This is a genomic window from Photorhabdus sp. P32, from assembly GCF_038085095.1.
Taxonomy (GTDB): domain Bacteria; phylum Pseudomonadota; class Gammaproteobacteria; order Enterobacterales; family Enterobacteriaceae; genus Photorhabdus; species Photorhabdus luminescens.
This window is the reverse complement of record NZ_JAZGJN010000277.1, coordinates 1-57,671: the sequence shown is the minus strand read 5'-3', so window position 1 is coordinate 57,671 and position 57,671 is coordinate 1. Positions and strand designations below refer to the sequence as shown.

Below are 57,671 nucleotides of genomic sequence, written 5' to 3'. Positions count from 1 at the left end.
ATCACAGGGTAGAAAATGCACCGTAATACCGCAGGTATCACCGCCATTCTGATAATAAGGAACCGGGACTACCTTGCTATGCTGGCGTGTATAAGCATCCATCTTTTTTTCCCAAGCTAGATATTTCTCTTCATTTTCATATCCGGGAAAATCATCGGAATAAGCTATCCCTGTTTCCCAATCCACCTTAACCGTCATCCCGGGTTCCCATTTCTCTGGCACGCTATAGCAGCAACCGCCACCACCGCCCTGATACGGGCCGATAATATCGATACCCGGTGTATCATCCACACTGAACCGGTTTATCGCCCATTTGGTATGATTAATGGCAATAATTACCCCTGCCTGTGCCGGAAACTGGCTACAGGCGACCAATAGCAGGCATAAAACCGCCAGCCTCAATGGTTGTTTTTTCATCTTCTATTCCTTCACATTAGTGATAATCTGGATTTAAGGTGTTTGAGCACGAATGACTCTCTGTCGTCATCCAGTAAAATGGACTTATCAGACGCCTCAATCATCAATGCATAACAGTGGTTAAACAGTTGTTCATTCGAGGCTTCCAGATATGCGTCCTTATCATCCAGTTGCGACATCAGCCGATGTGCATCAGAAACACACAGGAGGCTCTCTAGTTGCTTATCAGTGAGATCAATTTTCTCAACGGCGTCATTAACCGGTTCTTCATTCCCTTCACCCAAAAGAAAATTTGAAGCACCGTCACGATCAAGCCAGCTCCAGAACAGCGCCGGCCGAAGTAATTGCTGCTGTTGTTCCGTATCCAATACATGGGAAAACAGCACAGGAAATATAGACGGGTCAAAAAAGCGTAAAATTCCCGCCTGTCCCTCCCATGCAGCATCCACACATTGAATTAAATGCTGAGACAACAAGTCAAATGACCATGACGAGCATAAAATCAGCAGCAACCGTTCTTCCCTTAAGCGCAGGATAACTTCCTGCATCCATTGCCACTGGTCAGGGTGTGTCAAATCAATCCGCATCAATATCGGCGCATCATCCGCCATAATTTCTTCAGGCAATCCCTGAAACAGCGAACACCATTTGATTGCAGGCGAAAAGCTTTGCAGCTCTGGGATCAAAGAGAGTTTTCCCCCTGACTGATCCACAATCATATTGAGATAACGCATGTCGTTATCTGTCGCAGCCGCCTTAAGTGCGGCAATCCAGTCAGTGATCAAATCGTGATTCATTAGCTATTTCCTCAAAACAAACCCTTTCGCATTCTCTTTCGCTGCCTTAACGCACTCTATACACACAGATTCAGGCAGATCAGGCAAAGGAAAGTCCTGTTTCGCCGGTGACGCCATTTTGTGCTGCCCTTTCAGGCTTAACAGGCCCGGCCCGTGAATTTCAATTTCTCCTGCCGGAGAAAGACGGATATACGCGCCGCCGCACGCCAATGTCAGGCCATTTTTCGCCGTAATCTGGACATGGCCCTGCGTTGAATTAACGGTGACATCGTTTAATGAGGTGATACCTAAACTATCGCCATGCGATTCAATGGTGAGCGGCCCTTTTCCCGATACCAGACGCATCCCTTCGTTTTGTGCTAACAGGGAGATAGCTTGTGTCGAATTCATCCCAATCCGGTTTGCACTGGCGATATGCACGTCACCCGCACTTTGGGCATAGAGCGCCTGACCACTTTGCACCATCACGGTTTGCGGGCTGACAATCCCTACTCCTTCCGGCGCGCTGAGCAGCATGGCCGCCATTTTCAGTTGATCCACACCCTGCAAATAGGTTTTCAGGCTTTCAGTATCCGGCTGATGATTCACGTGAGTTTTGGTTATCGTTCCCCACTCCATCACCTGATTCACCGCGCCTTTGACCAGACTGATTGCCGGCGCCATCTCTAACACCTCGCCGCCCGCACGGGCCTGTTTATCCGCGCTGATAAACAACCCTTTACCGGCCCGAATCGCGCCCCAGTCGTCGGTTCGCAACTCAAAACCTTCTCCCCGTTTATCCGGGTGTGGGCGCTGGCTATCGACCAGATGCCCGAGATTTAACTGGCTTTTACCGCCGTATTCGGTACTCAGTTTGATATGTTCCCGGCCACGTTCGTCATCCATCCGCAGTTTGTTATTCGCCGGGGTGCGCAGAACGTTGCGTTTGTAGTTGTAGAGATTGACATGATCCGGGTGCTCTGAATCGTGCAGGGCATGGGCGATATAGGGCCGGTCCGGGTCGCCTCCTTCAAAGGCGATCGCGACTTCGGTACCTTCCAGCAACGGCCAGTGAAAGCCATATTTCTCCCCCGCATACGGACGGGCCAGACGCACCCACAGGCTTTCGTTCCCTTGCGGCCATTTCTCCCGGTCAAAGTCAAATGACACCCGATACAAGCCGTTTTCGTCGATATCGCCATAGGTATCATTCACTTTCGTGCTGCTCACGCGTGCGGGTATCGTACCGGCCATCACCGGTTTCGGTATCCGTTCCGGGCGAAAGCACACGGTTTCGGAATAGGGAATGGCAGTGAATGCCATTTCAAAACTGCTGTCCCGGCGGGCGCTACTCGTGATCTGGGTGATTATCGCCCCTTTGCGAAACGCTTCCGGGGCGTCACCCTTCACTTTCAATTCCTGCCCCGGCACCAGCGTGGCGGAGGTGGTCATCCCCCGCAGGCGGATGCGCTGATTCAGGTAGCGCTCGTGATGCAGGCGGGCATAAAACACCCCGCTTTCCGTCTCCGGTTGATAGGCGTAGCGGTCACCGGGTATCCGGTAGTCATCGCGGTAATGGTACGCTTCCCCATAAGTCGTTCGGTCATCCCGCGCCACATCCGCCCCAGTGTTTAAGCCGGGATACGGCCGGGCATCGTGGTAGTCATAATTGCGGGTGGTAATTTTTCCCTCCACCACCTGATACGCGGTCTCCATGCCCCACACCACCGCGTCCTCCCCGCCGTGCATGCCTGACGGATTGCGGGCCGGCAGGTAGACGTTGAACTGGTAGTCACGCTGGTCGTCGTAAAACTCCACCACGTCGATCTTTAACCGGTCATCCGCGGTGACTTTGTACCAGATACCCACTTCCGCCAGCAGGCGTTGTATAAAGCGCAGGTCATCTTCGCCATACTGCATCACCTGTTCCCGCCTCGGGTAGTTGTAGGCCAGACTGAACAGGAAGTCCTGCCCGCGAAAACCATGCCGCTCCCGCAGGATTTTCTCCACAATCTCCGGCACCGACAGTTTTTGGTAGATGGCGTATTGATGGCTTCTCGCCAGCAGCGCCAGCCGGGGCTCCAGCGTCACTTCATAACGGCTTTCGTCCCGCGAGGTGGAAAGCAGTTTGAAGCCGCTGATCACCCCGTAAACTGAGCGCAGCGGTGCCGAGGGTACAATCGGCATCCACCGTATCCCCGGATTGATTTCAGGCGACGTCAGGGTAAATGAAGCGTTCTGCATAAGCATCTGGGCCGGTTCAATCCCTTTCTCCGCACTGGTGAATTCAATGGCATAGCGAAACGGCTGGCTTAAGGCTTCCTGCCCGGTAAAGGTCAGCACATCCAGCGGCGCTTTATTGCCCCGCACTTTTAACTTGTAACGGCTGTGATCAAAGATGATCATCGGAGTTGGATTCGTCATATTTTCTCCTAAATTTTCTGCGGCCATGAGTAAACAATAAGGACCCAATGTAAAGCCATGTCATTATTGTTATATCGGGAAGTCACCCACGCCGGTATTTCCCGGTCGGCAGTGAACTGAACCGTCAATATTTACACGGGTCATTCATGTTTTCTCAATACATCAATGCATGAACAGGATGAGCGATTTACAAATTTCCCCATCCTCTTAATGGGTGCCTATAAAGATCAACTCTTTTTTTCAAAAAATACGATTTTTAATGTCCAGACTCCATCACCATCGATATAACAACATACCGAACAGGATATTTAAGCCTTATAACAACAACATGACATTTATTGACAAAAATAAGCTTGCATTGGTTGCCATAAAATGAAAAGGAATTGAACATTCGGTTATAAACAGATAGTTCCCCGTGAGAAAAATATCTTATTTTCATTTTTATTCAATATGTTATATAAATTCCAATCTCATTATTTCTTTTTAAATATCATGCCTCAATTCACTGTAAAAAAGAATAATTCTCATTCATGCTATACGAATAACAAGATATCCAGTGATACAAGATGAGAGAAACAGATCAACCTTTATCACTATCAGGTAATCATAAAGCCTCTCACATGAATACAATCCAACAGATTAGCCAGAATATTGTTAATGATATTCTCTCAAGATATCTATCCTTTCACTGTCCTTAGAGTTAGTCATTCGATTAATCTATTCAGACAACATATTTATCAGAATGAGTGTAAATTATGTTTTACGCTGATATGCCCACCCTTTATTCCTTATCTTCTACAGAAAAATAAATCATTTATAGATGGGATGATTTTCTTAATTAGCTGATAAAAAAGTCAAGACCTTTTTATCACAAAATGGCGTTCGTTTAATTTTGATTAATTTTTAATGCAAGAATATGGAAGGCATAATATGCCAAAAAATAATAATTTTTCCCGAAATAATCTCATTTACTTTCACAACTTAGATTATAACCCCCCCCCTAATATATTTATCTATTCCACACTTTAATAATTAACAGATATATCCGTTATCTTTCAAGTCGCCTCTTTGTTGGCTGCCCTCACTCACCCCGGTCACAGAGTTATCTATGCTCCCTTGCCGTCGCGATTCATCTTGAAATCCATAGGGTATATATAGTTAGATAAGCTCTTAAATAATACCCATGCCATTTATTTTAATAATTATTTACGTAAAACATCGCAGTAAATAGCATAGCACACAACCCTTGCTACACAAGGCGTTGTACGGAGGGAGCACTATTTTGGAAAGTTATTTACAAAACACCCAATGAATTATTTTCAAACAAGACAGTTCGCTTACTATATAGGAAAAACAATTTTCATTTATTATGTAAACACTCAAATATAAAATTTATTTTTTAAGAATCTAAATTAACTTAAAAATAATTTATTCATCTTTTGATATCAGATTACCTTTGCCAGCCTCTGAGTCCATTGATGATGATTATTTAATAATGAAAAAACCGAAGTGAATAAAAATCACTTCGGTGATACTTGTAAAAATATGTTATTGATACCGCTATCCGTTACCACCAATGGTCGCGGTCATACGAATTTGACGGTTATCGCTGATTTCAAGATTAGATAAAACCACTAATTGAGGCAAAGCTCTACGCAAGAAACGCGATAACAACGGGCGTAATGCATGATTAACCAGCAATACTGGAGGCGCTCCCAACATTTCCTGACGTTGTAGCGCTTCCGTCGCCTGCCGTTGCAAATTATCCGCCAATCCGGGCTCCAGACCACCGCCATTTTGTAACGCCTGAATTAACAACCGCTCAAGGCCAGCATCCAATCCGATGACCTGAATTTCCTGCGCTCCCGGGAACCACTGTTGAGCAATTGCTCTTCCAAGCGCAATTCTAACCAAAGATGTCAGCTCATAGGGATCAGTTTGCCCAGGCGCATGTTCAGCCAAGGTTTCAATAATTGTCCGCATATCCCGGATAGGGACTTGTTCAGACAATAGATTTTGTAGCACTTTATGCAAGGTTGTCAGATTAACAACATCAGGAATAAAGTCTTCCGTCAGTTTAGGCATCTCCTGGCTGACTCGCTCAAATAGCTGTTGAGCTTCCTGACGGCCAAACAGTTCATTGGCATATTGCGTCAACAGATGATTCATATGGGTCGCAACAACCGTACTGGCGGCAACCACCGTGTATCCCTGAACCTGAGCCTGTTCTCTGAGGCTATCATCAATCCAAACCGCAGACAGGCCAAAAGCGGGATCTTTCGTGATATCACCGGGCAATTCCCCCACGGCGCCACCGGGGTTAATCGCCAGCCAGCGGCCCGGATGCGCTTCACCGCGACCAATTTCTACCCCTTTCATCAGAATACGGTAACCCGCCGGGGCCAGTTCAAGGTTGTCCCGGATATGAACAACCGGCGGTAAGTATCCCATCTCTTGAGCAAATTTTTTACGAATGCCGCTGATTCGCCCCAATAATTCACCATTTTGCCGAAAATCAACCATCGGGATCAGACGATATCCCACTTCCATACCCAAAGGATCTTCAAGCTGAACGTCAGACCATGAAGCCTCTGATGCTTGTTGTTGCTCTTCTATTTTTGGTTTTTCTGTATTTATCGCCGGAGCATCGGTACGACGATAGAGATACCAACCCAGACCAGCTAATGCCGCGGTAAATAACAAGAAAACAAAATTGGGCATGCCCGGCACCATACCCAACAATCCGAGAACCCCCGCACTCAACATCATCACTCTGGGATTATTGAACAGTTGAGTCACCATCTGCTGACCCACATCCTGATCCGTTGCTACGCGAGTAACAATCACACCGGCCGCAGTGGAAATAATGAGAGCCGGTAACTGTGCAACCAGACCATCACCAATGGTTAACAGGGTATACGCTTCTCCCGCATCCCCCAGACTCATACCATGTTGGGCCACACCAACAATTAAGCCGCCAACGACGTTGATAACCAAGATCATCAACCCCGCAATCGCGTCGCCGCGCACAAATTTACTGGCGCCATCCATCGAACCATAAAAATCCGATTCCTGTGTCACTTCAGCACGGCGTTTCTTCGCTTCTTCTTCACCAATTAATCCGGCATTTAAATCGGCATCAATTGCCATCTGTTTACCGGGCATGCCGTCCAGCACAAAACGGGCGCCCACTTCGGCAATCCGCCCTGCGCCTTTGGTAATCACCATAAAGTTAATCAATACCAAGATGATAAATACCACAATACCGATAGCAAAATTACCACCCACCAGAAAGTGACCAAACGCCTCCACAACGTGCCCCGCCGCCGCAGAACCGGTATGCCCTTCTAATAAAATGATACGGGTTGAAGCTACGTTAAGAGATAAACGTAATAACGTGGAGAACAGCAAAATGGTCGGAAATGCGGCAAAATCCAGTGTCCGTCGGGTAAACATCGCCACCAGCAATACCATGATTGATAGCGCTATGTTAAATGTAAACAGCAAATCAAGCATGAATGGCGGCAATGGCAATACCATCATCGACAAAATCAAGAGGATCAATACCGGCCCGGCAAGCATTTGCCATTGCGAGCCTTTCATATTGCCCGGTAAACGAAGTATAGAGGCCAGATTAGCCATGACGATTATTTTCTCCAGCAAAATCCAGTGCTGGCGGCACTGGCAGATTTTCAGGTTTCTTCGGCTTCAAGCCGCCTTCCCGTTTCCAACGTTTCAATTGGTAGACCCAAGCCAGAACTTCCGCGACGGCGGCATAAAGTGTCGCGGGGATTTGCCCGCCAACTTCACTATGGCGATAAAGCGCCCTGGCAAGCGGCGGCGCCTCAAGTAATGGAATACGATTTTCTGTCCCTATTTCTTTAATCCGTAATGCAATAATCCCCGCGCCTTTCGCCAATACTTTCGGCGCACCCATCGCTTTTTCATCATATTTCAGAGCAACAGCATAGTGAGTCGGGTTGGTGACAATCACATCCGCTTTCGGTACATCCGCCATCATACGCTGACGGGCAGCCGCCCGTTGTTGCTGACGGATACGCGCTTTAACATGTGGGTCCCCCTCTTGTTCTTTAAATTCATCCTTTATTTCCTGCCGGGTCATTCTCAGTTTTTTCAAATGGCTGTATATCTGATAAACAACATCGAAAGCCACCATCGGTATCAACATGAAAACCACCACATAACCAGCGAATATCAGCATTTGCATAGCATCATCCAGCGCCAACAGCGGCGGTTGAGCTATGAGCCGTAACATGGCAGGCCAGTTCATCCAAAGGAACAAAGCAGCGCCAATACCGACAAATCCCGCTTTAAGCAGTGCTTTGAATAATTCCGCCAACGCATTCATTGAGAAAATACGTTTCAGGCCAGAAATGGGATTCAATTTTTTCGGATCAAATTTGATGGATTTGGTACTGAATACTAATCCACCCAATAGCGCCGGAGCACTTAATGCCACTAACACTAATCCGGCAAAAACCGGCAACAAAGCCAAAACAGCTTGCTGGAGCAATCTGCCAATCTGTTGAACCATCTGTTTATCATTGCTGACTACATTGTGATCAAAGCTAAACCCTTCAAACACCATCAACGACAATTCATGCGTCATTGACTGACCACTCATCCAGAGCAAACTTAAACCACTGGTCAACATCAATATAGAACTCAGCTCTCTGGAGCGGGCTATCTGCCCCTCTTTGCGGGCTTTTTCCCGCTTATGGGGCGTGGGTTCTTCTGTTTTCTCAAGATCGCTATCTTCAGCCACGGCTTTCCTTGTCAGCGTTTAAAACATTGTCGGTCAGAAAATATGGAATCAAATGGCTGTTAGCATGACAAAAGAGAAAAAATCCGATGGCTGGAACAATGAGAAATTTGACCGGGTATTTGCGGGATCAAGTTCAACAACAAACACGATTAACAATGAAAAAATCAGCGAGGTTACATTTTCCAAAATCAATGATAAAGCCAGCTAATCAAACTGTTATCCACTTATCATCAGAGCTAGCAGCAAAAAATTCGATTTTATTTTCATTAATTTCTGAACTTTTATATATCTCTTTAACTCAAATAAATTGCATTACCGATCAATTATTACATTTTAAGTGGTAGTGATATGGTAATTATTTTAGTTAAACAAACGATTAATGTGGTTAGTCAAAGGGGAAGTGAAGCGGATGGCAATAGGGTATTACCTGCTCGTTGGTGACAAAACCACCTGCGGCGGACAGATTATTACGGGTGATCACACCATGACATTCAATGGGCGAGCAACCGCGCGTGAAGGGGATAAGGTCACCTGCGGCAAGCATCCCGGTACTTATATGATTGTCGGCGGCATATCAGATATGTTTGATATGGGACAACGATTAGCCGGTACACTGGATAGTGTCAGCACCTGCCCTTGTCGGGCCCGGTTTATCAATTCAGTTATGGACAGCTACGAGAAGCAGGAACAGCCTCGTCAACAAGCGGTAGCGCCTGCTTATATGGCAACGCAAAATTCACCGATGGAGAAAGCAACAACGGTTCAGCCCAACACTCCACCGGTAACACAAGCACCGCCTCCACCGATCCCGGTATTTGCCAAATCCCGCCAGCGGGGCAAAGGCTGTACCGATGCCGGTACAGAAACTGAACCGGCAAGTAATTTCGGCAGGATGGGGATATATCAGGTTCCATCATCACCAGTTCCAGTCACGGAATCAAAGCCTGAACAGCCCCCGCAAGGCAAGAAACATCCGCCAGAACCGGATAAGCCACAGGATAAAAAATTACCGTGGTATAAACGGTGGTTTAGTAGCAGCAAAGATAAGGCCGAAGTCGCTGCGACTGCTGTAACTGCAACGACTCGCAACGCGGTAGCAGATGGCGAAGCGCTGGCGATGCGTTACATTGGTGGTGGCGTTACCAGTGCCGGACGTTGGCTGGCGGCGCCGAATCCGTTGACAGTCGGATTAATGGGGCTGTTTTATTCACCGGGATTGAATGAGGGCGAAGAGGATTACTTAAACCGATATCATCTTAGTGAAATAGCGGAACGATTCGGTAAAGCGCCGACCCGTGTTCGTTTTCGCTGGATCAGAGATGAAAAAAGCGGCAGGATGACGGTTCAGGGCTATCACGTCAGCCCGGAAAGTGGTCTGGATAAAGTGCCGGTTCATATGATGAGACTGAATCCGGCCACTGGTAATTATGAATTCTGGGAACCGGGAGAAAAATACCGGCCGACGATCTTATGGACGCCGAACGAACAGAAATTCAAAGTTCCACCCCATACCGGGAATGAGGAACAGCCGTTTATTCCGTCGCAGATAACCGTATTGCCGATCCCGGATAAGGTAGGCAGCGATATTGAATCGTTGCCAATGCCGGAAGAGAAGGATTTTCGCGATTATATTTTGATCCTCCCCATCCCGAATATGCCGCCGGTGTATGTGTATTTGAGTAAAAATAAAGACACTCAGATTTGGACTGAAACAAAGAAATTACTACCTGTATCAAATGCATATAATCATTGGGAAAAACATAAGCATGAATTTCCTGAGCTTAAAAACTCTAAAGAATATGTTGATGCTACTCATGACTTTGTTAATAATCCTCCTAGTGGAACCTTAAGGAAAAAGAGAGCAAACGGTGATGAAATTTTTTATCATCCACTTTCAAACACATTTGCGTCAAAGAGCAAAGATGGTATTCCCAGGACAATGTTTAAACCGGAAAGAGGAATAGAATATTGGAACAGACAATGATGGAATATAATACTTGTCCGTGTTGCGGTAAACGGACAATTGAGCGTTTAGGGGAATATGAAATATGTCCGATATGTAATTGGGAGGATGATCCTGTTCAATCAGCAGACCCATATTTTTCAGGAGGAGCTAATTCTATGAGTTTAGAAGATGCGAAGAAACTCTATCTTTCAAAGAAAGATTGATTTTAGAGTTAAATATTCTTTGTAGTATTTCATTGCTTTTATTGTAAGTGATTAATATTTAGATGAAATTACTATCAAATGAATTATCCGCATAACATTATCAATAAAAAATAGTGGCTTATAAGGACTAAACTCTGCAACCAGCAGAGTTTAGTCATAACTATAATAAACTCTGTAAGAATGAAAGAGTATGTAAGATAGAATTAAAAAACAAAAGCTGACTTCAAGAATAATATCGAATGAAGGTATAGAGGAATAACAATATTCTGGTATTTACAGTCGGTTCAGGTGTTAAACTACTATCCACCGGAATCAACTAGGGTGGTAGCTAGCAGGAGGCAAAAAGGGTTATACAAATGACAGTCAATATAGAAGCACTAATAAATAGTTTAGGTAGGTCTTATCAGGAAATTTTTGATGAAGGATTAATACCTTATAAAACTAAGCCAAGTGGTTTTCCTGGTGACGATATTATTTGTCTGGAAATGGCAAAAGAGGACATATTTTTAGCATTTTATCGGGAAGGAAAACGTTTAAAGGAAATTACATTGATTTTGCTAAATGAGAAGAAACCTCTGTATAAATTTCCCAACGAATTGCCATCTCCTTTAGTGCCACTGATGACCCGGCAATGGGTTCATGAACAATTTGGTAAACCTGAAAAATCACTTTCTCCAAGGAAAAGATTAAAGAAAGATATTGGTTGGACAGAGTTATATACTCTCCTAGGTTTTCGAGTTCCAGTGAATATGCAAGTTGATTACGATCTATCTGAGCATGTCAAAGAAGTGGCATTTTTACCCCCCTCAGAAGTACGTTGGTAGTCAATAAAGGAGTTTTTTCTTGAGAGCCAATTCATTAATCAGCAGTTTAAAAGGCTATATTGAAAATGAATTGGCTTAATTGAGAAAAGAGGTTATATAAATAATGGCGATTCACATTGAAGCATTAATAAATAGTTTAGGTAGGTCTTATCAGGAAATTTTTGATGAAGGATTAATTCCTTATAAAACGAAACCAAGTGGTTTTGCGGGTGATAGTATAGTGTGCTTGGATATGGTTAAAGAAGGCGTTTTTCTGTCTTTTTATCGGGAAGGAAAGCGATTAAAAGAAATTACATTAACTTTGCTTGACGAGAGAAATTCTTTATACCAGTTTACTAATGAATTGCCTTCGCCATTAATTCTAGTAATGTACCGACCGTGGGTTCATGAGCAATTTGGCAAACCAGAAAAATTTCTTCCACCGAGAAAAAGGCTTAAAAAAGATATTGGCTGGACTGAGCTATATACATTGCTGGATTTTCGTATTCCGACTAGTATGAAGTTTGATTATGATCTATTGGAGCAAGTTATATCAGTGACATTCTTACCCACCTCAGAAGTACGTTGGTGATTAATATAAAGAGAAAATTTTTCTTAAAAGCCAATTCATTAATCAACAGCTTGCAAAGCTAAGCTGAAAATGAATTGGCTTAATTGAGAAAAGAGTTATATAAATAATGGCGATTAACATTGAAGCATTAATTAATAGTTTAGGTAAAACTTATCAGGAAATTTTTGATGAAGGGTTAATCCCTTATAAAACCAAGCCAACAGGAAATTCTGGCACTGAGTATATATCTCTAGATATGGTTAAAGAAGGTGTTTATCTTGCTTTTAAAAAGAAGAATAAAGTTTTATTTGATGTGACACTTACCCTATTGGATAGTGATAAACCATCATACACATTTCCAAATGAGTTACCATCACCACTGATCTCACATATGTCACGTCAGTGGATCCATGAACAATTCGGATTGCCTGAAAAGTCAAAAGAGCCAAAAGTAATAATGAAGCAAGAGTTTGGATGGGTTGACTTGTACACGATACTAGATTTTCGTATACCAACTAACATGCAAGTTGATTACGATTCATCAGAGCACGTTAAAGAAGTGACTTTTCTACCCACCTCAGAAGTACGTTGGTAGTCAACATAAAGAGAAGATTTTTCTTAAGAACCAGTTTATTAATCAGTAGTTTAAAAAATTAAACTGAAAATGAATTTGAATTGATTCAATCAAAAATGGAATAAATAATTGAATTTTAGGCAGAAAAAAGAGCCCCCTCAAACCATGCTCGCCATTTTTCATCCACAAATTGTATTTTAGTCAGTCCATCAATACTTTCTAGAAAATGACTAAAACACTCGCTTTTACCAATATCCAAACACAAGCAATGCAAACAGTTCAGTCATATATTACCCCTTAAGTGGGATTTGAGCTTTTTGTAGAGTGCGTCGGGCGCCAGATCAGCATCATTCGGCCAGCATACTGCGCCACACTCATCAACACGCGCTTGGGCAAAGAATTTCTGCTCTTTCAGTGATGGGTCCGAACAACCGATCCGCGATGCACACCTCTCCATAGGCACCATCATCGAACGTCACCGCCAAGGTATACTCTGGCTTTATTTCCACTTTCGTTACTCTGCACATGATAATCACTCCAGCGGTTCAAATAAGCATGGAAATGAGGCGGATTATGGTCGTCGTCGTACATCCGGATCAGGATGCCAAAAAACTCACTGATAGTTGGCATTTGTAATGGCCTGAGAAACAATGATTCACCAATCACATAATACCATTCACAATAGTGCTAAGATTGACACTACTCAACCATTAAATACGAGATATAAATATCGAGAAAGGGAATCCTTTAGTTGGTTCATCAATCCCCAAATATGAATACCCAATATTTCTCAGATAGAACATTCACGACACGGTAGTGTGCAAGGATTAATGTTATACCCGTCATCTTTCAAGTTGCCTCTTTGTTGGCTGCACTCACTCACCCCGGTCACATAGTTCTCTATGCTCCCGGGGATTCGCTCCCTTGCCGTCGCGATGCATCTTGAAATCCATAGGGTATAAATGTGTTAGAGGGACAGATAACTTATTGTCTCAAAGAGAACAAAATCACTAAATAATGTACAGACTCTTTCCATTCAGAAACTCATTACCACCGTCTATTGAAATTATTTTCCAATTTAAATATTATATTAAAATAATTTCAATAATCTTTTCCGATTTTATCATTACAATAGAATATTATCTCTAATATATTTCTCCATTTTATTTCCAGTAAATCTAATGTTTCATAGGCTAGTACCTGATCCCCTTCATGAAATGCCCATATTATATTAATTGAAAAAATATTATATCATCCTTTTATCACTCCAATTACTTTTCCTGATTTATGATTATCTTCATGAATATCATGGCATTCTCACAACTCATCAAGCACTAGCACATATTTAATTTATCCCAAGTTAAACTTTTAATTCCTCTGGGGTTCCCTCTCTATATGGCACCAGCGTCGTTCTATCTTGCGAATCAACCGCACAATGATTATTACCAACAACAAGCATGACCAAATCACTGGTTGCCTTAATCGCGTGATCTATTTCTCCATTCACAAAATAACAAACTCCAGGCTCTATTTCATGCTTTTCACCCGCATAAATAACATAACCCGTTCCTGCGAGTACAAATAAGATATGATGCCCTAAGTGAGTATGATTCTGCATCCCCTCATTTTTGCTGAAACGAATTAGATCGGCGCCAAAACCATCAAACGAAACTAATCCCTCGCCCGTTCCCATACTGTTAACCATTTTATGATTTCTAGCCATTGTATCTACAACGAGATGTTCACCATTCCAGTGACAGAATCTATTTTTAATAAGTTCCATATTACCTTCCTTTTATCTCTACAAATAAAATTTTATTTTAAAGTAACTATCATCCATCTTTGTTAATTGAAATAATACTATCCCTCCATCCAATAAAATAATATTTCCCAGTAAAGTTTCAATCATCATAAATTCATATCAACAAAGAAATTAACTGGTTATTAACAATATATCAAATGGAAATATGTAATTCCATAGTAGTATTTTACAAAAGCTCACTCTGTGATAGCAATCACTGTAAAACTCTTATTTTAAATTTCTTTGTAGAAGATAATCCCCGTTTAAAATAATATCAGCTAAAAGTCAGGTTAATGATATTATTAAGTCAGGACAATATTGATATTAATTAAATTGACCTTAATTCTCACTAAAAATAACTATTTCAGAGATATACCCGTTATCTTTCAAGTTGCCTCTTTGTTGGCTGCACTCAGGCTTCAAATTCTCTAGCATCTTACGCAAAATATCCCTTTATTCACTGCTCAGGTCTGATATTTCATCTTTATCATAGAAGGTGAACAGCATGAATCGTGCCTAAAAGAAACCCCACAACCTCTTTCGAGATTGTGGGGTTTCCACCGTGCTCTTTGATTTTCCTGTTCCGCTTCACTACCTACTGTTTTGCAACCACAGATTCATTGTGAGGCAACCAGTAGCGCCGATGTTCAAAAGCATATTTAGGCAATCGAATACGCAGCGGTTTCTGCCCGGAAGGCCAGCAGGTACGCCAATCTATGTCCTGACCTTGTAGCCATAAGAATCGAGAGTCATCCTCCGCCATATGAAGCCATTGATCTTCTTTGGTTGAAGCAGACGAAGCAAAATCCCGTAGTTGCCTTAGTAGATCCTGCCGGGATGTTGCCACAAATAATGCCCGATAAGATAACGCTGCCCGGCCAAATTGTAATGTCCAGCTCACCGCAGGCAGATCAACGCTTTCGTCGTTGTCAATGAAATCTCCCAACACAGCCACCATTTTTTGTAACGATGCCTGACTATTAGCCGAGAGAGGATAATAATACCCCTCCAAATTGGCTCTCATCTGTTGCTGCGCTTGAGTTGGCGCCTCTTCCAGAATGACATGGGAATTGCTGCCGCCCAATCCAAAAGAACTCAATCCAGCGAAACGTTTTTGCCCTGCCCCAACCCGCCAGGAATTTTCCTCTGTAGCCAGTTGTAAACGTGAATCCACGCTATCAATTTCAGGATTCAAACGCTGAAACGCGGCGCTAGGTACAATGGATTTATGTTGCAGCATTAATAAAACTTTAACGATGCCAGCTAACCCCGCAGCCCCTTCTAAATGCCCAATGTTGGCTTTTATCGAACCAATATAGCAAGGCTGTGACATCTCTCCTGATTGATCATAGTTAAAGACTTCATTAAGCGCATTAAACTCTATGGGATCACCTAATGAGGTTCCCGTTCCATGTGCTTCAAGGTAACTGATTTGCTCCGCAGAGATTCCAGCCTGTTGCAAGCAATCTTTAACCAACGCAATTTGCTGCTCAGGGTTAGGTGAAGTCAGTGAATTAGCTCGCCCACCATGATTGACTGCCGATGCCCGAACATATCCATAAATCGGGTCCCGATCTTCTAAAGCCTGTTTTTGCGTTTTCAAGAACAAACACACAGCCCCTTCACCACGGACAAAACCATTAGCATCCGCGTCAAAAACCCGACAACAGCCATCCTTAGATAACATTCCCGCCCGGTAATAAGCAGCCATGTTGAATGTGTTGCTCAATAGGTTAACACTGCCAACTATCGCCTGTCGGCATTCTCCAGAACGCAATGAATTCACCGCTTGAGTCAGTGCCGTCAATCCACTTGAACACGCGGTATCAATCTGCAAACTCGGGCCAATAAAGTTGTAATAAAATGACAATCTGTTAGCCAGGAGGCAATTCAGTGTCCCTGTCGTCGCATAAGCATTTGCCATCGCCATATCGGCCGCAACAAGTTCACGATAATCATTACTGCACGAGCCAATAAAAACACCGGTCTTTGATCCTGAATAGCCAAGCGGATTAGCGCCGCTATCTTCGATCGCTTGCCAAGTCAGCTCCAACAGCATTCTCTGTTGCGGGTCCATCATGGCCGCGACTCGCGGAGAAATACCAAAGAACGGCGCGTCAAAACCATCGATACTATCAAGCAGCCCCGCTTTTAAGGCTTTTTTAGGCAACGGAATAGCGTAAGGTTTTCCAGACGCAAACCGCTGCTCTGGAATCTCTTTTATTACACTGTGTCCAGTTCTTAAGATCTCCCACATTTGTTCTGGGGAATCTTCCGCCCCAGGAAGTCGGAAAGCCATGCCCACAATAGCAATAGGCATCTGTTTGGTATCACCCGCACTACTTACTGAGGGAGTAATGGAACTTAAATGTTCCAACAAGGCAGATTTAGCTATCCGTTGTTCATCCGGGCTAAGCGAATGATATATGTGGTGCAGATTATCCATGCTTTCCTCCTTCTATGAGGCGCTGTAACCTTAATGCTGCTTCGCCATCAAGACTACGCATCGCATTAATAAAGTCATCTAAGGAATGTTTCTTCTCAGTCAGTTCAGTTTTGGCCGTGTCAAGATGTTCAATCAATCGATGCGGCGAGCTATAACGCCAGAACAGCGTTGGCGATAATTTCCGACGAAAATGCACTGACATTCTTTCTGCAAGTTTTACCGCCTTAAGCGAATCAATGCCCAAATCAGCCCAAGTGCGTTGCATCATTGATTCAGTAAAATCTTCGTCCCAATTCAGGAAATCCGCTAGCAACGTGCGTAGTTGCCCAGAAACCGATTTACCTGATTTACTGTCTATCTGATGCGCGACAGATCGCGGCCCAGACAGAACACGAACCTGAGCAATAATCTCGGTAATAAACTCAGACGCCTCTACCCCATTGAGCAAATAGTGATTAAATGCCAGAACGAGGTTCATCTCTTTGTTGTGAGGCGCGCCAATGAACAATGTCGACTGAGATGGCGGCACAATAACAGGTACGGCAAAGGTAGCGCCGTCGTTGCCGGTATAGGAGATCATCATAGGAACATCAATATCAACAGGCAGTTTTTCCGCATCTGGATCAAGTACCCCATTCAGATGTTGCCTGAACTCAAAAAAGCTCATTGTCTGCGTGCTCGGTACTTTTAACGAGCTCAAATCGCCTTTTTCATCCAGAAAAGCAATACCCAGATTGATATCCATATAAGTGTGGTAACGTTCTTGATCAAGCGGCCTTGAACGCAGCATTGGGAATTTTTTCAACGCCTGAGCAATCGCATAAGTGATTACCTGAAATGGCGTTATCCACTCCTGCTGCCCAGAGGTTTCCGTTAAATGATGAATAGCGTTATCAACCAGCTCAATCGGTAATGGTTTAGCTGCCCAACAAGGCTGTACCGTCGCACTATTTAACCGTATTGCACGATTAAGACGCTGCTGATCTCGTGACAGAAAGCCCACATTGCCATTTTCTGCATTGTCCTTCTCTGACGTTTTGGTTTCGCTGTGCTGTTGAAGGTAATCATCTATATGACCAGGCAATAATGTGCCATATTTTTCCGCCAGTTGATTAAGAATGTCCGCCTCAATTTGGTGTTCTTGTGCGTACTGACGGGTTTTCGGCGGAATACGCGCAGGAGGAGCAGAGACTTTAGGGGCAGTCTCCACTTGCTCTATTTTTTCGACTTCCTCCGCCACTTTCTCCATTTTCTCCGGCGGAGGCGTTAACGCTTCACTGACAGGGGAAGATTCTGCCGTCTCGCCAACGGCTCTGATGACGGCAATAGGCGATCCAACAGGGATAATGTCATTTTCCGCCGCCAACCATTTTTCCAAAATCCCCTCAACATCAGATTCAATGGTAAAGGCAGCCTTATCCGTCTCCATTTCATAAACAGGTTCATCACGCTTGACATGATCGCCCACCTGCTTAAGTAACTGGATGATGACGACTTCAGTGGTTCCTTCTCCCATCGGGGGAATAAGCAACTGTGCCATAAGTTCTCCTTAGCTCATTACCGCATAGACGGAAGCCAAAATGTCATCCGTGCTGGGTAAAACCGCTTTCTCTAAACAAGGATTAAAAGGAATATGAATATCTTCACGCGTCACCAGGCGCGGAGGCGCCAGTAAAGAGAAGAAATTGTCATTCTCATCCAAAATATCAGCAATAATGGATGCGCCAACACTGGCCGTCCGGGTATCCTCTTGTACAACGATAAGCCGTCCGGTTTTGCGCAAAGATTCCGCAATCCGTTGTTTATCCCAAGGTACCAGACTACGTAATTCAATCACTTCAATGTCAATATTGTCTTTTTCCGCCTGAAGAGCAGCCATAGTCGCAAGCTGAGTCGTATTTCCCCAAGCAACCAGTGTAATATCCTTTCCTGCCCTGACGATATTTGCCTGCCCAAGCGACACCGGACTCACTAACCGGCGCTCATGGCGCTCTCTCATAAGGTGTTTAGGGATCAGGATCAGACTTGGCATATCCAAACTTAATGCGGTACGGAACAATGCGACGGTATCGGCTGGCGTCGTTGGAACAAGAACATTAATACCGGGAATATGCGCTAAGATACCGTCCGAGCTTTGGCTGTGCCATATACCGCCGCCAGGAAGATAAGCGCCATAAGGAGCATATATCACTACCGGACAGCGCCATTTTCCTACCGTTCTCCAGCTTAAAGTGCCAAGTTGCGACTGTAACTGATTGAGACCTAATCCAACAAAGTCAATAAATTGCAGTTCAACAATCGGGCGCCAACCACAAGCGGACAACCCAACAGACGAGCCAATAATCGTGGCTTCTGAAAGGGGAGCGTTAAAAACGCGATCAGGATAGCGAGTAGATAAGCCACGGGTGAAACCAAAAACACCCCCTTTAGGATCTTCAATATCCTCACCAAATAACAGCACATTCGGATGTTGACTCAATGCCTCGTCCAACACCTGATTTACCGCTTTGACCTGCGTCTCTTCGGCTTCCATCTCAACATGTACGGCAGGAGCGCTTTCACGATTACACAAATAGGTACTGACAGTTGCAGGATCAGGCTCTTCTTCGTGATAAACACGCTCGAATATTTCCGCTACATCAGCTTTAATGCTCTCTTTTTGTTCAGCCAGAGCCTGTTCAGTAATCGCCCCCTTTTCCTTTAAATAGGCGACATAATTTTCAATAGGGTCCTGTAGTGTCTCCAGCTCATCCGGGGTACGGTACAGTTTGTGAGAATCTGAATTGGAATGAGAATCTAACCGATCCATACGACAAACCAATATGCAGGGAGTCCGCTCAAATCGCGCTTTATTGAATACCTCCTGTGCGACAGGAAATACGGTTTCCGGCTTGCGGGCATCAACATGGCGGATCAAACACTCGTTAAATATTCCCAATCGATACGGGGCCATTTTCTCCGTTGATGTACTAATACCCAGTTTATTATCGGAAACCACAAAGACCACCGGCAAACGCCTTTCAACCGCAAAGCTGACCGCTTCATAAAATTCTCCCTGCCGGGTCGCCGCATCGCCGACACCACACACGACAAGCCCGTTTTTATTGTCCAACACGCTTGCCCAAGCAGCGCCAGCCGCGGGAATACATTGGGTCCCCGTCAGGCTGACTACCGAGAAGATATTATGCTCTTTGGAGCAAAAATGGTTCGACATGGTTCGGCCGGCTGAGTGAGAAGTGGCCTTGCCCATAAGTTCCCTTGTCATTTCAACAATAGACATACCACGCGCTAACACTAATGCCCGATCACGATAGTAAGGAACCAGCACATCATTTTTTTCCATAAGCTGAGGCAACACAGCCAGCCCTTCATGCCCAGCAGCCGACACATGGAACCAAGCTCGGCCTTGTCGTGTGACTATTGCGCTACGATTATCAAATTCCCGTGACAGCAGCATGTCATAAAGTAACTTTTGCTCATCCAAACAATCATTAATTGCAGGGCTGTGTTCCTTAAGAGGTACTTCATTGATCTGTACGTCTATCACTCTCTTTTTCCTCACAAATAGTTAACGTGGTAGTTGTCGTTATTGCGCTTAATGCCTGATAAAAAGGCGAACACGGGGTAGTCCCGTTCATGATTACTTGAGAGACTATAGATCCCGATAAAGAAGTGAACGTAGGGTTATTGCCTACGCGAATTGCAAAAGATAGAGGTATACGGTCACAATTTTTAATTACGTTTATACCCGTCATCTTTCAAGTTGCCTCTTTGTTGGCCGCACTCGCTCACCCCGGTCACATAGTTCGCTATGCTCCCAGGGATTCGCTCTCTTGCCGTCGCGATGCATCTTGAAATCCATAGGGTATATACCCGTCATCTTTCAAGTTGCCTCTTTGTTGGCTGCACTCACTCACCTCGGTCACATAGTTCGCTATGCTCCCGGGGATTCGCTCCCTTGCCGTCGCGACGCATCTTGAAATCCATAGGGTATATACACCTAACATAGGGGGAAAAATTATCTCCATAACCATAAATGGTTTCGGCCATCATGGTATTCCCTAAATTTTTAGCATTGTCCTGAACATAATGTGACACCATTTAAAAAACTCCAACCGATGAACAACAGCCATTCGTTAAGAGTAGGGCCAACAAGCATCGGCATTTCCATGATTACAAAACAATTAAAAAAACAGATTCTTACCTATGTCTTTAAATCCTGCAATGATAAGACATAGGAATAATTCATTACTTTGCTAAATTATTTTAATGATCAGATTTTTTCGACAAGCTCTTCATTAGGTATTTTTATGTTCAACCAAGACATGGCCTCAATAATAACACGTATTATATCAACCGAACTTGAGACTTTATGCTCACATTAGAATTCATTATGTTTTGTGATGAATGTCAATAACGTTCTCCTCATATCAAACAATAGATAAAGCTGAATTGACGAAATCATCCAGCATCAATCCTGATATTTTATTAAAATTTAGCTTATTATCTCCTATGTTTTATCATAAAAAAAACTGTAGTAATGCGGGAGTGATCACAAAAAGGGCACCAAAAAATTTAACTATATGATTATTATGAATTTATCACCCCAAACAGCACTGATATTATAATGCAATTAGTGGGATATCAACATATAAAAATATATTTCATAACTATTTGAATATATTATCAATCATTCAAATAGTAAATTAAAAAAATGATAAAAGGAAATATCATTTTCACACTTTTAAAATGATTAGTTCATGCAATTATTTCCACTCCAGATATTCCTTCTTAATTCCAAACAACAAAGGCTATAACGGACAACTCCCTTTGTTTAGCGGTGGTTTTCTGTGATATACCGATATACCACTCATACATAATCAATGATAACTGAATACATCCGGCAATATTCAATCATGCGAAAAAAGCTAAGAATATTATTCAATTGCATCACCAAATCGGTTCTTCTACTTTATCTCGCTATTTGGTCTTGATGAAAAACAAGGATTAAACATGGTCATCACTCAGACCTAAGCCTGTGGCGTATTAGTAACTACTGCCAAAGATATAATGACTGCGCTACCCAATGCCGACAAATCAACTGCTTTTTGCAAATACAAACCTGAACACACAGTGGTGGACATCCATCTACAGTTACTTACCTTTCATGCCGAATTTGCGTATTCGATCACAATAGTTTGATCTGGTTAGTAAACTTGGTTGCGATCTGCCAATCAACCCAATTATCTTTTAGCAAAAACCAGCTTAATAATTTACCTACGGTATAATAACTAGTATCCCAAAAGGGTTGAGTATCATGAAAAACCTTCACTATTTGCTTGTTACACCAGGATTAATACTTTCAGCCTCTGCCCTTGCTTCACCTGCTAATAGCATCGAAGCACGCCTTGATGCACTTGAGCAGCGGCTACAACAAGCAGAACAACGAGCCGCCCAAGCGGAAGCGCGAGCCACAGCCGCCGAGCAACGCGCACAACGATTGGAACAGCATGCTATCGAAACCAAACAACAGACGGTACAAGTCGCACAACATACTCCTTCGTTGGAAAATAGCGCTTCATCAACCAAGAATTTGAAACTGAATGATTTTGGCGATTTAAAATTGTACGGCGATGTAGAATTCAATCTCGATGGCGCCAGCCGAACCGGTCAGCTTACTTCACTAAAAACCAGCGACAAAAAAGACTGGAAACCTGGCGACAAAGAGCGTTGGAATATTAATGGTCGCATTTTGATCGGATTGGACGGTTACCGCCGTGATCAAAACAACAACTTTGCCGGTTTTAGAGTACAACCGTTGGCAGACATGACCGGCAAAATGAATCTCGACGACGCCGCTTTCTTCTTTGGCAATGAGAAAAACTGGCAGGTAAAAATCGGGCGTTTCGAAGCCTACGATATGTTCCCTCTCAACCAAGACACTTTTATTCAGTATTCTGGTAATACCGCCAACGATTTGTATGCCGATGGTTTCGGTTATATTTACATGATGAAAGAAGGACGTGGCCGCAGTAACAGCGGCGGTAACCTAATGCTAAGCAAATACGCCGGCAACTGGTATTTCGAACTCAATACTCTACTCGAAGATGGCACTTCGCTATTCCGAGATAACGCCTACCACGGCAATACACTGGAAAATAAAAAAAATGTCGCCTATTTGCGCCCGGTAGCAGCCTGGAAAAAAGACCAGTTTAGTGCAGCCATAGCGATGGAGAGTAATGTCGTCAATAACGCCTATGGCTATCAGAACAAGCAAGGGCAATGGGTCGATCAATCCAGACGCAATGGTTACGGCATGACACTCAGTTGGAACGATCTGGAGACTAATCCTGATGATGGCATTGTCGCTAACCTGAATACCGCCTATCTGGATGCCTCGGATGAACACAATTTCACTACCGGAATTAATGTGATGTGGCATCGTTTCGAACTGGGTTATATCTATGCCCACAACAATATCAAAGCGTTTAATATTGACGATACAACCGCACAGATTAATCACCCACTCAGTGAACCGGGTAAATACGATATAAATACCATCCATATGTCATATCAGATTCCCAATATCATGAATATGAAGAACTTTAATCTCTATCTTGGCGCCTACGTCTCTATGCTGGAAGCAAATGCTAACAACAAAATCGCCAACAGTAATAATGACCGCCGCTACGGCGCACGCGCCAGATTTAAATATCTCTTCTGATGCAGATTAATTATCTCTGATTATGGGCACGACGATAAATTTAATGTCAGACTTTGTTTCTGACATTAATATAATAGGTGAAGTTGGTAATAATAAAAATTCAGTTATATCGTTGGGTTTAACTTATAAAATGTAGAGAAGTTAATTATGAATAAAAAATTTTTATTATTAACTGCATTGTTAGTTTTATCTACATCTGTTTCTATTGGCGCTAAAGAAGAGTTGAATATTTCAGAATTTAAATATGCTGATTTTCATACTATGAATATAGAAGAAATGGAAAAAACAAAAGGAAAAATAAGAGTTGCTGTAGCAGTTGTCGCTCAGAGTGTTGCTGGTACTAGTCATGGTATCGGTTGCTTTATGTACCATGCGGGTATAATAAAGTGAGTGTTATGCTTTTATTTACAAGTATAATTTCGGTATATGCTATTATAGCATGGAAGTTTTTTCCTGAATATAAAACCATAACTATTATAGTAGCTAATTTTTGTTGGTTATCATATGGTTACTTACTAGAATACCAATCTTATGCGTTATATATGCCGTTATTTAGCATAGCATATGGTATATTATTACACTCTATTTTCAGAAAGAAAAAATTTAAATTTTATGATAGCTTCTTAAAGCTCTATTATATAGTTCCTTTTTTTGTCTTTATGCAAGAATTAATCAAAAGCGTCAATAAAATATAATATCAACAACCTATTTCAGTAGGTATATACCTTATGGATTTCAAATTAGCATGAAAAATCAAACCCACGTTTTCTTCTGAAAATGGTAAAAACCAATAGATATACCCAATGGATTTCAAAATGCACCGCGACGGCAAAGAAGCGAATCCCCGGGAGTATATACCCAATGGATTTCAAGATGCATCGCGACGGCAAGGGAGCGAATCCCCGGGAGCATAGATAACTATGTGACCGGGGTGAGTGAGCGCAGCCAACAAAGAGGCAACTTGAAAGATGACGGGTATATTTACAGAATTAGTAATCCATTTATATTCAAGTAATATAACCGGTAGAATTTTATTACTGATAACTCCCTACTAACTAAATGGGATATAAATAGTCAATTAATTTCCTAGATTAATGATATACTAAGGTTAAAATCAATTAAATTTAATATCACATTCTAATACCTCTTTATATGTAAAATTTTTTTGCCAAATTAAAAATAAAAAACCGAGTTGACATTGTATACTTTGCGATCTATTTTCTATTTAATTTTAGTGAAAAAATTTTTATTGTTGGGAGGATTCAACTAATAAGATCAATCCTTCAAAAAGACGGTCAGTTACTATAGTAAGCATCTATTTCGCCAAAGGAAAATACACTATGACCTAAACAGAAAACAAGCATCAGAATTAGCGACAACTACAGTGAAAGCATTGTGCCCATTAAAACATAAGGGTTAAAACAATGACGTTTGATAATGGCTTAGCATTTGCCAGTCATGAAATGATCAATAAAGAATTATGATACAAAAATTGACTTTGCTAATCCTTATGCGTTGCTGACCAAGGGGGAATAAAAGGAAAGATGAATTTCAAAGTATTGTAGGAGGATGCTATTGTTTCACCCGGCAAGAAAGGCAATACTATTGAAGTCATTAACTCATTCAAAAAACGGCTGTTATAATATAGTAGGTTTGTTTAAGAGCCTATTTATTTAAAATTAACTCTCTCATTTATCCAACAACATTCTTTACTATCTGATTTGTCAGAAATTGATTGATTGATTTTTCAGATCGAAAAAAAGCATGGCAATGTTGTTGTACTTACTATGCGAAATCGAGACATTCTTATTTATAGGTGTTTTTTAAAAACATTAAATATATACCCTATGGATTTCAAGATGCATCGCAACGGCAAGGGAGCGAATCCCCGGGAGCATAGCTAACTCTGTGACTGGGGTGAGTGAGTGCAGCCAACAAAGAGGCAACTTGAAAGATGACGGGTATATACCCTATGGATTTCAAGATGCATCGCGACGGCAAGGGAGCGAATCCTCGGGAGCATAGCTAACTATGTGACCGGGGTGAGTGAGTGCAGCCAACAAAGAGGCAACTTGGAAGATGACGGGTATAACTAAATAATTTTTTGAGTTAATTAGCATTAATTGGTTTTCCCTAAGATATCGTAATTAATTTAATACGATGTCATTTTAGTTCACCCTAATAAAGAGATATTACAATGGGCTGGAATATATTTATTAACGCACCAGAGAGTTACCGTCTTACTACCGCACATATCCGCAATAACTTGCACCAACAAGGGTTTGCCACTTTCAACGCCACCGATCTTGCCCTTTCTGACAGTGAAAAAATCGATCTTGTCTCTCTGTGTGAATTATCAAAGTCACTGCCGTTAGACCGATTTGGTGAAGGTGGTCGTCACCGCAGTTATTGCGAAGGAGTGTGGAGCGGTGAAACAGAAACTATTCATTGGAAAACAGGTCATCAGCAGCCTGATGGTAGTATAGAGATTGATTATCATCAGGGAAGTGAATATCAACCTGAATTTGGTGGTGTGGTACGCAAATTCCTGCGCATGCCTGATGAAATACTGAATAAAGGACTACTTAATAAACTCATTTGGCACGATCTGAGTCTAACCGGCATGGCCGAACATTATTCCCGTCTGCTGTGTGGTGTACATTTGATCCGAATGCAAGCACTACCTGGTAAACCGGCAAAAATTACGCCTAACTGTTTCCATCGTGACGGTCAGCCGTTCACCGCTGTACATTTGATTGAACGTTACAATGTCGAAGGCGGTGCAACGCATATCGCGCCGCCTTCTTATGCAAATTGCCAGCTTGAAGAAGTCCCTGCTCATAAGATAACTCGCTTTACCCTTAATGATCCCCTTGATAGCTACATCATCGACGATGCAGCGATTTGTCATTACATCAATCCCGTAACTTGCGATGAAAACTCCAGCGTTGGAGTCCGTACTATCATTCTGATTGATTTCACCCCGTTAGAACAGAGTGACAGGTGCTCCCAATAGCGCTTTTGCAATGAAAAATGGCGACAGCCAAGGCGATAGTTTTTACGGCGATCACTAAGCTTCAAGAACCCTTTTATCTTAGGAAAAATGTTGTGAGTAATCATTCAAACACCTCAGCAAATGTTCCATTCTTATTGCCAACGCCTGCTCAACGCAGACTATGGCTTATTAGCCAAGGAAATATGGACTCAGCATTATATAACGTGCCATTTTCGTTACGTTTGCGTGGTACGTTAGATACGAAAGCGCTTGAACAAACTATTCTTTTTATGATTGAGCGTCATCCGGTGTTGCGTTCTCAATTTCATGTTCTCAATGGAGAATTGCAGATAACATTGCATCCGCAGCGGCCTGAATTACGTATCCGTGATCTCAGCTATTATTCCCCGGAAGAACGCGAAACCCAAATACAGTCAATCTGTAATAATGAAGCCAAATATTGTTTTAATCTCAGTAGCGATTTGCCTTTTCGTTGTTTATTGCTTCATCGACAAGAGAACGATCATCAATTGATATTTACTCTTCATCATATTGTATTTGATGATTGGTCTACTCACGTTTTTCTTAATGATTTTAGCCATACCTATAATCAGTATAAAGTCGGTCAACAACCTAAGTTGGAAACGATTACTTACCCGCATGTCAGTGACTCTGTAACAGATATTCATATTAATAGCGCCCGTCAGCAACGCTTACGCGGCTATTGGGGAAAACAGCTAGCGGAATTGCCTGAACTACATAAATTACCTACAGATCGGCCGCGGCTATTGGAACAACGGGGATGTGGCGCGGTATATCAGAAGTCACTTCCTTTATCTCTCGTTGGACGTATTTCTAAAATCTGCCAACGTTATGGATTAACACCTTATATGGTGGCGATTTCCGCTTTTGCCGTATTACTGAATCGTTATTCATACGATGACGACATCGTTATTGGCAGTCCATTTGCGAATCGTCACAGTATTGATGGACATGCCCGTCTTGGCTTTTTCATCAATTTATTACCGCTGCGTTTTCGCTTTAGCAAGGAAATAAGTTTCAGTGATCTATTAGTTCAAGCACGCGATGTACTGCTTGATGCATATGAAAATGCTGATTTGCCATTTGATGAAATTGTCGATGTGGTACAACCCCTGCGTTCTCTGAGCCATGCCCCTGTTTTTCAGATTATGTTTGATTATTTGAAGAGCCCGGGACAAGCATTGCAACTAGATGGATTAGAAACAGAAATACAATTTATCCATTCTGATACTGCTAAATATGATTTGACGTTATCGATAGAAGAATCCCCGAATTCCCTACTCTGTCTGGTTGAATTTGATACCGATTTGTTTGATAACCTCACCATTACTCGCATGGTGAATCACTATGAGAAATTGTTGGATAGCTTGTTAAGTGAGCCTGAGCGTTCTGTCGCCAAATGTAGCATGTTGCCGCCAGAAGAGCTGGAGACGTTGGCTCGCTTCTCCCGGCCGGCAGAACCTCTACCCGTATTGGAATTTATTTCAGTAGCTGAACGCATCAAGTCACAAGTGCGTAATAATCCAGATGCCCGAGCGATTGTTTGGCGTGATCAACGTTTCACCTATGCTCAACTGGACCAGTATGCGCAATGTCTGCTCGCGAAGATGCGCCAGTGCGGCGTTGGGCCGGGTAGCCGGGTTGCCGTATTTATGAGCTACCGACCAGAAATTGTCATCTCTTTTTACGCTATTCTCTCCGCCGGGGCGGTTTATGTGCCGTTATCCCCCGCTGATCCTCGCTTTGCCGATAAAATAAATGATGCACAGCCAGTACTGATCCTCACCAATGAACAGGATGCTGCTGGTTTGCTTGATTTTCGTGCCATCACGCTGGAAGTTGATGGATTGTTTCGCCAACCAGCGCCGCCGGAAGAGCAACCAATCTGGCCGGTGAAGGAAAGTGATTCGGCCTATGTTATTTATACTTCTGGTTCAACGGGTAATCCCAAAGGGGTAGAAGTAAGCCACGGCAGTCTGCACGCATCGTACCATGCCTGGTGCTATGACTATCGTTTCACCCAGCCCGGAGAGCCGGTATCGCTACAACTTGCCGCCCCGATTTTCGATCTCAGTATAGGGGATTTCAGCCGTACTCTGAGCTGTGGTGGATGCTTGGTTATGTGTCCGCGTGAATGGTTGCTGGATGCGCCGGAAATGCACCGCTTGATGATGAGCGAAGGCGTGACCTTTGGCGATTTTCCTCCTGTAGTACTGCGTCAGTTAATTCAGTTCTGTCAGGATAATGGGAAACGTCTGGATGGATTATCAACACTGGTGTGTGGGGCTGATGTCTGGTTCGGTCATGAGCTGCACGCAGCACAGACGCTTTGCCGCCCAGATGCGCGTATTCTGGGTTCTTACGGTGTAACCGAAGCCACCATTGACAGCACTGTTTTTGATCCGGAAACACATCCATTGGCCGCCGGGAAAGTGATCCCATTAGGTAGGCCGCTGGCTAGCTGTGAGCTGTTCATTGTTGATAAACACTTACAACAGGTGCCAATCGGCGTTAGTGGTGAATTGTTGATTGCTGGTATTACCGTAGCGAAAGGATATCTCAATAATCCTCAGCTTACGGCAGAGAAATTTATCACTGGCAAATTCGATAGCCAAGGTCGTTTTGTGGCAGACAGTTTTGTGCAAGATAATAGTGGTACGCGATTTTATCGCACCTCAGACATTTGCTGTTTCCTAGCTGACGGTACTATTGATTTCATGGGACGCAGTGATCATCAGGTCAAAATTCGCGGTTTTCGCGTCGAATTAGGTGAAGTTGAGAGCGCCCTACTGGAACACGCAGATGTGCGCCAGTGTGCGGTTGTTGCCTGTAATGACAGTACAAATAATAAAGTGCTGGTCGCCTATGTTGTGTCATCGGCTGATACTGATAAGTTACGGCGTTATTTGTCCCTGCGGCTACCCGGGCACATGATGCCGCGTGCTTTCGTGTTTCTCGATAAATTACCCACCACACCTAATGGCAAGGTTGATCGCAAGCGCTTGCAGGTCCCAGATTTTTCGCTACCAGAAAATCAGGAATCTATGACAGAACCGGTGAATGATCGTGAAGAACAACTGCTGGCATTATGGAGAACAGCGTTGGGGGTTCAGGTCATCGGCACCGAAGATAATTTCTTCTATTGTGGCGGCAATTCATTAACTGCTGCCAATTTGATTACACAGATTAATAAGACATTTAGTGTTCAGCTTAAGCTTTCCGCTATTTTCAATCATCCGACTATCGTCGGTTTAGCTTCGCTACTGGATAGCATTGAAAAGAACTGTGTCGAAAAGAGCGGCGCGAAACAGAGTGTTACTATGCAGCACATTTCGCAGATCAGTGATTTACTCTCATTCGGTCAGCGCAGTTTGTGGTTGCTTGCGATGCAACGGCCGGATGATTGCAGTTACAACGTGCCTTTCACATTGCGTCTGCATGGTAATCTGCATTTTAGTGCGTTAATGCAGGCACTCAATGACATCGTGCAACGTCATGACGTATTGCGCACTACATTCTCTAGCCAAGTCAGCAAAGTAAGCGGACCGGATGGAACATCCAGTTTTGAACCCAGTCATCAGGTTGCACCTGAACTAACGCTAACCCTGCGCCAACAAAATATCGCTGGCGGTGAATCAGCGCTGGCATCGAAATTGCGGGAAGAAATGATGGCAAGTTTCGATCTCGCCAATGGGCCGCTCATCCGTGCGGTACTGTTTACGTTGTCCCCGCAAGAACATGTGCTTTGTATTACTCTGCATCACATTATTTCCGATGGCCGCTCGCTGGCAATACTTTTTGATGAGTTACGGCACTGCTATCAGGCACGTCTGGCCGGTAAGGCACCCATGCTACCGGTGTTGGAAGCAAACTATGGGCATTTCATTACCTGGCAGCGCACTCGACTGACTGATCCCGCGGTACAGCAACAGATTCATTTCTGGCGTCAACAATTGGCGGATGCGCCAGCTACTCTGATACTGAATGATATGGCTGCCCCCACTGACGAGGCGGCGTCAATAAGTTCTGTTATTCCCTACCAGTATGTTGAAGGTGTAGAAAAACTGGCTCGTGAGCAGAACTGTACACCGTTTATGGTCTGGTTGAGCTTGTTTGCACTCCTGTTGCGCCAGCAAAGCGGCGAGCAGGATCTTATCGTCGGCACCCCGGTGTCGCTGCGCACCATACCTGCATGGGATGCGTTGATTGGTTACTTTGCTAATACTTTACCGGTACGTATCAATAGCGGTGAATTGCACACTTTCCAGCAACTACTGATGCATACGCGACAAGTTAGTCTCGATATTCTTGAAAATCGGGATTTACCATTCGATTATTTGGTACAGACACTTAATTTGCCTCGTACAGCGGGTAAAAACCCTGTTTTCCAAACTATTTTTTCCTGTGAACTGGATCAACCAAACGATGCAACATTCGGGGACATGAAGGTCTCAGACGTCGAGTTGGGGGATTATCGCGCCAAAATTGATCTGGAACTGGCTATTAATCGTATAAATGGTCAGGTTTATGCTCACTTTATGGCAATGCCGGGGGTGTTATCTGCCGTCACTCTGGAGCGGATGAGTGAACATTTGCTGGCTATGTTGCCACAAATCATTGAAAAACCAGATACTGCATTGGCTGATTTGTTAACAGTTAATTCTGTCAGTAATGCTCAACCAGCACTCATTGTTGATAAACCACAAGGAATGTTTCAGTTGTTTGAGCAGAGCCTGTCCCAGTATGGCGGACATGTGGCGCTGGAAAGTGACGAATTGAGCCTAAGTTATCAGCAGCTTGATACATTGACGGCATATGTGGCGCAGCAACTACAACAAGCAGGTGTAAGCCGTGGCGATCGAGTTGGCATTCTGATGGGGCACCATCCACATAATGTCACGGCAATGCTGGCAATTAACCGGATTGGTGCGGTGTTTGTGCCGCTGGCTCCTGATAACGCCGAACCAGCAAATCGGTATGTGATTGATAATGCGGAAATAAAAGCGATCTTATGCCGAAATGAAACAGCGCCCCTGTGCCAGCGTCTTGGTCTGGCGGCAATTAATATTGATGAGTTAGATATAGCCAATACCCCCCATATGGCAATGGCGGCGATCTGTCAGCCGGATGACTGCGCTTACGTTATTTACACGTCGGGCTCGACGGGCAAACCGAAAGGTGTTGCTGTCTCCCACCGTAGTGCCTGTCATAACATTCTGGCAATACGCGATGAACTGAGGCTGGAACCTGCTTCTCGCATAGCACAATACTCTTCGCCCGTGTTTGATGTGATGTTGGGAGAAATTTTTCCAGCGCTTGCAACAGGTGCTTGTGTGGTCTTCGGTAAGAAACAACAACTATTACCTGGCAGTGGGCTGACAGAGTGGCTGGCACATAAACAGATTACGCATATGTGGATCGTACCTTCCGCGTTGGCGATAGTGCCGTTAGTACCGCTGCCTAATCTCCAGGTGCTTATCGTAACGGGTGAGCCTTGTATGCCTGAAATCGCCCAGCGCTGGTCTGTAGGACGCAGGCTGATGAATGGATATGGCCCTACTGAATGCGCGATTGTGGTATCCCTTACGGATTATCATGCCGCAGGACAAAATCTGGTACTGCGTCCAATGGGCGATGTTCGCTTCTATCTGCTTGATGAACAGAGAAAGCCCGTGGCACCGGGAGAAATGGGTGAACTGTATTTAGCGGGAACCTGTGTGGCACAGGGCTATCTGGGGATGGATGAAAAAACCGCTGAGGTGTTTTTACCCGATAGCTTTGCACCACAATTAAAGGCTCGCATGTACCGTACCGGCGATATTGTGCGCCAACGCGTGGATGGCGCACTGGAGTTTGTTGGTCGGGTTGACCGTCAGGTAAAAATCCGTGGTCACCGAATTGAACTGAATGCTGTACGTGCCGCCCTAAGTGCGTTACCGGGTGTACGTCAGGCCGAAGCGCTGGCGATCACCGATAGCCAAGGAAATAAAGAGTTAGCGGGATACATTGTCGGCGAAACTAGCCGTAATGAGATCCTGAACGCATTACGCCAGCAGGTTAGTGAAGTTATGGTGCCAACGGCGCTGTTCTTTCTTGATGCACTACCTACCGGCATTACGGGAAAAGTCGATCTGAAAGCGTTGGCTGAAATGAAACTGACACGTGCCGGTCAGCATCAATCTTCCCCTTTGCCAGCCAAAGTTGTGTCATCACTTAGTCGCGTTGAGGCTATCTGGCGTGAACTGCTAGAGAGGGATGAAATCGGTTATGACGAAAACTTTTTCGATGCTGGCGGCCACTCACTGCGGATTATGGCGCTATTACAACAATTGAATGAGGTGTTTGGTCACGGCTTGTCTGTCACCGATATTTTCGCTCATCCCACCATTCGACAACAAGCTCAACTACTGGACACACTGTCACAACAAAAAACACCTGCCACAATCACACCGCCGATAGTCACTGAAGAAACAGCAACGCCATCAACGCTGAATGTTTCGACTCAGGATAGCAATGCTATTGCGATTATTGGTATGACCGGCCGCTTCCCACAAGCGCCAGATCTCGACACTTTTTGGCAGCGATTGTTAGCAGGTTACGATGCCAGTGTAGCGTTGTCTGACGAGGAATTGTTACAACGTGGCGTCGATCCAGCGCTGTTAAGTCACCCGCAATTTGTCAGACGCGCACGTTTGCTGGAAGGTTGCGCGGAGTTTGATGCTCGTTTCTTTGGTTATTCATCACGAGAAGCGCAGGTGATGGACCCGCAACAGCGATTGTTTCTTGAAATGGCATGGGAAACGCTGGAATTATCTGGCTATGGCAATGATAGTACACCGCGTTCAGTCGGTGTCTTTGGTAGCAGTGGCTTCAATTATTACCTGCTGGAAAACGTCATGCCAAATAAAGACCGGATGCATCTCGACCCCGGTCAGTGGCAAATAGGTAATGACAAGGATTTTATCGCTACACGTACTGCTTACAAGCTGAACCTTAACGGACCGGCCGTCAGTATTGGCTCCGCCTGTTCATCATCACTTACCGCTATTCACTTTGCCTGCGAAAGCTTACGGCGTGGTGAATGCGACATGGCGTTGGCAGGTGCGGTAGCACTGGACCCGCAACAGGTTGGCTTTGTCCATGTCAGTGGTGGAATTATGTCTCCAGATGGCCTTTGCCGGCCATTTGATGCGGCGGCCAACGGTACCGCCAGCGGCAGTGGCGGTGGGATGATATTACTAAAACGTCTGTCTGCTGCTTTGGAAGATGGCGATACTATCCATGCGGTAATTAAAGGTTCTGCTGTCAATAATGATGGCGCCCAAAAGGTTAGTTACACGGCACCAAGTATTGACGGCCAATCTGCTGTAATTAAAGATGCGCTGCGTAACGCGGGTGTATCGCCTGCCAGCATCAGTTATATCGAAGCACATGGTACGGCGACTTCTCTAGGCGATCCGATAGAAGTACGTGCGCTGACTCAGGCTTTCCTGGAACAGTCTGATGGTAAAACATTGCCTGTAGGGAGTTGTGCAATAGGCTCTGTGAAAGGAAATATAGGACATACTGATGCCGCCGCCGGTATAGCAGGTGTAATCAAAACCGTGTTGGCGCTGCGTCACCAGACTTTGCCGCCAAGTATTCACTATCATCAACCCAATCCTGAAATCCACTTCGAACAGACTCCATTTTCTGTGATCAATACAGCACGCCCGTGGCCGCAAACAAGTAAGCCACGTCGTGCCGGCGTAAGTTCTTTCGGTATTGGCGGCACTAATGCGCACCTTATTCTGGAAGAAGCTCCGCGTCAGCAAGATACCCGTATATTAGATGGCGAGCGCTGGCATCTGCTGCCGATTTCAGCGAAAACGCCGCCAGCGTTGCTTCAACAAGGGGAACGTTTGGCGATAGCATTGACTACCGGTAATGAACCATTGGCGGATATTGCCGGGACTTTGCAACAGGGACGCAGCGCCTTCAGTGAACGTGCTTTTATTGTGGCAAAAGATCGGGAGCAATTAATCAATCAACTACGCCAGCTATCGCCGCAAACTGTTAGTCGCAAACAACAGCATCGAGCGGTGATTTTTATGTTCCCGGGACAAGGAAGTCAGTCTATTGAAATGGGTCAATCGCTCTATCTGCGCGATGGTGTATTCCGCCAGCAATTTGATCGCTGTGCCGAACTGCTACAACCACACATCAAACTGGATATCAGGCAGTTAATTTATCCGCAATCAGAACGCGATAATGCGATTAGCCGGTTAAATGCTACACGTTATACTCAGCCTGCGCTGTTCACTGTTGAGTATGCGCTGGCCTGCCAGCTACAAGCGTGGGGTATTACCCCCCGGGCAATGATTGGTCATAGTCTCGGTGAACTGGTTGCTGCCTGCGTAGGGGGTATGTTAGAGCTGGAAGATGCACTGGCATTGGTAGCCAATCGTGCTGCAATCATGCAACGTCAGCCCACAGGGGCAATGCTGGCGGTACAGGCATCACCTGAACGCATGGTTTCGCTGGCGCCAGAGTGTGAATTTGCCGCGATCAACGGGCCTGAACAGTGCGTGATAACTGGCAGCCATGACAACATCGCGGTACTGGAAGAACAGTGCGACAAGGCAGGCATTTCTTGCCAGCGACTCACGACATCACATGCATTTCATAGTTCATTAATGGATGCTGCCGCACAACAGATGCGGGAGTTCAGCGCAGGCTTCACGCTACAATCCAGCACCATTCCGATGATCTCCAATGTCAGCGGCAGTTGGTTCAGTGAACAGGATCGCGATAATTCTGGCTATTGGGGCGATCACCTGCGTCGGCCGGTACGCTTCTATGATGGAATTCTCACCTTGCTGAGCCATTATGATAATCCAATCCTGCTTGAAGTAGGTCCGGGGAGTGCGCTGACCAGCATGCTGAAAGCTCTACAGCAGACAGGCCAGGCTCAGATACTGACCACAATGCGCCGTACTCGCCAGCAGAAACCAGATGAAGAGGCGCTGCTCAATACCATCGGGCAGTTGTGGCAGCAAGGAGTCGCCATTGATTGGGCTGCATTTGGTCATTCACATAAATTACATCGGGTTATGCTGCCAGTGTACCCCTTCCAACGCCAACATCTCTGGTTGGAACATCCTGTCACTACATCAGCCGCCGCAATAAGTACACAGCACAGAAGAGTACCGACTTTCACACAATTATCGGATAGAGAGGGGGTCACGCAATTTACTTGTAAGCTAGATGATAATGTCTGGTTTATTGATGAACATCGCATTTTCGAAGGGCAAGGTGTATTACCGGGCACAGGTTGCCTGGAATTAGTGCGTCGTGCTGTTAACGAATTGCAACCTGGTGGCACGGCCACTTTTAGTGAGGTTTATTTCCCCTCACCATTGGTGCTACCGTCAGGTGTTGAGCGTCAGATACGCATTAGCTTGACCGCCATTGATCGCAGCTTTGCCTTTACGCTGGAGTCTCGCGGTGATGGCGATGACAGGTGGCAACTCCATGCAAACGGTAATATTACTGCTATATGCTCTCCACCAGCAGAGATTGTTTCGCCTTATGAGTTACGCCGGAATTTGCAGCTTGAAGAAGTTGCAGAGGCGCCGGAACGTTTCAATCAGGCATTTGCTGACTATGGACCACATTGGCAATGCATTACAGGTGTTTGGATGGGTGATCGCTGTGCGTTGGCACAGTTGCGGCTCAATCAGGCATTTATCGATGATTTGCCTGATATTGCATTACACCCTGCTTTGCTCGACTTGGGCACGGTGTTCTTACATGCCTGTCTGTTACCGGGTGATGCTTCAATCCCGTTCCATTATGGTTCGCTGACGCTGCATCGGCCATTATGCGCCGAATTCTACAGCCTGGCGGTTGAGACGGCGCCACGAACCTATAACATCACGCTATTTAGTTGGGATGAGAGCCAGAATTGCAAGCAGGTGCTGGTTGAAATTCACGGTTACAATTTACGGCAATTCAACTCGTTACCTCTCCAGTCCGCGCACGAGTCGAATGTAGCCCAGTGGTGTCGTCACCCTCGATGGTTGCCGAAGCCACTGGACGAAGCAAAGCAGAATCGTGCGCCGTGGCTGATTTTTGGCGCTCAAGCGGCTGATCTGAGTGATTTATGGGAAGCGGCAGCGCCCGGTAGTATTGTTGTCGAAGATGCTGATGAATTTCTGCAACAGGAGACTTACCGCTTTAGTTTACGTAAGGATCAACCCGAAGATTATCAACGATTAATAGATTGCCTGATACAACAACAAGTGCTGCCAGAACGTATCATCTGGTGCTGGACTGCGGCAGTGATTTCTCAACCAGAAGCCGCGTTTGAACAACTGGCGGCTGCGATTAAAGCGCTTACCAGTCATCACAGGGTTTTTAATATTACCCTAATTTCCCGTGGGTTACAGGCGGCCAAGGTGTTGGAAGCCTGTAATGCCGCACCCGCGCTTGGATTGCTGGGAATCTTAGCGACAGAGTATCCGGGATGTTCTGCACGTCATATCGATCTGGATGATAACACCGTTGCTACACATCAATCGCTGATTGCGGAACTGTACACGGATATACAACCGGACGAAGCGACAGAAGGAATGCCGGTTACTAGCATTATGCTTAAACAGGGTGAGCGTGAATTACAGACATTTACCGAGCTTGATGAGATCCCTCGCCGGCAAATTCTGCGTGATGGCGGTGTTTACCTGATTACTGGTGGATTGGGGGGTATCGGTCAGTTATTGGCGCGTCATCTCAGCGATAAATGCAGTAAGGTTAAACTCGGTATCTTGAGCCGCCGGGAAACGAATGCGACAAGTGAAGCTTTACTCGATGTGTTACGGAAATCTGGCGCTGAAGTCATGATATTGCGCGCTGATGTTGCTGATGGTGCGGCATTGACTAAAGCACTGGCACAGATGCGGGCAAGATTTGGCGCTATCAACGGTGTGATTCATTCAGCCGGTATTGAAGCCAGTGGATTGCTGGAGCATAGCTCGTCGCAGGACTGGCGGCATGTGATGGCGGCAAAGGTAAGTGGTACACAGCAACTGATGACGGCGATTAATCAAGACCCTCTCGACTTTGTTCTGTTGTGCTCTTCACTTGCCTCATTGATAGGTGGAATTGGGCAGGCAGACTACGCGGCAGCGAATCGTTATCTTGATGCCGTGGCTCACTACTGGCGACAACAGGCTATACCGGTAACCTCTGTTAACTGGGATACCTGGGCTGAAGTAGGGATGGCAGTGGATTACGCTGCACGCCGTAAAGAAAGTGTAATTGGTCTCAGTAATCAAGAGGGCTGCGCTATTTTCGATCTGGCTATTGCTGGAACGGAAGCACAGGTCGTTGTCAGTAAATTTACTGCTGTTCGGCACGCACAATTACGGAATTTATCGACAATAGCTGATTCCGCCAGCCCAGAAGAAGCGGTTCGTCAATTGTGGTATGAGCTACTGGGTGAAGAGACGATTCATTTGGAAGATAATTTCTTCGAACTGGGCGGTCATTCACTGTTGGCAACGCAAATGATCTCCCGTTTACGTGATTATTTCCAGCACTGTCTGACACTGGCGGAGTTTCTCGAACAGCCGACAATGGCACGTGTTGTCCGCTCACTATCTGATGAGAAAAAGAGCCAGGCTCCTGAGGATACCCATATCCGCTACTGCCTAGCGCCCATTAATCACGGCGGTAATGGTAATTATTCACCCTTGTTTTGTGTGCCGGGTATGGGCGGCAATGTTACCCAATTTATGCCTTTGGCTGCGGCATTACCACGAGAACTGCCATTTATCGGTATGCAGTATTTGGGGCTTGATGGAAAAACTGCGCCGCACCAATCGGTGGAAGAAATAGCAACACATTATATTGCTTGTTTGCGCTCGGTACAGAAACAAGGACCATATCATATCGGCGGTCATTCATTGGGTGGCAAGGTAGCTTATGAAATGGCGCGGCAGCTTCATGCTGAAGGAGAAAGCGTCGGTTCTCTGGTGCTACTCGACTCCGCCGCGCCACCTTATGCACCAGTTCCGTATCAGGAAGATGCTGATATTGCCAAAGTTATTCTTGGTATTTTTGCCTACTACACTGATCGGCTGGAAATGATCGATAGCTTGGATGACGACGAAATGCGTGCATTACCACGTGAGGCGTTATTGAGCTATATCCAAGAACAGCTAAAACGCTTTTCGTTGATTCATGCACAGAATGATATGAGTTCAATTAGCGGATTGTTCAATGTCTATCGGGCTGCATCGGATATGTCGCCGAAATATCGTCCAACACCAGTACAGTTGCCAATTCCTATGCTGTTAGTCAAAGCGGTAGAACCCTTACCGAAAGGGGTTGTTGTGCCGGAAATACGGGAGACCACTGCCTGGGGTTGGGAGAAGTTTTCCACTCTTCCCATTCGTATCGCGGAAGTGCCGGGGAATCATTATAGCTGTCTGATGGAAGAGCACGTAGCACATGTATCGCGGGCAATAATCCATAACTTTCCGTCAATAATAAAAGGAAGGCAAGTATGAGTAATTCTTTCTCAACGGCTCGCCTTCCTGATGCCCGGCAGCATAAACGCCGATTGGCTGTGATCCTAATGACATTGGCTGTGGATGCTTTAGGTATCGGGATTGTACTCCCCGTGTTACCCGATCTGTTGCGGGAGGTTTCCCCGCAACCACCGGAAGCGGGTGTGCCGTTAATTGGGTTATTTGTCTCACTATATGCTTTTGCACAGTTTCTTTTCGCCCCGTTGTTAGGGACGCTTAGCGACGCCTGGGGAAGGCGGCCGGTATTGCTTTCAACGCTGTTTGGCACAGCGCTGAGCTATACGCTGGTAGCGACAGCGCCGTCGCTAGGATGGTTGGTGGCCGGTATATTTCTTTCAGGCTCCACCGCCGCCAGCACTTCCGCTGCATCGGCTTACGTAGCAGATGTTACGCCAGAAGCACAGCGAGCCGCGCGTTTCGGTCTGGTCAGCGGCGTTCTCGGCTTCGGCATGGTTGCCGGGCCAGCCCTCGGTGGGTTATTAGGCATGATTGCACCGCGCCTTCCGTTTGTCATTGCTGGCTCACTGGCAGCAGTGAATGCTATTGCCGCCATGTTTGTTCTGAACGAAAGTCTGACCAAGGAGAACCAGCGTTCGTTCGACTGGCGCCGTGCCAATCCTTTGGGCAGCTTGAAACTACTGACGACGGATGGGGTACTGAGACGATTGGTTTATGCTTCGGCGCTTGGCATGGTGGTTTACGGCATTTTTCTGGCCTGTTTTGTCTTACTCAATGAAATGCGTTTGGGCTGGGGACCGCGTGAAAACGGTCTGGCTCTCACCGGGCTCGGCGTCGGGATCATCATAACGCAAACTTGGTTACTAAAAATGTTCGTGGCGCGCTGTAACGAATACCGCACCGCGATCATCGGGTACGGACTCTATATGTTGGCGTTTATCGCTTATAGCCTGGCCGTATCACCCCTTATTGTTGCTGGTGCAATTGCTTTGCATGCACTGGCGTTGATCAGCGATTCAACGCTTCGTGCTTTGATTTCATTGCGTGCAGGCAATGAGCGACAAGGGGAATATCTGGGAGCGCAGAACTGTATGTTGGGTCTGGCTATCACTGTTTCACCGTTGTTGGGCGCGTTCTTGCTGCATTTTTCATCTCGTCAGGAACAATCTCTCTACTTTCAAGGGTTCCCTTTTGTTATTGCTGCGGTTGTTTGCTTCTGCGCCATATTGATTTTGCTACGTGGCTCTCAAGCAGACATTAAATTTCGCAGTTTGTATAAATAAAAAGATCACCAGCCTGTGAGGATTAATTATATGAAACAACATCAAGGGGACTACTACCCCCTGACCGCAGCACAGCAGGAAATTTGGCTGGCTGAACAATTAAATGTAAGCGCGGGAATTTATAATACGGGTTGTTATATTGATATTTCAGGCGCTATCGATATTGAGACGCTTAACACGGCATTGACCCAGTTGATAGATGAAGCTGAGTGTTTACGGCTGGTGGTTGTACCGCAACCGCAAGGACCACAGCAACAGATCGTGGCCAATCTGCAATGGAAATGCCCGCTGATTGATTTTTCTAATCATGTGGATGCGTTAACAGAAGCTGAAATCTGGATGAAGGCCGAATTGGTGCGACCGATGGAGTTAACACAGGGGCCGCTGTTTGGTTTTGCGCTGCTAAAAATCAGTGATGAACGCTATTTTTTGTTCATCCGTGTCCATCATCTGGCTAGTGATGCTTTTGGCACTACGTTGCTGATTCAGCGACTTGCTGAACTGTATACCCAGAAATTAACTGGCGCTGATGAGCTGGAAAATCCTTTCGGCCCCCTTAGCGATCTGCTAGCTTTTGATGAAGAATACCGTCGCTCGGAAAATTTCCAAGGTGACCGTCAATGGTGGTCACAATATATGACAGGCCGAAGTGAGCCACAGAGCCTTGCCGTAGGAGCGAAACCCGGTCAGTTCGCCGACGTAGGTTCGTTCAGTTGCACCCAGTGTGAAATCCCGGCAAAGGTCAATGATATTCTGCGTACTCTGAGTGAAGAGAGTGGCAGTAGTATGGCGCAAATTATTATTGCTATCGTTGCTTCCTGGATTTCTCGTATGACCGACAATCAGGATATTACTTTAGGTATGCCAGTAACTGCGCGTTCAGGACGTGCGCTGCGTAATATTCCAGGTATGGTATCTAATGTATTACCTCTGCGTCTGACAATAGATTCTGCTCATTCCATAGGCGACATTAGTAAGCAGATCAGCCAGGAAATCCGCCTGTTACTTAAACATCAGCAGTATCGTTCTGAAGATATCTATCGTGATTTACAGCGAAATGGTTCTGCCCCCCGCTTGTTTGCGCAGAATATTAATGTGATGCTGTTTAACAGCAATGTGAGCTTTGCGGGTAATTTGGGGCGTACCAAAAATTTGTCCAGTGGTCCGGTAGAAGACCTCTCCGTGACCATTTATTATCATGACGAAGGCGGCAGTTTGCAGTTTACGCTCGATACCAATGATAACCTCTACACTCCCCACGATATTAACCTTCAGAAATCTCTTTTTCAGCATTTCATCACTGAATTGCTGGCGGATATATCACGCCCCATTGGTGAACTGACATTGCCAAATTGGCGCATAGGAGACAGCCTATTACCTGCACGGCGCACAGTATTAAATGAGGAAACACTGACCTCGCGCTTCGAACAACAAGCAATTGCAAGGCCAGATAGTATGGCGCTGACTTATCAGCAGGAGAATATTAGTTATACGGTATTAAACCAACGTGCTAACCAACTGGCGCGCTATCTGGCATCACGGCAAATAGGCCCAGAACAGCGTGTTATGGTCTGCTTACCACGTTCTATTGAGATGATGGTGACACTGCTGGCTATCATCAAGGCTGGTGCTGCTTACGTGCCAGTGGAAGCGGATTATCCGCAAAGTCGTCTCGATTTTATGATTGACGATGCTGACCCTGCTTGTGTGATCACCACCAGAGAAATTGCGCAACGTCTGACAACCAACACGCCAATGTTATTACTGGATGATACCGCGTTGATCGCCCAGCTAGAAATGCAGAGTGTTACTGATCTGTCTGATAAAGAGCGCTTGCAACCGCTGATTTCAGCGCATCCTGCTTATATTATTTACACCTCTGGCTCTACCGGCGTGCCCAAGGGCGTGGTAGTGACTCATCATAATGTGATGCGTTTGCTACAAAGTACTCAGCGCTGGTTTAATTTCTCTGAAACCGATTGTTGGACAATGTTTCACTCTTATGCTTTTGACTTTGCTGTCTGGGAGTGTTGGGGAGCATTGTTGAATGGCGGAAGATTGGTGATTGTCCCTTGGGAAATCAGCCGTTCACCTACAGATTTTTTGCAGCTTTTAGTTAGCGAAAAAGTGACGGTGTTAAATCAGACGCCTTCAGCGTTTCAGGCGCTGATCCATGCTGATCGCGAAGCCCCTAAGCTTGGGCAGAGTTTGGCGCTGCGCACGGTGATTTTTGGCGGAGAAGCGCTGAATGCGCATATCCTGGAGGAGTGGTATCAAAGGCACGATGATAACGCTCCTCAGTTGATCAACATGTATGGTATTACTGAAACCACTGTACACGTGACCTATTTCCCTCTTTCACGTGAAGTCGTTGCGCAGCCTGCCTCAAGTCTTATCGGTGAATCTATTGATGATCTCAGTATTTATATTCTTGATGAGGCTCAGCGCCCGGTCCCGGTAGGTTGTGTGGGTGAGATATATGTGGGCGGCGCAGGGGTAGCGCGTGGTTATCTGAATCGTCCTAAACTCACTGCTGAACGCTTTATTACTGACCCTTTTATCGGCACAGATGGGCGCATGTATCGTACTGGCGATCTGGCAAGATTGCGTCGGGATGGGGTACTGGACTTCCTTGGCCGTACTGACGATCAAGTTAAAATCCGCGGCTTCCGTATTGAATTGGGCGAGGTGACGGCAGCGCTAAATGCACACCCTGATATCGTGCAGTCCGAGGTCATTGTGCGTGAAGATGAAGGTCAACAGAAGCGGTTGGTGGGTTATGCCATTGCTCATAAGGGTATTACGCTTGAATCGCAGTTAATACGGGCCAGCCTGTCCGCATACCTGCCCGAAGCAATGATTCCAGCGGCGATAGTGCAACTTGACTGCTTCCCGTTGACCATTAACGGAAAGTTAGATCGTAAGGCGTTGCCGAAACCCATATGGAATAGTGCAGTAGTCAATGAAAGTGGTTCCTCTAACCCACAGGAACTCGCACTTTGTTGTCTGTTTGCCGAGTTGTTGGGATTAGAAAATATCTCTCCAGAGGATAATTTCTTTGAGCTCGGCGGCGAATCATTGGTTGCAATGCGGGTAATAGCAAGAGTGCGTAGTGACTTCGGCGTTGAAATAACGTTGCGCGATCTATTTAACGCACCGAGTGTCAGCCAACTTGTGCAGAGATTAAACACTTTGCAACAGGAAAATGAAGTAGTCAGCCAGACCTAAATTTTTAACGCGATTATGCTGGCAAATAACAAATAAATAAAACAGAGGACAAAACATGATGAGCCGAATAAATGAATTAACCGCAGAGCTTCTCAGCTCAATGAATCAGTATGACCTTAAACAACTGGATAATATTTTTTCTGAAGATATTTCAATTTATTATCCGAGCATTCCACCAATGGTAGGTAAAAAGATGTCGCTTACTTTTCTCAAGAAACTTTTCTCAAATTTTGAATATTTACATTTCACACAAACTGGGTTCATTGCTAGTAATAACCAGGCTTGTATTATTTGGGAAAATGAAGGACGTCGTAAAAATAGTGATATTTATAGCAATATGGGCGTGACATTAATCGAAATTATGGACGATAAAATAATTCTCCTCAGCGATTACTTTAAATTTGAAGTGCCTCATTAAGTAGGATATCGCTGTAATAAAAGTTTGGTGTTCTCTGGATGTTGTATTTGGTTTAGATATTATTGCTACGCTCTTGTTTTAGAAGGTAAAGAGAATAAGATTAATACCGATCAATACCATCAATTATATTTCTGGAAAACCTTTAATCCTGCGTGGCAGGTTCACCCTGCCACGTTTATTCAGAAACCTAAGCTATCCAGTAGATCATCAACTTGAGCCTGATTAGCAATAACGCCCACGCCGTTTTGGTTCACCTGCGGACCATTTAGCAAACTATCAGTCTCTTTCTTGGTTTTCGCCATCTGATCAGCCGGCATGTTTTCCATTAATACCATCACCAACTGTTTTTCTATTTCCTGAATAACATCCATCATCCGCTTGATAACCTGACCGGTAAGATCCTGAAAGTCTTGCGCCATCATGATCTCCAGCAGTTGAGCGTTAGTGAATGCGGTATGTTCAGGTACCGTATTGAGGTAATTCCGGGTATCCATAACCAATGAACGCGCCACAGGCATCTCAACAGGGTTTTCAAACCACTCGTCCCAACGTTTTTTCAGTGATATTGCCGATGACTCTAACTCATTTTGACGAGGTTGCGCCGCTTCAACGCAATTAAGCGCCCTTTCCGCCGCTTGCGCTGTCATCTGCACAACATAGTCCAAACGTTCTCTCGCATCAGGGATTGCCTCAGCCGCCTGAGCAATAGTTTTATCCAATCCCAATTCACGTAAACTATCACGCAACATGCGCGTAAGTTGCCCGATACGGCTGATAATTTCACTGGCGCTAATGGTCTCATCCCTTGGCATGACTGGATTCACACTCATTATGTCTCCTTAGAGGCCCAGTTTTTCAAAGATTTTGTTGAGCTTTTCTTCCAGAGTAGCTGCGGTAAAAGGTTTAACAACATAACCACTGGCCCCGGCTTGTGCGGCGGCAATGATATTTTCTTTCTTCGCTTCCGCAGTCACCATCAAAACCGGTATCTTAGCTAATTGCGCATCTTCACGAATGATTTTTAGTAACTCTAAACCATCCATGTTGGGCATATTCCAATCAGAGATAATAAAGTCAAATTGAGATGCACGAATCTTAGTCAGGGCTTCTGCCCCATCTTGAGCTTCTTCTACATTATTAAAGCCCAATTCTTTTAACAGGTTACGAACGATGCGACGCATGGTTGAAAAATCATCAACCACCAAAAATCTCAGATCCTTATTCGCCATAAAAACTCCTTGAAATTATTTATCAATCAGCGCAGAGCCGCTTAAAAAATTAAATTTATACCCGTCATCTTTCAAGTTGCCTCTTTGTTGGCTGCGCTCACTCATCCCGGTCACATAGTTCGCTATGCTCCCGGGGATTCGCTCCCTTGCCGTCGCGATGCATCTTGAAATCCATAGGGTATATCCGATAGCCGCTAAATACGGACAGCTTGCCCCGAGCTTATTTTTGCCAGCATTCTCTTGCTTATTTTGAGTATATCCATAACCTCATCCACCGCCCCCATTTGTATGGCCGCCCTTGGCATACCAAACACCACGCAGCTTGCTTCATCCTGCGCCAATGTGTACGCGCCAGCTTGCTTCATCTCCAGTAAACCTGCTGCGCCATCGCTGCCCATGCCAGTTAGTAACACGCCAACAGCATTTCTGCCGGCAAATTTAGCCACTGATCGGAACAACACATCTACAGACGGACGATGACGATTAACCGCCGGTGCATCGGTAATCAGAACCTGATAATCAGCGCCATTACGGCACAGTTCCATATGGCGATCACCCGGAGCAATGTAGGCGTGCCCCGGTAAAATCCGTTCACCATTTTCAGCTTCTTTTACGGTAATTTGGCTCAGTTTATTCAGCCGTTCAGCAAAAGAACGGGTAAAACCGGGTGGCATATGTTGAGTAATGAGCAGTGCCGGGCTGGTGACAGGTAGCGGTTGCAACAAATTTTTTATAGCTTCCGTTCCGCCAGTAGAAGCCCCTACTGCTATCAGTTTTTCGCTGGATAACAGAGGCTTAAAACTTAACGGAGCGGAACTTACCGGTGTGGTTATTGACACAGACAGTTTAGCCTGTGCTGCTGTCCGTATTTTCTCCGCAATAAGTTCACTGTAAGCCAGCATGCCTTCACGAATACCCAATTGAGGTTTAGTGACAAAATCAACAGCGCCAAGTTCCAATGCCCTTAACGTGATTTCAGAACCTTTGGCTGTCAGAGAAGAGATCATAACCACCGGCATTGGCCGTAAGCGCATTAATTTTTCCAGAAAATCAATGCCATCCATGCGCGGCATTTCAACATCCAATGTAAGTACTTGTGGATTATGCTTTTTAATTAGATCACGCGCCACCAGTGGATCTGGCGCACAAGCCACTACCTCCATATCCGGGTGGCTATTGATGATCTCTCGCATGATTTGACGCATCAGCGCTGAATCATCGACACAAAGAACAGTTATTTTATTCATGACCTCTCCTTGCCCGGCCTACACCGTAAACGGTCTGTCCTTGCAAGTAGAATTCCCGGCTTATTTGAGTGACATTTTCAGAATGCCCCGCAAAGAGCAATCCATCGGGTTTTAACAAAGCAACGAAATGGCGCAGTATCCGTTCCTGCGTCTTTTTATCAAAATAAATCATAACATTACGGCAAAAGATGGCATCAAACTTCTCTTCAAACGGCCAATTAGGATCTAACAGGTTCAAATGCTGGAATGTCACCATGTCGGCAAGTTGAGGCCGGACACGCGCATAACCTTCATAAGATCCAACACCTTTATAAAAGTATCGCTTTTTCTGTTGATCGGTCAGTTGACGCAACTCATCCAATCGATAAACCCCTTTGCGTGCTTTTTCTAGTACATGGGTATCAATATCACTGGCAATAATTTTTACTTGGTGAAAACGTTCCCCCAATACATCGCTTAGCGTCATTGCAATCGAATATGGCTCTTCTCCTGTCGATGCCGCTGCACTCCATACTCGATACACTCCATTCTTCTTACTTGCATGTTTAGCTAACAGAGGAAAATGATGAGCTTCTCTGAAAAAAGCGGTCAGGTTAGTTGTCAACGCATTGACAAATTCCTGCCACTCCTCACTACCCATGTCGCTTTCAAGAATGAACAGGTATTGTCCAAAATCACGTATTCCAAGAGTGCGCAAACGCCGAATTAAACGGTTGTAAACCATCTCTCGTTTATGTGCAGCCAGCACAATACCCGCACGTTGATAGATAAGCTGGCAGATGCGCTTAAAATGCGCATCTGACATGGTATAACGCTGAATCATGTGATTCAGCGGCGAAGATGACAAACTACTTGTCGCTGAAGCAATTAAACTTGGTTTCATCTGGCCTCAGCGAGTCTGACTGACTGCCCCTTCGCTATCCGCAGACCTCAGCGTCAGTGAAAGTTCATTTTCAAGCTTATTTTCTGAATTATCAGGTAACTCAAACTGTGCCACTATTTGCACCAAAATATCTGCCTGATCTTCCAGTGCCGCTGCCGCTGCGGCCGACTGTTCAACCAATGCAGCGTTCTGCTGAGTAACTTGATCCATTTGTGTAACAGCTTGTGCTACCTGATGAATACCCCGACTTTGTTCATCAGATGCCGCAGCAATTTCAGCCATCAGATCCGTCACCTGATTTACAGAAACCACCAATTCATTCATGGTCTTCCCGGCATGGCTAACCAACTCGGAACCTTGGCTTACACGTTGAACGGATTCACTAATTAATGTTTTAATCTCTTTCGCTGCTTCGGCACTTCGTTGAGCAAGATCCCTCACTTCTCCGGCAACAACAGAGAAACCTCGCCCTTGTTCACCGGCCCGTGCTGCTTCCACCGCCGCATTCAGCGCCAGAATGTTGGTCTGAAATGCAATACCATCAATAACGCTGATAATGGCGCTGATTTTCTGTGAGCTATTGGCAATTGCATCCATTGTTTCCACAACATCAACTGTCAGTTCGCCCCCTTTAGAAGCTGTTTTCGATGCAGATACCGCCAATTCACTGGCCTGACGAGCATTTTCCGCGTTCTGACGTACAGTTGCAGTCAGTTGTTCCATACTGGCTGCGGTTTCTTCCAATGATGCCGCTTGCTCTTCAGTGCGGGAGGAGAGATCGGTATTACCCTGAGTAATTTCCTGAATACCGCTATACATTAAGTTGGTATTCTCTTTTACCAAAGTAATGGAATTAACAAGTGAACGTTGCATTTCACGCAATTTGAAAAACACTTCACCAATTTCATCTTGGGTGAAAACAGAAACCTCTTTATTGAGTTTTCCTTCCGCAACATTCTGGAAGTGACTACGCATATTGGCAAAAGGTCTGAGCAGATTCTTTTTCAACCACCAATGAGCCGCCCAGGCAACAACCAGTACCATTAAGATCGCACCGGCAAACATAGCAACGGCAATTTGGTAATAAAGACGACCATCTTGTACCGCAGTTGTAATCTCTTCTCCGATATACTGCATGTAATGGTTGAAATCAGATTCAAGTTGCTGCTGATACTTTTCTGTCGGCTGGTTTAAGAATGCATCATAATTACCACTTTCTAAAAAAACCGAGAGTTCTCTAAGCGCTTTGATATATTCTTTATAACTGGTTTCTACCGAAGCCAGCAATACACTACTGCCATCCTCTTCACTTAGTTTAGGCAGCGCAATAAATTCGGCGAAATGCATTTCCGCCCTATCCAAAGTCTCCTTAACATTAGCGATCATACTCTCAATATGAGCTTCAGATTGTTGCAGCGTTTTCCCTACAGCGATTCGATTAAGTGTATTACGCGATTGCAGCAAAGCTGCCCAGCTCAACCCTAAGGAATCCCTCTTCTGTGTTCCCAGATCAATTCGTTCAATATAGGATTGATCTGCATGAATGATTCCAAGTGATAAACCACTTGAGATCATCTGCATTACACAAAACATCATCAATAACAGATATAAACTGGTTGATATACGAAGCCTGCCTAACATGTAATCACCTCTGTTAACGGCTGCATAATGCAGCCGCGGTTATCGCTTAGTGTTTTAAAATGTTTCCCAATTAGCTTGCTCTTCCACATTGTTGACTTTCTTCAACACCGGTGGATTCGATTTAGCAGGAGGAGTTTTAGCCACAGGCAAATGCTCAATTTTCATTTCGGTTTGAGATTTATCGTCAAGATTCGGCAATTGGAATAGAGAAACCAGTTTCTTCAATCCAGCCGCTTGATCTTCCAGTGCAGCCGCAGCCGCAGCGGATTGCTCAACTAAAGCCGCATTTTGTTGGGTTACACGATCCATTTCAGAGATAGCCAGACCAACCTGAGTTATCCCTCTGCTTTGTTCATCAGATGCAGATGCAATTTCACCCATAATGTCAGTTACACGGGTGACTGAACTGACAATGTTATTCATTGTTTCACCGGCGCTCTCAACCAGAACAGAACCAGTATCTGCGCGGCTCACTGAATCTTCTATTAATGCTTTGATCTCTTTTGCCGCCTCAGCGCTACGCTGTGCAAGGTTACGCACTTCTCCTGCCACAACCGCAAACCCGCGTCCATGTTCACCGGCACGTGCGGCTTCCACGGCGGCATTCAGCGCCAAGATGTTAGTCTGGAACGCAATAGCATCAATAACACTGGTAATATCGGAAATTTTCTGAGAACTACCGGCAATTTCACGCATTGTCTGTACAACATTCGCCACAACTTTCCCACCCTGACGGGCAACTTCAGATGCACTATCAGCCAGGTTACTTGCCTGACGAGCATTTTCCGCATTTTGACGTACAGTTGCTGTCAATTGTTCCATACTGGCGGCGGTTTCTTCTAAAGAAGCAACCTGTTCCTCAGTACGCGAGGAGAGATCATTATTTCCCGCAGCAATTTCACTGGTTCCGTCATAAATACTTTCGCTGCTCTGACGAACACTAGTGACAGTAGTGATAAATTCTTTTTGCATATGCTTCAGGCCAATGGCTAACGTACTCATCTCATTTCTGCCTGAAACAGTAATATTTTGTGTCAAATTACCGGTAGAAAGCGCCTTAATGTTCTCCAATAATTTGTTTAACGGATTGAGCAAACTATGCTTGATGCTAACCCAACTAAAAATCATGGCTGAAACCAGAATCAGCATGACAATACCCAACATAATCATCGCATTTCTGTAGGAGATATTTGCATCAAATACCACATCAGAATAGAGGTGATCGTTTTGGGTCAAATAGAAGTTATATTCTTCCTCAAAAGCACTCTGATATTTGCCCGTTGGCTGATTGAAAAATTCTACCGTTCGATCATGTTCAAGCAGAACAATAAGCTCATGCAGCGCTGAAATATAAACATCATAGGCTTTTTTAAGACGATTAAGACTTTCCGATTCATGAATCGGCAATTGAGCAGTCTGTTCGTATTGTTCAAAGCGCTGTTCTGCGATAGAGAGATTACTTCTAGCATCAGTCAGTAACTGCTCCAACGTGTAGTAATTATCGACACTCTCATCTTTTTTCATCATATAGCGAATGCCAGCACGGTTCAAACTGTTACGAGCCTGTAACAAATTAACCCAAGTTTCATTCAAAAATGTCTGCTGTTCCCGCATTTTATCCAGTATTTCTAGATTTTCTTTGTTACTTTTCAACTCATGGAAGAAAAGTCCCCCGGATATAAATTGCAGAGCACCAAATAATATGATGACCGCCATCAGTCCGGTCACTATTTTCATTCGGTTAAACATGTTTTCCCTTTTTACAATAGATCAGCATGGCTCTGTTATCGGCATCACCAAGGGAAACTTTACGGGTTGAATAAAAGAAATTTGAATATTTTTTCTGATTTGGAATTTACGGGAATTATAGACAAGAATTGGCTGCCATCTGTCGATGATGGCAGCCACATTTATACCCGTCATCTTTCAAGTTGCCTCTTTGTTGGCTGCACTCACTCACCCCGGTCACAGAGTTCTCTATGCTCCCGGGGATTCGTTCCTTTGCCGTCGCGATGCATCTTGAAATCCATAGGGTATAATGATTAGTTTTTAGCCACTGAGTCGACTAGCGCCATCTCTTCACTATTAAGCAATTTCTCAATATCCACTAAAATCAGCATGCGATCATCGAGTGACCCCAATCCTGTCAGATACTCAGTAGATAACGTTACTGCAAATTCAGGCGCCGGGCAGATTTGCTCAGCTTTGAGCGATAAAACATCTGAAACGCCATCAACCACAATACCCACCACCCGGTTTAACAGATTCAGAACAATAACAACGGTATTATCATTATAGGTAACCGTTTCTTGAGCAAATTTAATTCTCAGGTCAATAATAGGTACAATAACACCACGTAGATTGGTTATCCCTTTAATGAATGCCGGAGTATTTGCAATACGGGTGACCTGATCATAGCCCCGGATCTCCTGTACTTTCAGTATTTCGATACCATACTCTTCATTACCTAGGGTAAAGATCAGATATCCTTCCCCGGCAGTTTCTCCTGACAATTTATTAAACGCTTCTATGGCCGACATGATCTTACCTTTTACTATGAGATTGACGATTTTCTACGGGGTACTCCCCCATTCAACTCAGTGCTTATTTTTTGCTAATAACTCAGCTTTGCTAAGCGCCAATTGGTCATGATTGAGTTGCTGCAAGGCAGAAACATCAATAATCAACGCCACACTACCATCTCCCATAATTGTGGCAGCAGAGATCCCGGGTACTTTGCGATAGTTACTTTCGATATTTTTCACGACCACTTGATGTTGTCCAACTAATTGATCAACCAGCAAGGCATAACGACGACCGGCACTTTGTACTATCACAACAATCCCTTTCGTCGGATCTATTTTGGCATCAGGAATATCAAAAACCCGGTATAACTTAATTAGCGGCAAGTATTCTCCTCTGACATGCAATAATTTTTCATCGCCCGCCAAGGGATAAATATCTTCTTCCTGCGGCTGAAGAGAACTCACCACCGCACTCAATGGCAAAATAAACACTTCGTCATTCACTTTCACTGACATACCATCAAGGATTGCCAGTGTCAGAGGCAACAAAATCCGCGTCACTGTCCCTTTACCGGCCTGGAAGTTAATCTGGATTTGTCCTCCCATTTCCTGAATATTTCGCTTAACCACGTCCATTCCTACACCGCGGCCAGATACATCTGTTACAACTTCAGCCGTGGAAAAACCTGGGGCAAAAATCAACATAGCAACTTCTTCATTACTCATGTTTTCGCTAACCGATAATCCTTGTGACATCGCTTTAGCCAGAATCTTTTCACGATTTAGCCCGGCGCCGTCATCCACGACTTCAATACAGATATTCCCTCCCTGATGTTCAGCAGAAAGTGTCAGGTTACCCGTTTCAGGTTTGCCCTCAGCAAGCCGAGCTTCTGGCTCTTCAATACCATGATCCAGACTGTTACGGACTAGATGAGTTAGGGGATCAATAATGCGTTCGATTAAACTTTTATCCAATTCAGTGGAACTGCCAACCAAAGTGAGATCCACTTTTTTATTCAGCTTGCTAGCAAGATCCCTGACTAAACGCGGGTAACGGCTAAACACATATTCCATTGGCATCATACGAATAGACATCACAGATTCTTGCAAGTCTCTGGAGTTTCGCTGCAACTGCACCATGCAATTTAACAAATCGCCATGCAAAGTCGGTTCAAGAGCGTTACAGTGCTGAGCTAACATAGATTGGGTAATAACCAATTCACCAACCAAGTTTATCAGTTGATCAACCTTCTCAACCGCAACCCGAATACTGGAAGATTCCGCCCGTTGACGTGGCGATCCAGCCGGTGGTGTCGGCGCAGGACGCCCGACAGGCGGAGTGGAACCTTTTTCCGGCGTGGTTGCTTTAACGACTTTAGTTGTATCTGTAACTTTAGCTTTGGGTTCAGCTACCGGCAAGAAAGTGATCTGTTCCGGTTCAATAACAAAACAGAGCACTGCGGTAATATCGTCCTCTGTGGCTGATGTTACCAAGGATGCTTCAACGCTATCCCTAGTCTGTTCAGCATCATAAACCTCCCCCAGATTACTCAACTCATCAAGCATCAGAGAAACTTCACGCTCTTTCAGACCAGAAAGATGAACCCGAACCCTACCTTGCTGGTTTTCAGCAGCAACAGGTTCTGATTTTAATTCTGGCTCAGATTCAGGCATCTCTGGCGTTATCGTATCAATGACAGCCTCAACCTCGCCTTCATTCTCTTCCTGTACTTCCAATGCAAGCTGGCGCAAAGTCTCACAGATGTAGGTAAACGCACTTTCATCCGGCTCCTGAGAACTTTTATAGGCATCCAACTGTTGCTGCATAATATCTTTCGCTTCTAAAAACAGGTTGATAATATCAGTCGTCAGACTCATTTCATCTCGTCTGGCGCTGTCCAGCAAATTTTCCAGAACATGCGTGGTTTGCTGTAGTTTGATAAAACCAAAAGTCGCAGCGCCACCTTTTATTGAGTGAGCACTACGAAAAATAGCATTCAATTGCTCCTGATCCGGCTCATCAGGATCGAGCTGCAATAGATGCTGCTCCATATCCTCCAGCAATTCGTCTGCTTCATCAAAAAAGGTCTGATAAAACTCGGTAATATCCATTGTTACTTTGTCACCTTAGTCGGTACACGATTAGGCTCAGCGCTCAGCGATGCTGGTGCTGGCTGGGCCAATACTGTGATTTCATTAGACTGTTGTGTTGGCCTACTTTCAGTCGAATCCTTTCCAATCACCTCGTGAATTTCCTGACTATCATTAATAATCAAGGAATCGCTGCCAGTGTTTTGCTGTTCAATCCGCTCTTCCGCTTGCTTATTGAGCACTAAGATACTGATGCGACGGTTAACCGGGGCGCTGGCATCTTCCTGTTTCAGGCGAACCGTTGAAGCCATGCCAACCACCCGCAATATCTTTCCTTCATCTAGCCCACCTATCAACAGCTCTCTCCTTGATGCATTCGCCCGATCTGCGGAAAGCTCCCAGTTACTGTAACCACGCTCGCCATTAGCATATTTCAAGTCATCGGTATGACCGGATAGGCTGATTTTATTGGGAATATCGTTCAAGATTGGTGCAATAGCCCGCAAAATGTCACTCATGTAACTTTCAACTTTTGCACTGCCAACCATAAACATTGGCCGGTTTTCCCGGTCAATAATTTGGATACGTAACCCTTCATCCATCATGTCAATCAACAGATGTGGACGTAATGCTTTAAGGCGGGGATCAGTAATGATCAATTGATCAAGTTGTTCACGCAGCCTATTTAATTTGCGAGCCTCATCATTAGCTTCAACGACTTCAACCTGACGCAGAATATCGCCTTCCTGATGAAGTATATCTTCTCCTCCTCCTGGAATAGGATTGGAGCTATCACTGCTACGCTCGCCTTTATTGATTGCAACTTGTAACGGGGTACGGAAATATTCTGCAATTCGGGTCAGTTCTTGCGGGCTGGAAATTGCCAGCAGCCACATAACCAGAAAAAACGCCATCATGGCGGTCATAAAGTCAGCATAAGCAATTTTCCATGAACCACCATGATGTTTGATGCCATTTCTTTTACGTCTTTTTACCCTAATGACAGAGACGTTACGCGCCTTCATACTTGTTCTTCAGTTTCTTGTTGGACAGGCGCTTTTACCCGGCGAACATGTTCTTCCAATTCAGTGAAAGAAGGACGATCTGTGAGGTACAGTGTTTTACGGCCGAATTCAACAGCGATTTGCGGTGCATAACCATTCAGACTGGATAATAATGTCACTTTAATGCATTGCATCATTTTAATGTGTTCACCACTGCGTTGACGCAGCAATGTCGCCAGTGGTGAGACAAAACCATATGCCAACAAAATACCGAGGAATGTCCCAACCATTGCATGAGCAATCAGCACGCCAAGCTCCCCTGCCGGGCGATCTGCCGAACCTAAAGCATTAACAACCCCCATAACTGCGGCGACAATACCAAAAGCAGGAAGAGAATCTCCAACCATCGTCAAACTGGTTGCCGGGATCTCACTTTCCTGCTCATAAGTTTCAATTTCTTCATCCATCAAAGCTTCAATTTCATGAGGATTCATATTGCCGCTGACAATCAATCGCATGTAGTCAGTGATAAAATCCATCAAATGCTTATCCTTAAGCAAACGCGGATACTGGGTGAAAATATCACTCTGCTGAGGATGTTCGATATCTCGCTCTAATGCTAAGAGACCATGCATGCGGGATTTTGCTAGCAACCGGAAAAGCAACGCCATCAGATCCATATACATCACTTTGTTATATTTAGATCTACGCATTACCTTTGGCAAAACACGCAATGTTGCCTTAATCGCTTTTCCGTTGTTACCCACAATGAAAGCACCGATACCAGCACCAGTAATAATTAAAAATTCAGCGGGTTGATAAAGTGCGCCCAAATGACCACCTACAATCAGGTAACCACCGATTACCGCACCAAAAACTACGATATATCCTAAAAATACTAACACGCGATATCCTTTAGCTAAGTTGGTGAGCGGATGGGAAGTTGAACAGTCTGAATCCAGAATGGTTGTGGTTTCAATACAGGTTACAGGAGAAAAAGTACCATCCGTAACCTGTAGGAATAATTTTCCCATTTAAATTCATACTGCGTGCTGAGCAAGTCCATCCAGCAGTTGTGAATTAGTATCGGCAGACTGAGAGGAAAGTTTACGTTTTTTTACTGCACGCGATGGCGGTTGGCAGAGGCTACAAACGAAGCTATTCACAGGTTGATGAGCATGAGTAATAAAAGTTCCGCCACAGGTACGGCACTGTGAAGGTTGCAACATGCCGCTGTCGACAAAACGTACCAAAGTCCAGGCGCGAGTCAACGCCAAAACCGGGACATCTCCTTCAACAGGGGGACATTGTTCAAGATAGAGTCGATACGCTTTAACAACAGCTTCTACACCTTCACAATAACCACTCTTGAGCAAAAAACGATAGGCATTATAGAACATCGATGAATGAATATTCTGTTCCCACGTCATAAACCAATCAGTTGAAAAAGGCAGCATCCCTTTTGGCGGGGGGCTTCCCCTCAATTCTTTATAAAGCTTAATCAGTCGCCCTCTGCTCAATTGCGTTTCACTTTCAAGCATTTGTAACCGTGCCCCCAAAGTGATGAGTTCCATCGCCAACTGTATATCCTTAGCTTCTTGAACTATACTTTTCTCGGCCATCTCTTATGCTCTTTTTTTCACTGACGTATCATCTTTCGAAGATAACTTCTGAAATAAATGAGTAGATAACAAAATGCCTGTATGTATTTGTTGTAAATCATCCACTCGAGATTCCCTAGTAAGCTGCTGAATAGTTTCACTGTCTTCGAACCGGAAATTACAGACTAATTGATTAGTCTCAGCGAGCTTGACCAACTGAGGTAATGTCAATTCAGACAACGTATCAGCCATAGAATCACTAATACCTAAACGGAACATCGCTGACGCTTTTTCATGGTTAATTAATCGCTGAGCTAAAAGCAAATACGATAAATTTATGTCATAAATATGTTTGAGCAATTCAACCGTACTCATTTCTCTATCCCGTCCGATTACATTAAAAAATCAGTTAAGTGTTCGAAAAACCACTCGTGACAAAATTCCTAAAATAGCTTAGGGATTAATAATCTCTTACATAACTAAAATATACAGGCTTAGTCAGAGCAGTAACCATCCTTTGTATTACTTTTGATTCATCCAACTTCAAAAATATTACGGTAGTGAGCTACAAAAGTATTATTGCGTTACCTGATATAACATTTTTCATTGGCGATTAAGAATATTCTTAATACGGAACAACTTTACTCCTGAATCATCGACTTATACAACGGAAAGAGGGCGCAATTTTAAATACTATGTGACATAACTCACAAAAACAAGGGCTTTTAATATGCATTTAATCGATGAATTGCTCATTAACTATTCAAACAATTAAATAAAATCCGAATTCTCAATTTTAATAAGTTAAATTATCTAAATAAAAATATTAGATATATTTTTTGATTTTATACGATCTATTAAACTTATAAATTTAAAATAACGATAAAAAATCCTATCCTTAGTCAAACTAGCATCAAAAAAGACAGTTTTATCCCTGAGTAATAAGTATAAACAATCATCTTATTCTGAGATCCGGTATCTCCATTTGTACGATAAAACAGATTAAGTTTATGTAAAATTTAGTTGCAAAAAAGATACTGGTATGATCACTTTTCGTTTAGATTTGTGCTTTTTTTAACCTAAAGGCTTAACTAAAAATGTATACCCCCATGCGCAGATAACACTAACCATACAAAAATAGCATAAAATACAGTAAGATAATGAATAAAAAAACAACTATAACAACATTTTATTGATTGCATAACAACCAATATCCAGCATAGAGATAGCCAGAAAAATAGACCTATTTCGACTCTCGACAACCCAAACAGCAGCAAAAATCATTAGAAAAATTTATCAAAAATCATGCCTAATAATATAATAATGCACAAAATCCTTCTATTAATTACTTTATCTTTTTCATCTTTAATCTTCATACTTCAAATTAACCATTAACTAAATTTACACATTATCAATATATATATTTTAAAAACATTAGGCATTTTAAACGGATTGAATATGAT

The 57,671-nt window shown here is 44.5% G+C and carries 36 protein-coding genes and 1 pseudogene (1 of these 37 running past the window's edge); 14 read left to right on the top strand and 23 right to left on the bottom strand.

Features of this window, described 5'->3' with window-relative positions; all coding sequences use genetic code 11:
• The 5 genes from V2H77_RS15535 to flhB form a co-directional block, all read right to left on the bottom strand.
• On the bottom strand, positions 1–417 hold the 5' portion of the coding sequence (locus V2H77_RS15535; RefSeq protein ID WP_341499518.1) for a DUF3304 domain-containing protein. 99 nt of this gene lie to the left of the window's left edge; the window shows 417 of its 516 coding nt (coding positions 1–417); its start codon is at positions 415–417; the stop codon falls past the left edge of the window.
• Positions 418–428: 11 nt separating this feature from the next.
• Positions 429–1,214 (bottom strand): DUF4123 domain-containing protein, encoded by a 786-nt coding sequence (locus V2H77_RS15530; RefSeq protein ID WP_341499517.1) that lies wholly within the window; start codon positions 1,212–1,214, stop codon positions 429–431.
• A 3-nt stretch (positions 1,215–1,217) separates the two neighbouring features.
• Positions 1,218–3,617, bottom strand: a complete 2,400-nt coding sequence (locus V2H77_RS15525) for a type VI secretion system Vgr family protein (RefSeq protein WP_341499516.1) — start codon at positions 3,615–3,617, stop codon at positions 1,218–1,220.
• A gap of 1,560 nt (positions 3,618–5,177) precedes the next feature.
• Entirely contained in the window at positions 5,178–7,259 is a 2,082-nt protein-coding gene (flhA, locus tag V2H77_RS15520; protein WP_341499515.1) for a flagellar biosynthesis protein FlhA, read from the bottom strand.
• Entirely contained in the window at positions 7,252–8,403 is a 1,152-nt protein-coding gene (gene flhB, locus V2H77_RS15515; RefSeq protein WP_265378237.1) for a flagellar biosynthesis protein FlhB, read from the bottom strand. The genes flhA and flhB overlap by 8 nt, the downstream gene beginning before the upstream one ends.
• Before the next feature lie 52 nt (positions 8,404–8,455).
• On the opposite strand from flhB, the gene V2H77_RS15510 reads away from it, so the two are divergent.
• The 6 genes from V2H77_RS15510 to V2H77_RS15485 all read left to right on the top strand — a co-directional run bounded on the left by V2H77_RS15510 (position 8,456) and on the right by V2H77_RS15485 (position 12,541).
• Positions 8,456–8,611 carry a hypothetical protein gene (locus tag V2H77_RS15510; RefSeq protein WP_341499514.1) on the top strand — a complete coding sequence of 52 codons (156 nt, stop codon included), beginning with the start codon at positions 8,456–8,458 and terminating at the stop codon, positions 8,609–8,611.
• Positions 8,612–8,812: 201 nt separating this feature from the next.
• Entirely contained in the window at positions 8,813–10,387 is a 1,575-nt protein-coding gene (locus V2H77_RS15505) for an S-type pyocin domain-containing protein (protein ID WP_341499513.1), read from the top strand.
• Positions 10,384–10,572, top strand: coding sequence for a CPCC family cysteine-rich protein (locus tag V2H77_RS15500; RefSeq protein ID WP_049582043.1), 189 nt, complete (start codon positions 10,384–10,386; stop codon positions 10,570–10,572). The genes V2H77_RS15505 and V2H77_RS15500 overlap by 4 nt, the downstream gene beginning before the upstream one ends.
• 356 nt (positions 10,573–10,928) lie before the next feature.
• Entirely contained in the window at positions 10,929–11,396 is a 468-nt protein-coding gene (locus V2H77_RS15495) for a DUF6392 family protein (protein ID WP_341499512.1), read from the top strand.
• Between the two features lie 103 nt (positions 11,397–11,499).
• On the top strand, positions 11,500–11,967 hold the full coding sequence (locus V2H77_RS15490) for a DUF6392 family protein (RefSeq protein ID WP_341499511.1): 468 nt from the start codon (positions 11,500–11,502) through the stop codon (positions 11,965–11,967).
• A gap of 106 nt (positions 11,968–12,073) precedes the next feature.
• Positions 12,074–12,541, top strand: coding sequence for a DUF6392 family protein (locus V2H77_RS15485; protein ID WP_341499510.1), 468 nt, complete (start codon positions 12,074–12,076; stop codon positions 12,539–12,541).
• Positions 12,542–12,803: 262 nt separating this feature from the next.
• On the opposite strand, the gene V2H77_RS15480 is transcribed toward V2H77_RS15485, so the two are convergent.
• From V2H77_RS15480 to V2H77_RS15455, 6 genes are all read right to left on the bottom strand, one after another.
• Positions 12,804–12,989, bottom strand: coding sequence for a DUF2442 domain-containing protein (locus V2H77_RS15480; RefSeq protein WP_341499508.1), 186 nt, complete (start codon positions 12,987–12,989; stop codon positions 12,804–12,806).
• The gene (locus V2H77_RS15475; protein ID WP_341499507.1) at positions 12,986–13,150 is read right to left on the bottom strand and encodes a DUF4160 domain-containing protein; all 165 of its coding nucleotides are present in this window, start codon (positions 13,148–13,150) and stop codon (positions 12,986–12,988) included. Before V2H77_RS15475 ends, V2H77_RS15480 begins: the two co-directional genes overlap by 4 nt.
• Positions 13,151–13,880: 730 nt before the next feature.
• Entirely contained in the window at positions 13,881–14,303 is a 423-nt protein-coding gene (locus V2H77_RS15470) for a cupin domain-containing protein (protein WP_265378243.1), read from the bottom strand.
• A 613-nt stretch (positions 14,304–14,916) separates the two neighbouring features.
• Complete coding sequence (locus V2H77_RS15465) at positions 14,917–16,767, bottom strand: type I polyketide synthase (RefSeq protein WP_341499506.1); 1,851 nt, start codon at positions 16,765–16,767, stop codon at positions 14,917–14,919.
• Positions 16,760–18,307: a biotin/lipoyl-containing protein gene (locus V2H77_RS15460; RefSeq protein WP_341499505.1), complete on the bottom strand. Its 1,548-nt coding sequence runs from the start codon at positions 18,305–18,307 to the stop codon at positions 16,760–16,762. Before V2H77_RS15460 ends, V2H77_RS15465 begins: the two co-directional genes overlap by 8 nt.
• 9 nt (positions 18,308–18,316) lie before the next feature.
• On the bottom strand, positions 18,317–20,314 hold the full coding sequence (locus V2H77_RS15455) for a dehydrogenase E1 component subunit alpha/beta (RefSeq protein WP_341499504.1): 1,998 nt from the start codon (positions 20,312–20,314) through the stop codon (positions 18,317–18,319).
• Positions 20,315–22,084: 1,770 nt separating this feature from the next.
• On the opposite strand from V2H77_RS15455, the gene V2H77_RS15450 reads away from it, so the two are divergent.
• From V2H77_RS15450 to V2H77_RS15420, 8 genes and pseudogenes are all read left to right on the top strand, one after another.
• The gene (locus V2H77_RS15450; RefSeq protein ID WP_341499503.1) at positions 22,085–23,491 is read left to right on the top strand and encodes a carbohydrate porin; all 1,407 of its coding nucleotides are present in this window, start codon (positions 22,085–22,087) and stop codon (positions 23,489–23,491) included.
• A 147-nt stretch (positions 23,492–23,638) separates the two neighbouring features.
• Positions 23,639–23,881 (top strand): hypothetical protein, encoded by a 243-nt coding sequence (locus tag V2H77_RS15445; RefSeq protein ID WP_341499502.1) that lies wholly within the window; start codon positions 23,639–23,641, stop codon positions 23,879–23,881.
• A gap of 955 nt (positions 23,882–24,836) precedes the next feature.
• Positions 24,837–25,021, top strand: a pseudogene (locus V2H77_RS23680) (IS30 family transposase); the annotation flags it as partial.
• 667 nt (positions 25,022–25,688) lie between these two features.
• Positions 25,689–26,507 (top strand): 2OG-Fe dioxygenase family protein, encoded by an 819-nt coding sequence (locus V2H77_RS15440; protein ID WP_341499501.1) that lies wholly within the window; start codon positions 25,689–25,691, stop codon positions 26,505–26,507.
• A gap of 92 nt (positions 26,508–26,599) precedes the next feature.
• On the top strand, positions 26,600–39,079 hold the full coding sequence (locus tag V2H77_RS15435; RefSeq protein WP_341499500.1) for a hybrid non-ribosomal peptide synthetase/type I polyketide synthase: 12,480 nt from the start codon (positions 26,600–26,602) through the stop codon (positions 39,077–39,079).
• Positions 39,076–40,341, top strand: a complete 1,266-nt coding sequence (locus V2H77_RS15430) for an MFS transporter (RefSeq protein ID WP_341499499.1) — start codon at positions 39,076–39,078, stop codon at positions 40,339–40,341. Before V2H77_RS15435 ends, V2H77_RS15430 begins: the two co-directional genes overlap by 4 nt.
• Before the next feature lie 30 nt (positions 40,342–40,371).
• Positions 40,372–43,569, top strand: a complete 3,198-nt coding sequence (locus tag V2H77_RS15425; RefSeq protein WP_341499498.1) for an amino acid adenylation domain-containing protein — start codon at positions 40,372–40,374, stop codon at positions 43,567–43,569.
• Between the two features lie 55 nt (positions 43,570–43,624).
• A complete protein-coding gene (locus V2H77_RS15420) occupies positions 43,625–43,987 on the top strand; it encodes a nuclear transport factor 2 family protein (RefSeq protein WP_341499497.1) in 363 nt (120 codons plus the stop codon).
• Between the two features lie 179 nt (positions 43,988–44,166).
• On the opposite strand, the gene cheZ is transcribed toward V2H77_RS15420, so the two are convergent.
• The 12 genes from cheZ to flhD form a co-directional block, all read right to left on the bottom strand.
• Positions 44,167–44,817 (bottom strand): protein phosphatase CheZ, encoded by a 651-nt coding sequence (gene cheZ, locus V2H77_RS15415; protein WP_265378254.1) that lies wholly within the window; start codon positions 44,815–44,817, stop codon positions 44,167–44,169.
• A gap of 9 nt (positions 44,818–44,826) precedes the next feature.
• Positions 44,827–45,216 carry a chemotaxis response regulator CheY gene (cheY, locus tag V2H77_RS15410; RefSeq protein WP_049582061.1) on the bottom strand — a complete coding sequence of 130 codons (390 nt, stop codon included), beginning with the start codon at positions 45,214–45,216 and terminating at the stop codon, positions 44,827–44,829.
• A 194-nt stretch (positions 45,217–45,410) separates the two neighbouring features.
• Positions 45,411–46,463, bottom strand: a complete 1,053-nt coding sequence (locus V2H77_RS15405; protein WP_341499495.1) for a protein-glutamate methylesterase/protein-glutamine glutaminase — start codon at positions 46,461–46,463, stop codon at positions 45,411–45,413.
• A complete protein-coding gene (cheR, locus tag V2H77_RS15400; RefSeq protein WP_341499494.1) occupies positions 46,456–47,346 on the bottom strand; it encodes a protein-glutamate O-methyltransferase CheR in 891 nt (296 codons plus the stop codon). Before cheR ends, V2H77_RS15405 begins: the two co-directional genes overlap by 8 nt.
• Before the next feature lie 6 nt (positions 47,347–47,352).
• Entirely contained in the window at positions 47,353–48,987 is a 1,635-nt protein-coding gene (locus V2H77_RS15395) for a methyl-accepting chemotaxis protein (protein WP_341499493.1), read from the bottom strand.
• A gap of 54 nt (positions 48,988–49,041) precedes the next feature.
• Positions 49,042–50,736, bottom strand: coding sequence for a methyl-accepting chemotaxis protein (locus V2H77_RS15390; protein WP_341499492.1), 1,695 nt, complete (start codon positions 50,734–50,736; stop codon positions 49,042–49,044).
• Positions 50,737–51,029: 293 nt separating this feature from the next.
• A complete protein-coding gene (gene cheW / locus V2H77_RS15385; RefSeq protein ID WP_265378258.1) occupies positions 51,030–51,527 on the bottom strand; it encodes a chemotaxis protein CheW in 498 nt (165 codons plus the stop codon).
• Positions 51,528–51,584: 57 nt separating this feature from the next.
• Positions 51,585–53,624, bottom strand: coding sequence for a chemotaxis protein CheA (cheA, locus tag V2H77_RS15380; protein WP_341499491.1), 2,040 nt, complete (start codon positions 53,622–53,624; stop codon positions 51,585–51,587).
• A gap of 2 nt (positions 53,625–53,626) precedes the next feature.
• Complete coding sequence (gene motB, locus V2H77_RS15375) at positions 53,627–54,628, bottom strand: flagellar motor protein MotB (protein WP_341499490.1); 1,002 nt, start codon at positions 54,626–54,628, stop codon at positions 53,627–53,629.
• Positions 54,625–55,512, bottom strand: coding sequence for a flagellar motor stator protein MotA (gene motA / locus V2H77_RS15370; RefSeq protein WP_341499531.1), 888 nt, complete (start codon positions 55,510–55,512; stop codon positions 54,625–54,627). Before motA ends, motB begins: the two co-directional genes overlap by 4 nt.
• Positions 55,513–55,647: 135 nt before the next feature.
• Positions 55,648–56,229, bottom strand: a complete 582-nt coding sequence (flhC, locus tag V2H77_RS15365) for a flagellar transcriptional regulator FlhC (RefSeq protein ID WP_088372025.1) — start codon at positions 56,227–56,229, stop codon at positions 55,648–55,650.
• A gap of 3 nt (positions 56,230–56,232) precedes the next feature.
• A complete protein-coding gene (gene flhD, locus V2H77_RS15360; RefSeq protein ID WP_036775787.1) occupies positions 56,233–56,583 on the bottom strand; it encodes a flagellar transcriptional regulator FlhD in 351 nt (116 codons plus the stop codon).
• Positions 56,584–57,671: the final 1,088 nt, after the last annotated feature.

Excerpts from the sequence above, each read along its gene's own strand:
- V2H77_RS15530 (WP_341499517.1), bottom strand. The coding sequence starts at position 1,214 with ATGAATCACGATTTGATCACTGACTGGATTGCCGCACTTAAGGCGGCT.
- V2H77_RS15525 (WP_341499516.1), bottom strand. The coding sequence starts at position 3,617 with ATGACGAATCCAACTCCGATGATCATCTTTGATCACAGCCGTTACAAG.
- flhA (WP_341499515.1), bottom strand. The coding sequence starts at position 7,259 with ATGGCTAATCTGGCCTCTATACTTCGTTTACCGGGCAATATGAAAGGC.
- V2H77_RS15510 (WP_341499514.1), top strand. The coding sequence starts at position 8,456 with ATGGCTGTTAGCATGACAAAAGAGAAAAAATCCGATGGCTGGAACAAT.
- V2H77_RS15505 (WP_341499513.1), top strand. The coding sequence starts at position 8,813 with ATGGCAATAGGGTATTACCTGCTCGTTGGTGACAAAACCACCTGCGGC.
- V2H77_RS15500 (WP_049582043.1), top strand. The coding sequence starts at position 10,384 with ATGATGGAATATAATACTTGTCCGTGTTGCGGTAAACGGACAATTGAG.
- V2H77_RS15495 (WP_341499512.1), top strand. The coding sequence starts at position 10,929 with ATGACAGTCAATATAGAAGCACTAATAAATAGTTTAGGTAGGTCTTAT.
- V2H77_RS15490 (WP_341499511.1), top strand. The coding sequence starts at position 11,500 with ATGGCGATTCACATTGAAGCATTAATAAATAGTTTAGGTAGGTCTTAT.
- V2H77_RS15485 (WP_341499510.1), top strand. The coding sequence starts at position 12,074 with ATGGCGATTAACATTGAAGCATTAATTAATAGTTTAGGTAAAACTTAT.
- V2H77_RS15480 (WP_341499508.1), bottom strand. The coding sequence starts at position 12,989 with ATGATGGTGCCTATGGAGAGGTGTGCATCGCGGATCGGTTGTTCGGAC.
- V2H77_RS15475 (WP_341499507.1), bottom strand. The coding sequence starts at position 13,150 with ATGCCAACTATCAGTGAGTTTTTTGGCATCCTGATCCGGATGTACGAC.
- V2H77_RS15470 (WP_265378243.1), bottom strand. The coding sequence starts at position 14,303 with ATGGAACTTATTAAAAATAGATTCTGTCACTGGAATGGTGAACATCTC.
- V2H77_RS15465 (WP_341499506.1), bottom strand. The coding sequence starts at position 16,767 with ATGGATAATCTGCACCACATATATCATTCGCTTAGCCCGGATGAACAA.
- V2H77_RS15460 (WP_341499505.1), bottom strand. The coding sequence starts at position 18,307 with ATGGCACAGTTGCTTATTCCCCCGATGGGAGAAGGAACCACTGAAGTC.
- V2H77_RS15450 (WP_341499503.1), top strand. The coding sequence starts at position 22,085 with ATGAAAAACCTTCACTATTTGCTTGTTACACCAGGATTAATACTTTCA.
- V2H77_RS15445 (WP_341499502.1), top strand. The coding sequence starts at position 23,639 with ATGAATAAAAAATTTTTATTATTAACTGCATTGTTAGTTTTATCTACA.
- V2H77_RS15440 (WP_341499501.1), top strand. The coding sequence starts at position 25,689 with ATGGGCTGGAATATATTTATTAACGCACCAGAGAGTTACCGTCTTACT.
- V2H77_RS15430 (WP_341499499.1), top strand. The coding sequence starts at position 39,076 with ATGAGTAATTCTTTCTCAACGGCTCGCCTTCCTGATGCCCGGCAGCAT.
- V2H77_RS15425 (WP_341499498.1), top strand. The coding sequence starts at position 40,372 with ATGAAACAACATCAAGGGGACTACTACCCCCTGACCGCAGCACAGCAG.
- V2H77_RS15420 (WP_341499497.1), top strand. The coding sequence starts at position 43,625 with ATGATGAGCCGAATAAATGAATTAACCGCAGAGCTTCTCAGCTCAATG.
- cheZ (WP_265378254.1), bottom strand. The coding sequence starts at position 44,817 with ATGAGTGTGAATCCAGTCATGCCAAGGGATGAGACCATTAGCGCCAGT.
- cheY (WP_049582061.1), bottom strand. The coding sequence starts at position 45,216 with ATGGCGAATAAGGATCTGAGATTTTTGGTGGTTGATGATTTTTCAACC.
- V2H77_RS15405 (WP_341499495.1), bottom strand. The coding sequence starts at position 46,463 with ATGAATAAAATAACTGTTCTTTGTGTCGATGATTCAGCGCTGATGCGT.
- cheR (WP_341499494.1), bottom strand. The coding sequence starts at position 47,346 with ATGAAACCAAGTTTAATTGCTTCAGCGACAAGTAGTTTGTCATCTTCG.
- V2H77_RS15395 (WP_341499493.1), bottom strand. The coding sequence starts at position 48,987 with ATGTTAGGCAGGCTTCGTATATCAACCAGTTTATATCTGTTATTGATG.
- V2H77_RS15390 (WP_341499492.1), bottom strand. The coding sequence starts at position 50,736 with ATGTTTAACCGAATGAAAATAGTGACCGGACTGATGGCGGTCATCATA.
- cheW (WP_265378258.1), bottom strand. The coding sequence starts at position 51,527 with ATGTCGGCCATAGAAGCGTTTAATAAATTGTCAGGAGAAACTGCCGGG.
- cheA (WP_341499491.1), bottom strand. The coding sequence starts at position 53,624 with ATGGATATTACCGAGTTTTATCAGACCTTTTTTGATGAAGCAGACGAA.
- motB (WP_341499490.1), bottom strand. The coding sequence starts at position 54,628 with ATGAAGGCGCGTAACGTCTCTGTCATTAGGGTAAAAAGACGTAAAAGA.
- flhC (WP_088372025.1), bottom strand. The coding sequence starts at position 56,229 with ATGGCCGAGAAAAGTATAGTTCAAGAAGCTAAGGATATACAGTTGGCG.
- flhD (WP_036775787.1), bottom strand. The coding sequence starts at position 56,583 with ATGAGTACGGTTGAATTGCTCAAACATATTTATGACATAAATTTATCG.